Below are 56,612 nucleotides of genomic sequence, written 5' to 3'. Positions count from 1 at the left end.
CGATCTCGACGCGCTGTCGAAGGCCGACGGCACCACCTGGGTGTGGCACGGCGCCGATTGCGAGCCGGTGGCCGAGCGGCGCTGTTTGGTCGCGCTGTCGGCCGGCGGCGAGGACGCGACCACGGTGCGCGAATTCGATCTCGCGACCGGCCAGTTCGTCGCGGGCGGCTTCACCTTGCCGACCTCCAAGCAGGAAACGGCGTGGGAGACGCCCGACAGCCTGCTCGTGCAGCGCGACTGGGGGCCGGGCACCACCACCGCCTCGGGCTACGGCTTCGTGGTCAAAAGGGTGAAGCGCGGCCAGCCGCTCGACCAGGCCGAGGAGGTGTTTCGCGGGGCGCCGACCGACCAGCTCGGCACCTATCCGATGACCTTGGTCGACGGGCAGGGGCGGCACGCAACGATCATCTGGCGGCCGCTGACCTTCTTCGAGAGCGAGACCTATCTCGTCACCTCGACGGGCGTGAAGAAGCTGCCGCTGCCGGCCAAGATATCGCCGTCGGGCCTCGTCGATGGGCGGCTGGTGTTCGAGTGCAACCAGGATTGGAGCTTCGGCGGCGTCGCCGTGCCCTCGGGAGCGATCGTGGCCATGCCGCTCGACGCGCTCGCTGCGGGCACCGGCACGCCCGAAATCCTGTTCGCGCCGAATGCGCGCCAGTCGGTCGGCTCGGTCGGCGCGACCAAGGACCGCGTGGTCGCAGTCGTCTACGACAATGTGCGCGGCCAGGGCTGGAGCTATGCGCATGACGGCAGCGGCTGGCACGGCACGCGCTTCGCCTTACCCGACAATGCCGCCGTGTCGCTGGTGACGGCCGAGCGGACCAGCGACACCGCCTTCCTGAGCGTGCAGAGCATCACCAGCCCGCCTGCGCTGTACGAGGCGGATGCGCGCGCCGGCACCGCGACGCAGGTGAAGTCCACCCCACCGCGCTTCGACGCGTCGCAGCTTGTCACCGAGCAATATGAGGCGATCTCGAGCGACGGCACCAAGATTCCCTATTTCGTCGTGCATCGCCGCGACATCAAACTGGATGGCAGCACGCCGACCCTGATGACCGCTTATGGCGGCTTCCAGATTCCGATGACGCCGGCCTATCAGGCGATCCGCGGCAAGCTCTGGCTTGAGCGCGGGGGCGCCTATGTTCTCGCCAACATTCGCGGCGGCGGCGAGTTCGGGCCGAAATGGCACGAGGCGGGCCTCAAGACCAAGCGCCAGATCATCTACGACGATTTCGCCGCGGTCGGCGCCGATCTGATCCGGCGCAGGATCACGAGCCCGCGCCGGCTGGGAATCTATGGCGGCTCGAACGGCGGGCTGCTGATGGGGGTCGAGATGACGCAGCGGCCCGATCTGTGGCACGCGGTCGCGATCCAGATTCCTTTGCTCGACATGCTGCGCTTTGAGCATCTCTCCGCCGGCGCCTCGTGGGTCGGCGAATATGGCAGCATGAGCGTGCCGGCCGAGCGCGCTTTCTGGGAGAAGACCTCGCCCTATCAGGCACTGCGGCCCGATCGCGATTATCCCGAGCCGTTCATCTGGACGACCACCAAGGACGATCGCGTCGGCCCGGTGCAGGCGCGCAAGTTCGCCGCGCGGATGAAGGAATATCGTCGCCCCTATCTCTATTGGGAAAATACCGAGGGTGGGCATGGCGCGGGCGCCAATCTGCGCCAGTCCGCGCGCGCGCAGGCGCTGGAGATCACTTACTTCATCCGCAAGCTGATGGACCCGCAGGAGCCGCCCTCGGCGCCGATCGAGTGAGGCGGGCAGGGCGGCCTAGGAAATCCGGCCGCCCGCCCAGATCACCCGGCCGATCAGGACGAGGCTGGCGGGATCGACGTCCGACCAGTCCGGGCTGGCGCGCGGATTGTCGCTGGTGATCGCCACCCGGCCGCCGGGCTGGATCGCCAGCCGCTTGACCAGCAACGCCTCGCCGACGCGCAGCACGTAGATGCCGTCGCGCAGTCGCCCGGCGGCATCGTCGCGATCGACCATGATCGCGTCGCCCGGCGCCAGCCGCGGCAGCATCGATTCGCCCTCGACCCGGATCAGCGACAAGGCCGTGGGGCGCCCGGCGCCGAGATCGCGCAGCGCCCCCGGCGCGAAGTGCATGGCCGCCGCCGCGCGCTCGCCAGCGCCGAGCGCGCCCGGCCCGGCCGACGCGCGGACATCCAGCCAGGGGATCGCGACCAGATCGGCGTTACGTGCCGTCGCATCATCGGCAGCCGCGATACGCGGCGCGGTCGAAGGCGGGCCGCCGAACATGCTGGCATCGACCGCGAAATAATCGGCGAGCCTCTGCCGGTCGTTCGTCGACAGGCGGCGCGGGCTGCCGCGCTTCACATGCTGCTGGATGTAGGCGGGGTTGCGACCGAGCAATCGCGACAGGCCGGCATAATCCTCGCGCCGCGTGCGGATCAGCGCGTCGAGCGCGGCGCGGGCGTCCTCATCGGTCACGGTATCGTTTTATGATAGGAAAAAATCCTAGACAAGTAGGATTTGGCGGGAGATCAGATAAGAACAATACGGGAACAGGAGCTATCGAGTCGTGTCCATGCTGTCGATCGTCGAACGCCACCTCGCCCGCACGGGCATCCCCGCGACCCGCTTCGGCCTCGACGCCGCGAACGATCGCTCGCTGGTGCGGACGCTGCGTGGCGGGCGCGAATTGCGGCCGGATCTGGAGCGGCGCGTGCGCGCCTTCATTGCGGCGAGCGATCCGCACCGCGTGGTGCGCGATCCGAACCTCCGCCTCGCTCGTGCGCTGGCCGAGCGGGCGCACGCGCCGATCGCTTTGGTCGATTCGCTTAGTCGCGAATGGCTCTCGCCCACGTTCCTTGGCCATCGCCACCGTATCCGGTTCGAGGCCGGTGCAGCCGCGGCGGCGCGGATGTGTGCGGGATGGGAGGAGCACGCCTTCATGCTGATCGGCCATATCGTCGTCGATCTCGGCATCGCCGGCTGGTCGGACGGCATCGTCACGGTCGAGGCGCTGACCGTGGTGCTGGCGTGAGGCCCGCCCGAACGGAACGAAGCCCGGTCGCATCTCGTTAGCGTGCCATGGCCGTAACGAAGCTCCGCCACGTCGACGACAGCAAACCGGGCATCACCCGGCGCAAGGCCGGTCACGGCTGGGCCTATTCCACCGCCGACGGCACGCGCATCACCGATCGCGACGAGATCGACCGCCTCAACGCGGTCGCTTTGCCGCCGGCTTACTGCGATGCCTGGTATTCCCCTTGGCCGAACGGCCACATCCAGGCGACCGGAATCGATGACAAGGGGCGCAAGCAATATCGCTACCACCCCGATTTCCGCGCCCAGCAGGAGGCCGAGAAATATGAGCGCTGCGCCGAATTCGGCCGCGCTCTGCCCAAGCTGCGTGCGCGGGTGGAGCAGGATCTGGCCGGGCGCATGCTGGCGCGCGACACGGTGATCGCGGCGGTGGTGCGGCTGCTCGACCTCGGCCACATCCGCGTCGGCAACGAGGCCTATGCCAAGGAGAATAAGAGCTTCGGCGCGACCACATTGCGCAACCGCCATGCGCGTGTCGCCGGCGCGCGGCTGAAACTCGAATATGTCGGCAAGTCGGGCAAGACGCAGCGGCTGACGATCGAGGACAAGCGCCTCGCCCGCATCGTCCGGCGCACGCAGGATCTGCCGGGTCAGCGCCTGTTCGAATATCTTGACAGCGACGCGACGCCGCACCCGGTCGATTCGGTCGATGTGAACGACTATATCCGCGACGCGACCGGCGGCGATTTCACCGCCAAGCATTTCCGTACCTGGGGGGCGAGCCTGCTGGCGTTCGAACAGATTCTGGAGGCCGGCCGCGACCGCGGCAAGCTGAGCCTCAAGCCGATGCTGGAGGCGGTGGCGGCGGCGCTGGGCAACACGCCGGCGATCAGCCGCAAATCTTACGTCCATCCCGCGTTGATCGAGCTCTGCCGCACCGGCGATGCGACCGGTATCTGCGCGCTCAGGCTGCCGCGCGCGACCAAGCGGATGACGCCGACCGAGCGCGCTTTGATCGGCTTCCTCGACGAGATCGCGGCGATCGAGGCGCGTCAGGCCGCCTGATGCCCATCATGACGAACCACATGGCGGCGAAGGCGCCGCTCCACGTCTCCCGCACCCAGATGCAGGCGTTGTGGGATCAGAGCGCCGACTGGCTGATCGGCCATTACGTCCAGATCGGGATCGGCATGGGCGTCGGCGCGGTGATCGTGATGGCGATGCTCGGCGCGCGCCATTTCGGGGCCTATCTCTGCCGGCGGCGAACGACGCTCACCCATTGGCCGCAGACGGTCGGTCGCGTGCTGTCGGCGACGCGATCGTGGTTCATCCTGCTGTTCGCGGCGCGGCTGGTGGTGGGCTATGCCGATGCGCCGCCGATGCTCGCGCGGACGGTCAACACCTTCTACACGATCGCCGCCGCGCTGCAGGGCGCCTTGTGGGTGCGCGAGTTCATCCTCGGCATGATCGAGCATCGCGCCGGTGCGGACGAGCATGCCGCGCTCGGCTCGGCGATCGGCATCATCCGGCTGCTGGTGACGAGCGTGCTGTTCGCGGTCGCCGGCGTGCTGATCCTCGACAATCTCGGCGTCAACGTGACCGGGCTGGTGGCCGGCCTCGGCGTCGGCGGCATCGCCATCGGCCTCGCCGCCAAGGGCATCTTCGACGACCTGTTCTCCGCGCTGTCGATCCTGTTCGATCGCCCGTTCCAGCGCGGCGACGCGATCCAATGGGACAAGACCAACGGCACGGTCGAGGCGATCGGGCTGAAGACCACGCGCGTGCGCGCGGTGACCGGCGAGGAGGTGGTGATCTCGAACACCAACCTGCTCAACAAGGAATTGCACAACATGGCGCGGCTCGCGCGGCGCCGCATCGTGCTGTCCATCGGCGTGGCGTATTACACTCCGCCCGAGGTGTGCGCCGAGATTCCGGCCTTGGCCAAGGCGGTGGTCGAGGCGCAGGACAAATGCAGCCTCGTTCGCTGCGGCATGGTCGCGTTCGGCGATTCGAGCCTCGATTTCGAGCTGCAGTTCGACGTGCGCTCGAACATCTATGACGAGGTGTTCGGCGCGCGCCACGCGGTGTGCGTGGCGTTGCTCGGCGCCTTCGCCGAACATGGCATCGACCTGCCCTTCCCGACGCAAACGACGCTCACCGCTGGGCCGGACGGCCGGCCGCTGGGCGCGTCGTTCACCAAGCCCGAGGCGCCGGAAATCGCAGCACCCGAACCGCCGGCCGCGACCAGCCGCGAGATCGCGCCCGAATAGGAACCACGGTGCGACCGGCCGGGTTCTTGCGGGTGAAGGAGAGCCACGATGCCCACTGATACCGAGATCGAAAGCCTGTTCTGGAAAGAGCTGAAGTCCGCCCCGTTCGTGATGCTGGGGCTGGTCGGCGCCCGCGACGGCCACACCCAGCCGATGACCGCGCAGTTCGACGGCGAGAGCGGCCCGCTCTATTTCTTCCTCGCCAAGGACAATTCGCTGATCGCCGGGCTGAACGAATCCGATCGTGCGATCGCGGCTTATGCCTCGAAGGGGCATGACGTGTTCGCGGCGATCCACGGCCGGCTGGCGCAGGAGACCGATCCGGCGGTGATCGACCGGCTGTGGAACCCGCATGTCGAGGCGTGGTTCGAGGGCGGGCGAAACGACCCGAAGCTCGCATTGCTGCGGCTCGACACCGAGCGGGCCGAGCTGTGGAAGGGCGGCTCGTCGTTCGGCGCGGCAATCACGCGGCTGTTCGGGGCCGATCCGAAGGAAAGCTACAAGGACAATGTCGCCGAGGTCGCGCTCTAGGCGACTCAGCTTCTTTCCGTCACCCCGGACTTGATCCGGGGTCCCGCTGCTTCTGTCTCACCACGAAGAAGCGGGATGCCGGATCGAGTCCGGCATGACGGAGGGAATGACCCTCAGGCGACGTTCGCGCTGTCGGCCTGCTCGGGCGGGACGTCGGGCACGGTCTTCGGCGCAGGCTTCGATCGCGCGGGCTTGCGACCATCGGCCTGCGCGATCCATGCCTCGAGGATCGGCGCGGTTTCGGTGCGCCACCGGCGCCCGTTGAAGATGCCGTAATGGCCGACCGACGGCGCCATGTAATATTTCTTCAGTCGGTCGGGCAGGTTGGTCGCGATCGTCAGCGCGGCCTTGGTCTGGCCGAGACCCGAAATGTCGTCGCGCTCGCCCTCGATCGCCAGCAGCGCGACGTCGGTCAACGCCGCCGGATCGACCTTGCGCCCGCGATGCATCATCTCGCCCTTGGGCAGCAGGTGACGCTGGAACACGATGTCGATCGTCTGCAGGTAGAATTCGGCGGTCATGTCGCACACCGAGCGATATTCGTCGTAAAAGGCCTTGGTGCCCTCCGCGCTCTCCTGGTCGCCATCGACGAGGTGGCGGAACATCTGCCAGTGGCTGACGAGGTGATTGCCCCAGTTCATCGCCATGAAGCCGGTGAGCTGGAGGAAGCCCGGATAGACCTTGCGGCCCGCGCCCGGATAGAACCACGGCACGGTCGCGATCACGTTCTGCTCGAACCAAGTGAACGGACGCTGGGTGGCGACGGTGTTGACCGTCGTCGGCGCCTCACGCGTGTCGATCGGGCCGCCCATCATCGTCAGCGAGCGCGGGCGTGCCGGATTGCCGTCCGCCGACATCACGCAGGCGGCGGCATAGGCCGGCACCGCCGGCTGGCACACCGCCAGCACATGCGCGCCCGGTCCGATATGTTCGAGGAAGCCGACCAGATAATCGATATAATCGTCGAGATCGAAGCGTCCGTCCTCAAGCGACACCTGCCGCGCATCGCGCCAGTCGGTGATCCACACGTCATGGCCGGGCAGCATCCGCTCGACCGTGCCGCGCAGCAGGGTGGCGTAATGGCCCGACATCGGCGCGACGATCAGCAGCTTCGGCTGGCCCGCGGGCGCGCCGGGGCGGGTGAAGTGGCGCAGCTGGCCGAACGGCCGGCGCGCCTCGATCACCTCGACCACCGGCACGTCGCGTCCGTCGATCGTGGTGGTGGGCAGGTCGAAGTGCGGCTTGCCGTGCGGCGCCGAGGCGTGGGCGAACACGTCCAGCCCGGACGCCATCATCGTGCCGATCTGGGTATGCGCGAACGGATTGGCCGGATTGTTCATCCACTCGGAGCCGAGCCCCGCCCAGGCGCTGGCGCCCGCAAGCAGCCCGCGCTGCAATTCGTACGCCTCATACAGCACTAGATACGCCTCCGCCTGTCAGCAACATGAGCCTTCCAACGCCGCAATGCAACAAAACGGCCCCTGCCGGGCTGTGCGTCGCCCTCGATTGAGCGGGCCCGAGCCCCCTGCTACAGGGCGGCATGGCCGACCCCTCACCGCCGCCCGTGCGTCGCCGGATCGGCGATCTGCGTCTCATCTGGAGCCTCGCGCTCGCATACCCCGGCCGTATCGCGGCGGCGCTGGCGGCGTTGCTCGTTTCGTCGTCGGCGACACTGGCCATCCCCTACGGCTTCAAGCGCGTGATCGACCGCGGCTTCATCGCCGGCGGTGGTAGCACGGCGAGCGTTGGCAATTCGTTTCGCTACCTGCTGATGATCGTCGCGGTGCTGGCGATCGCGACGGCGTTCCGCTTCTACCTCGTCTCGTGGCTGGGCGAGCGGGTGGTGGCCGACCTCCGCCGTCGGGTGCAGGCGAACCTGCTCAAGCTCGCGCCGCGCTTCTTCGAGGAGAATCGCCCGTCGGAGATCGCCTCGCGCCTGACGTCGGACACCGCGATCATCGAGCAGGTGGTGGGCTCGACCGTGTCGATCGCGCTGCGCAACAGCTTCACCGGCATCGGCGGGGTGGCCTATCTGTTCGTGCTGTCGCCGAAGCTGGCCGGCACGTTGCTGCTCGCCATTCCCTGCATCATGCTGCCGGTGATGCTGCTCGGCCGGCGCATCCGCAATTTCAGCCGCGCGGCGCAGGATCGCATCGCCGATATCGGCGCGACCGTCGCCGAGACGCTCGCCGCGATGAAGATCGTCCAGGCGTTCGGCCAGGAGAAGCGCGAGGAAGCGCGCTTCGCCGCGACGGTGGAGGCCGCCTTCGCCACCGCCAAGCGCCGCATCGTCATCCGCGCGTCGATGACCGCGATCATCATCGGCCTGATCTTCGGCTCGATCACGATGGTGTTGTGGGAGGGCGCCACCGACGTCGCGCAGGGCCGGATGAGCGGCGGCGCGATCGCCGCGTTCGTGCTGACCGGCGGCCTCGTCGCCGGCGCGTTCGGCGCGCTGACCGAGGTCTATGGCGATCTGGTGCGCGGCGCCGGTGCCGCCAGCCGGCTGGGCGAATTGCTCGCCGAACAGCCCGAGATCGCCGCCCCGCCGCGGCCGCAGGCGCTGCCGATGCCGCCGCGTGGGGCGCTTTCGTTCGATCATGTCGACTTCCGCTATCCGACGCGGCCCGAGGTTGCAGCGCTCGACGATTTCAGTTTGACGATCGAGCCAGGCGAGCGCGTCGCGGTGGTCGGCCCGTCGGGCGCGGGCAAGTCGACCCTGTTCCAGCTCGCCCAGCGTTTCTACGATCCGCAGGGCGGCACGGTGCGCATCGACGGCGTGGCGCTCACCCAGTGCGATCCCGGCGAGATCCGCCGTCGCATCGCCGTGGTGCCGCAGGAGACGGTGATCTTCGCCGCGTCCGCCCGCGACAATCTGCGCTATGGCCGCTGGGAGGCGGACGACGCCGCTCTGTGGGCGGCGGCCGAGGCGGCCAATGCGGCCGAGTTCCTCGATTCGCTGCCGCAGAAGCTCGACACCTTCCTCGGCGAGGGCGGCGCGCGCCTGTCGGGCGGGCAACGCCAGCGGCTCGCGATCGCGCGCGCCTTGCTGCGCGATGCGCCGCTGCTGCTGCTCGACGAGGCAACCTCGGCGCTGGACGCGGAGAGCGAGCGGCTGGTGCAGACCGCGCTCGAACGGCTGATGCGCGACCGCACCACGATCGTCATCGCGCATCGCCTCGCGACCGTGCGCGCCTCCGACCGTATCGTCGTGCTGGAGCGCGGCCGGCTGGTCGAGCAGGGACGGCACGAGGTGCTGATGGCGCGTTCGGGCCTCTACGCCCGCCTCGCCCGGCTGCAGTTCGAGACCGAGCCCGCCTGAATCGTTGCCCGCACGCGCCGGCATCGGTAAGGCGCGCACTCCCATGGCCGATCCGATCATCTTCGCCGTCCCCAAGGGGCGCATCCTGGCCGAGGTCATGCCGCTGTTCGAGGCGGCCGGCATCGTGCCCGAGCCGGCGTTCGTCGACGAGGACAGCCGCGCGCTACGCTTCGCCACCAACCGCGCCGATATCGGCCTGATCCGCGTGCGCGCGTTCGACGTCGCGACCTTCGTCGCGCACGGCGCGGCGCAGCTCGGCATCGTCGGCTCGGACGTGCTGATGGAATTCGATTATTCGGAGCTCTACGCCCCGGTCGATCTCGGCATCGGTCATTGCCGCATCTCGGTGGCAGAGCCAGCGGCGCTGGCAGCGTCGGACGATCCGCGCGGCTGGAGCCATGTCCGCGTCGCCACCAAATATCCCAACATCACGCGTGCCCATTTCGAGGCGCGCGGCGTGCAGGCCGAATGCGTCAAGCTCAACGGCGCGATGGAGATCGCCCCGGTGCTCGGCCTGTCGAACCGCATCGTCGATCTCGTCTCCTCCGGCCGCACGCTGAAGGAGAATGGGCTGGTCGAGGTCGAGACGATCGCCGAGGTTTCGGCGCGCCTGATCGTCAACCGCGCCGCATTCAAGACGCGCGCGCGCGAAGTGCTGCCCTTGGTCGAGGCGTTCCGCGCCGCGGCGGGAGGCGCCCGTGCCGCTTAGGCTGGACGCCGGCGCGGCCGGTTTCGCCGACGCCTTCACCGCGCTCGTCAATGCGCGGCGCGAGGCGGATGCGGACGTATCGCGCGACGTCGCCGCGATCGTCGCGCGCGTTCGCGCCGAGGGTGATGCGGCGCTGGTCGATCTTACCCGGCGCTTCGATCGCCACGATCTCGAGGCGAACGGCTGGGAGATTAGCCGTGCCGAGCGGCGTGCAGCGCTCGATGGGCTCGATCCGGACTTGCGCGCGGCGCTCGAACTCGCGGCTGAGCGGATCGCCGTCTATCACGCCGCGCAGAAACCGGTCGATCGCGATGAGATCGACGCCGCCGGGGTACGGATCGGCGCGCGCTGGCGGCCGGTCGATGCGGCCGGGCTCTACGTGCCGGGCGGCCGGGCGGCCTATCCCTCGACGGTGCTGATGAACGCGCTGCCCGCGCGGGTCGCAGGCGTCGGGCGGCTGGCGATGGTGGTGCCGACGCCGAATGGCGAGGCCAACCCGCTGGTGCTGGCGGCGGCCGAGCTGGCCGGGGTGGACGAAGTGTGGCGCGTCGGCGGGGCTCAGGCGATCGCTGCGCTCGCCTACGGCACCGCGCGCATCCGGCCGGTCGACGTCGTCGTCGGGCCAGGCAACGCCTGGGTCGCCGAGGCCAAGCGCCAGCTTTACGGGGTGGTCGGCATCGACATGGTCGCCGGCCCGTCGGAGATCGTGGTCGTGGCCGATGGCGCCAACGATCCTGCATGGATCGCTGCCGATCTGCTGAGCCAGGCCGAGCATGATCCGACCAGCCAGTCGATCCTGTTCACCGACGATGATGCCTTCGCCGATGCCGTCGCCCGGCAGGTGACCGAGCAGCTTGCCACGCTCGCGACCGGCGCGACCGCCGCTACGGCGTGGGACGCCAACGGCGCGATCATCGTCGTTCCGACGCTGGAGGCGGCGCTACCTTTGGTTGATCGTCTCGCGCCCGAGCATCTCGAGCTCGCCGTGGACGATCCCGACGCTTTGTTCGCGCAGGTGCGCCATGCCGGATCGGTCTTCCTCGGCCGCCACACGCCTGAAGCCGTCGGTGATTATGTCGCGGGCCCGAACCATGTGCTGCCCACCGGGCGGCGCGCGCGCTTCGCATCCGGCCTGTCGGTGCTCGATTTCATGAAGCGCACCAGCTTCATCGCCTGCGGCCCCGCCGGGCTGGCCGCCATCGGGCCGGCCGCGGTGGCATTGGCCGATGCCGAGGGGCTGCCCGCGCACGCCCGCTCGGTCGCGATCCGTTTATGAGCAAGCATCCCAACCGTTCGCGGGCGCGCTCCGCCGCGCGCCTCGCCGCCGTCCAGGCACTGTATCAGCGCGAGATGGAAAACACCCCGCTGCCGCGCCTGCTCGACGAATTCCATCGTCACCGGCTCGGCGCCACGATCGAGGATGTCGACTATGCCGACGCCGAGGTCGATTTCTTCGACGATCTGGTGCGCGGGGTCGATGCGCGGCTTGAGGAGATCGACGCGGCGGTGACGGCGCGGCTCGGCAAGGGCTGGACGCTGGCGCGGCTCGATCGCCCGATGCGCGCGATCCTGCGCGCCGGCACCTACGAACTGATCGCCCGGCCGGACGTGCCGACGGCGAGCGTCATCAGCGAATATGTCGATGTCGCCGACGCCTTCTTCGACAAGCGCGAGACGGGCTTCGTCAACGGCCTGCTCGACGCAGTGGCGAAGGACGTGCGCACCGCCTGACGGCGGCGCATGGTCGCGCCGATCGCGCCCAGGCCCACCAGCATCAGTGCCCAGCTTGCCGGTTCGGGCACCGGGGCGGCATCGCTCGTGACGGTCAGGCTGGTGGCCGACAAGCCGGCCGCGGTGAATGCTAGATCGAAGCTGTCGCGGCCGTACGTCTCGTCGAACGTCTGGAAGACGCCGATGCTGCCCGGCGCCAGCGCGAACGTCCCGACTTCGCGGAAATCGGTGGAGGTGAACGCCGCGCTTTTCAGGTCGATCGAGAGATAATCCGCCACGACCTCGCCGCCGGTCTTGATGACCGAATAAAAACCCTCGTCCTTGAGATATTGCGCGGTGAAGGAGAGCGTGCCCGCGCTTTTCTGGACCGATCCGAGATCGCTTTCGGTAATCTCGGTTCCGATCGGATCGCCGAGGCCGCTTGTCGGTGGCGGCGTGTAGGAATCGCCGGTCCTCACGGGATAATCCCCGCTTGTCGTCACCGGCGGCACGGTGCCCGCCTGGTGGATGCCGCCGCCGATCGCGGATGAGCCACCCGCGGCATAGCTATACGCCGCGCCGGCCAGCGAATCGTCGACCGTGAAGGTCAGCGTGAAGGGTGTGCCGGGCGCGACGAAGGTGTCGCTGGTGCCGATATCGTAGATGCCAAGCGGGTCGGTTGTCGGGGCGATCGTCGTCCCGGTGACGACATAGGTATATTTCGTGGCCATGACCGGCCCGGTCGCCGCGAGTGAAGCGAGCAGGCCAAGGATACGACCCGACAATAGGATGCTGCGCATCGGCTATTCCTCCCCCAAAGAAGTACCGGCGGCGACTCTTCATCCGGTCGATTGCCGCTGCACATGGTTAAGGGGCGGACATTCCGCGTCAATGCGGTTTCGTGCCGGCCGGATCGATCCGTCAGGCGGCGAGCAGGGGCGGTTGCGGCTCCATCCGTTCGGCGCTGGCGATCGCGTCGGCGGCGCGCAGGCCGGCGAGGATGCGCATCAGATGCGCCACGTCGTGCACCTCGATCACCACGTGGAAGGTGTGGAAGCTCTGGTCGCGCTGCGACAGCGTCAGGTTGACGATGTTGGCGCCCTGCGCGCCGAGGATCCCCGCCATCACGCCGAGCGAGCCGGGCTCGTTGCGCACGATCACGTTCAGCCGCGCGGTGCCGCCCTCGCTGCCGTCGCCCCAGGCGAGATCGACCCAATCCTCTTCGGGCGCGGCCTGCAGCACCGGGCATTCGATGACGTGGACCTCGACCGGCCGGTCGGTCAGCCGCACGCCGACGATGCGGTCGCCCGGCACCGGCGTGCAGCATTGGGCGAGGGTGAAGGCGACGCCGGGGGTGAGCCCCTTCATCGACACGGCGCGCGCCGCGCGCGGCGCCGCCCCGACCTGCTTGGCCGAGCCCGGCATCAGCGCCTCCATCACCTGCTCGTCGGTGAGGATGCCGCGCGCGATCTGCTCCATCAGCCGGTCCGCGTCGGTGACCTTCAGGCGCCGGATCGCTTCGTCGAGCGCGTTGGGGCCGAGCTGCGCCGGCAGGCGCGCGACGATCGCGTCGTAGAAGCGGCGGCCGAGCGCGACCATCTCGGCCTGCTCCTTCTGGCGGACGAAGCGGCGGATCGAGGCGCGCGCCTTGCCGGTCGCGGCGAAGCTCATCCACGCCGCTTGCGGCTCCTGCGCGGCGGAACGCAGGATTTGCACCTGGTCGCCATTCTTGATCGGCGTGCGCAGCGGCACGACCCGCCCGTTGATTTTCGCGCCGACCGTCTGGTCGCCGAGATCGGTGTGGACCGCATAAGCGAAATCGACCGGGGTCGCGCCCTTCGGCAGCTGGATCAGCTCGCCCTTCGGCGTGAAGGCGAAGATGCGATCCTGATACATCGCCATCCGCGTATGCTCGAGCAGTTCCTCCGCGCTGGATGCATGGTCGAGGATCTCGACGAGGTCGCGGATCCAGCGCGATTTGACGTCGGGCTGGATCGTGCCGCCCTGCTTGTAGGCCCAGTGCGCGGCGACGCCATATTCGGCCTCGGCATGCATCTTGGCGGTGCGGATCTGGATCTCGATCCGCACGCGCTCCGAATGGATCACGGCGGTGTGGAGCGAGCGATAGCCGTTGCGCTTCGGCGTCGAGATGTAATCCTTGAAGCGGCCCGGCACCATCGGCCAGCGCCCGTGGAGCAGGCCGAGCGCGCGATAGCATTGCTCGTCATCCTCCAGCACCACGCGGAACGCCATCACGTCCGAAAGCTGCTCGAAGCTGATGTGGCGCTCGGTCATCTTGCGCCAGATCGAATAAGGATGCTTCTCGCGTCCCTCGACCTCGGCCTTGATGCCTTTCTGGCCCAGCAGCAGGCGGATGCCGGACGATATGCGCGCGACGCGATCGCCGCCGCCTTCCTTCAGCTGGTCGAGCCGGCGAACGATCGAATCATACGCCTCGGGCTCCAGCTCGCGGAAGGCGAGCGTCTGCATCTCGGTCATGAACTCGTACATGCCGATTCGCTCGGCGAGCGGCGCATAGATATCCATCGTCTCGCGCGCGATCCGGCGGCGCTTGGCCTCGGCCGGAATATATTTGAGCGTGCGCATGTTGTGCAGCCGGTCGGCCAGCTTCACCAGCAGCACGCGGATGTCGTCGGACATCGCCAGCAGGAACTTGCGCAGATTCTCCGCGGCGCGCTGGCTTTCCGACTGCGCCTCGATCTTCGACAGCTTGGTGACGCCGTCGACCAGCCGCGCAACCGCCGGGCCGAAGCTCTTCTCGACCTGCTCGGGCGTCGCCAGCGTATCCTCGATCGTGTCGTGGAGGATCGCGGTGGCGATGGTCTCGTCGTCGAGGTTGAGGTCGGTCAGGATACCGGCCACTTCGATCGGATGGCTGAAATAGGGATCGCCATTGGCGCGCTTCTGGCTGCCATGCGCCGCCATCGAGAAAACGTAGGCGCGATTGAGCAGCGCCTCGTCGGCGGTGGGATCGTAGCTAAGCACCCGATCGACCAGCTCATATTGTCGCAGCATCGCCGTCCACGATGGGCGAGCCCTTGCCGCCAACGCAACCCCTTGGACGCCGAACCCGATGCGGTTGACCGCGATTCTCTCGATCAGTGTGTGCGAATGTTTCTCAAAAGCAATTGACGTTGCGAACGACTCTCATTAGCGGCGCCTTTGAACGGACGTGGAACGACCACGCCATCATCAGACGGGGCAGCATCATCGTGTCACTTGAATGGAAGAAGCCGACGTTCCTCGCGCTGTCGTGCGTGGGATTTCTCTCCGCCGCGCAGGCTGCGGATCCTGCTGACGCGCCGGCCGAAGCGGCGCCGGATCAGGAGCATGTCATCACGGTCAACGGCCATCTCGACGACAACCCCAATCCCAAAATGGTCGCGCCGCTGCTCGACACGCCGCGCACCATCACGGTGATTCCCGAAAATCTGATCCGCGAGACCGGCTCGGCCAGCTTGGTCGATGCATTGCGCACGGTGCCGGGCATCACCTTCGGCGCGGCCGAGGGCGGCAATCCGATCGGCGACCGGCCGTTCATCCGCGGCTATGATTCGCAGGGCTCGACCTATCTCGACGGCGTGCGCGACATCGGCGCACAGACCCGCGAGGTGTTCGCGGTCGACCAGATCCAGGTCGTGCAGGGCTCGGACAGCACGCTCGGCGGGCGCGGCTCGGCGGGCGGCACGATCAACATCATCTCGAAGCTGCCGAAGCTCGGCGACTTCGCGACGCTCGACGGCAGTTACGGCAATGCCGATTACAAGCGCGTCGTCGTCGATGTGAACAAGCAGATCAGCCCCACCGCCGCGGTGCGGATCGAGGGGATGTGGCACGATCAGGATGTCGCCGGTCGCGACGCCATTTGGCAGAAGCGCTGGGGCATCGCGCCATCGGTGACGATCGGCCTCGGCACACCGACCCGGCTGACCGCGGCTTATTACCACCTGCACACCAGCGAGCTGCCCGACAGCGGCCTGCCCTACACCTACGTCTGCTCGGCGACGATCTGCAACGCGCCCGCCGGAAACTTCGTGCTGTCGGAGCCGGTGCACAACGTCAGCACGCTCGGTGGCCAGAACGTGACCGTGCCCTATTCGACCTTCTACGGATTGAAGGATCGCGATTTCCGCACATCGAACACCGATCAGGCGACGTTGCGTGCGGAGCATGATTTCGGCAGCAACGTCATGATCCGCAACACGTCGCGCTTCAGCCACACCTATCAGGGCTACATCTACACTCAGCCCGACGATTCGCAGGGCAACGTCGTCGGGACGACCGCCACCAACACCGGCACCAACTTCACCAATGGCGGCTATGTCTGGCGCCGCGCCAACACCCGCACCGGCGTGACGAACAGCCTGATCAACCAGACCGACGTCACCGCCAAGTTCGAGACCGGCATCCTCAAGCACAGCATCGCCGCGGGCATGGAGTTTAGCAGCGAGGATGCGCGCCGCGGCACCTACGTGCTGGCGACCGGCTCGACGATCAGCCCGCGCTGCTCGGTCTCCTCGGTCGCGCGCTCCAATTGCGCGCCGCTGGGCAACCCCAATCCCAATGACCCCTGGGTCAATTACACCAGCGACACCAGCACGACGGCGACGGCGATCACGCGCAGCACGACGTGGAGCGACACAATCAACACCGGCATCACCAAGGCCGGCTACCTGTTCGATTCGATCGGGATCGGCCAATATCTCATCGCCAATCTCGGCGTGCGCTACGACGATTTTACCTCGACGACGCGACTGCCGCTGACCAGCGCGACCGCGGCGCCAGTCTATCTGAAACGGCATGACGGCAACTGGAACTACCAGGCCGGGCTGGTCGGCAAGCCGGCGGGGAACATCAGCGTCTACGGATCGATCGCGACCTCCACCACGCCGCCCAACAGCCTGCTGGGCGAGGGCCTGGAGGGCAATTCACTCGGTACCGCGGTCTCGCCGCTGCTCGATCAGCTCAAGCCCGAGAAGAGCAAGAGCTACGAAGTCGGCGCCAAGGCCGACGTACTGCACGAGAAACTGTCGCTGACGCTCGCGGTGTTCCGCGTCGACACAACCAATGCGCGCGTGACGATCGACGCGAACACCGTCGCCTTCATCGGCAAGAAGCGCGTCGACGGCGCGACTCTCGGCTTCAATGGCCGCATCACCGACGCGTGGACCGTGTTCGGCGGCTATACCTATCTCGACGCCAAGGTGCGCGACGGCGGGCAGAGCGCGCTCACCGCCGCCGCGATCGGCAGCCGCGCTGCGCAGACCGTCTATGTGACGTCGGTCAACACCGGCAAGCAGTTCCCGCAGACTGCCAAGCACAGCTTCAGCGCATGGAGCGACTATACGATCGGCAAGTTCACGCTGGGCGGAGGCGCCTTCTACACCAGCCGGGTCTTTGGCGGCTATTCCGACAACCGCAAGGCGGTGCAGGATAGCGCGGGCAACGTGACGATCATCCCCGCGACCACCGTTCTGGCGCGCTCGATCCCGAGCTATTGGCGGTTCGATGCCCGCGCATCTTACGTCGTGACGCCGCGGATCACGGTCAGCATCAACGCCAACGATCTGACCGACAAGCGCTACTTCAGCCAGGCCTATGCCGCCCATTATGCGACGGTCGCGCCCGGCCGCACCGTGTTCGGAACGGTCAGCCTGAAATATTGATTGGGGGGAGGTGGGGCCGGCCGTCGCTGCGGGGGCGCGCGACGGTCGGTCCGCCGGCTTCCCACGTCTTTCCGGCGCGGCTATTGGCCCTCCCATGGCCACCCTCAAGATCGCGTCGTGGAACATCAACTCGGTGCGCGCGCGGATCGGCATCGTCGAGCGCTTCCTCGCCGAGGAACAGCCCGACATAGTGTGCCTGCAGGAAACCAAGGCCGCCGACGACGTCTTTCCGGCCGACGCATTTCGCGGCTTCGGCTATGTCCATCAGCGGCTGCACGGCCAGCGCATGCATCACGGCGTCGCCATCCTCAGCCGCGTGCCGCTGTCCGACGCCACCGACGACAGCTGGCGGTTCGACTGGCAGGACAATGGCGAGGCGCGCCACGTCGGCGTGCGGCTGGAGGCGGGCTTCCGGCTGGAGAATGTCTACGTGCCGGCGGGCGGCGACATTCCCGATCCCGCGCTCAATCCCAAGTTCAAGCAGAAGCTGGCCTTCGTCGAACGCATGACCGACTGGTCGCGCCATCTGGCGGAGCCGACTTTGCTGGTGGGCGACTTCAACATCGCGCCGCTGCCCGAAGACGTGTGGAGCCACAAGCAACTGCTCGACGTCGTCAGCCACACCCCGGTCGAGGTCGACGCGCTCGGCCGGCTGCAGGCGGCGCACGACTGGGTCGATCTCGGCCGCCATTTCCATCCGGCGCCGGCGCGCCTCCACACGTGGTGGAGCTACCGCTCGCCCGATTTCACGGTGAACGATCGCGGCCGCCGGCTCGATCATATGTGGGCAAGCCCCGCGCTGGCGGCGAAGGCGGTCGCGCACCATGTGTGCGAGCCATGCCGATCGTGGATCAAGCCATCCGATCACGTGCCGCTCGTGACCGAGTTCGCGGTGTGAGCGCACGCGATGCGGCGCGCGCGATCGACGCGATCCGGCGCGGCTGGCCGGTCGCGATCGAGGGTTCGGACGGCTGGTTGCTGCTGCTCGCGGTCGAGACCGCGGATAGCGAGCGGCTGGCGGCGTTCGATCCCGACGGCCACGCCGATCTGCTGCTGTCGGCCGAGCGCGGCGCGGTGCTGAAGCTCGCCAACCAGCGCGACGCCGCCACGCCGGGGCAGGCGGTCGCGGTGGAGCGCGCGCCGTGGCTCGATCTGCCGGCGGCATTGGCGCTGGCGGACCCGGCGGGCGACCTCGCCACGCCGCTCAAGGGCCCCTACCGCACGCGCCCGATCGTCGAGGCGGATGCCGCGGCCGCCGCGCTGACGCTGGCGCGCCTCGCCGGGCTGCTGCCGGCTTTCTTCATCGCGCGCGACGGCGGCGAGCCGGCGGCGCACGTCACCGCGCAGGAGATTGCCGAGCATGATGCCGGCGATCGCCTCGCCATCGTCGCGCGCGCGCGACTGCCGATCGCGCAGGCGGAGCAGGCCGAGATCGTCGCCTTCCGCTCGCCCGAGGATGCGGGCGAGCATGTCGCACTGCTGATCGGCGCGCCCGATGGCCGGCCGCCGCTCGTCCGCCTGCACAGCGAATGCCTCACCGGCGACGTGCTCGGCAGCCTGAAATGCGATTGCGGGCCGCAGTTGCAGGCGGCGCTGGCAGCGATCGCCGCGAGCGGCTGGGGGATATTGCTCTATCTGCGGCAGGAGGGGCGCGGGATCGGCCTCGTCAACAAATTGCGCGCTTATGCGCTGCAGGATCAGGGCTTCGACACGGTCGAGGCCAATCTGCGGCTGGGCTTCGCGATCGACGCGCGCGATTTCGGCGTCGCGGCGGCGATGCTGCGCCGGCTCGGGCAGGATCGGGTGCGGCTGCTCACCAACAACCCCGCCAAGGTCGCGGGGCTCGAGGCGGCGGGGGTCACCGTGGTCGAGCGCGTGCCGCACGCGCTGCCGCCCAATCCGCACAACGCCCATTATCTCGCGGTGAAGCGCGACCGGACCGGCCATCTGTTGTGAGGCTGGCGGTCGATTGCGCCGCGCGAACGCTGCGCGCCGGCGACGCACTCATCCCTTGCGCGATCGGCCGGGGGGAGGCGATCGATGCAGCCGCCAAGCGCGAAGGCGACGGCGCGACGCCTTACGGTCATTGGCCGGTGCGCGGCGTACTGCTTCGGCCGGATCGGTTGACGCTCCCGCCGTCGCTCGCATTGCCGTGGCGCTGGATCCGCCCCGACGACGGCTGGTCGGACGATCCGGCCGACCCCGCTTACAATCGCCCGGTGCGCCACCCATACGCCTGCTCGGCCGAGCGGCTGTGGCGCGACGACGGCCTCTACGACGTGATCGTGATACTCGGCCACAACGACGCGCCGCCCATCCCCGGCGCCGGCAGCGCGATCTTCCTCCACTGCTGGCGCGACGCCGCACCGACCGAAGGCTGTATCGCGGTGGAGAGGGAAGCGCTGCTCACATTGCTGCCGTCGCTTCGGCCCGGCGACGTTCTCGCCATCGGCTGAGCCGGAAATTGCCGATCCGCACGTGCGGATGGTGACCCCTACGGGATTCGAACCCGTATTTCAGCCGTGAAAGGGCCGCGTCCTAACCCTTAGACGAAGGGGCCATGATGGCAGGGGAAGGCGCTTAAGGGCTGGGCGCGCCGAGGTCAATCGCACCATGCGGCGTCGTCGAGGTGAAGTTCCGCCTGACTGCCGCCATTCCACAGGTCGATGCGCGCGCGACCGGCTACCCATAGCCGGCGATGCGGTCCCGCGCCGAGCAGCGCCTGGCCGAGCGCCGTCTCCGCCTGGCGGAAGGCGACGGTCTTGATCGAGCGGCCGTCGTCGCCCGCCACCACTGCACGGACGTGGCCGTTGCCGACGATATCGGCGCGCACCACGCGCACCGGGCCGGCGGCGACGCGCGGGCTCGGCCAGCCGGCGCCATAGGGGCCGCCCGCCTCCAGCGCGTCGACCAATGATGGCGCGATGCCGCCCGCGCTCAGCACCGCATCGAGCAGCAGGGCGCGATCGTCGCGCGCGCGCTCGACATCGGCTGCCAGCCGCGCGTCGAGGAAATCGGCGAAGGCTTCGATCTTGTCGGCGGCGATCGTCAGCCCCGCCGCCATCGCATGCCCGCCACCCGCGACGAGCAGACCCATATCCTTGGCGGCGAGCACCGCCGCGCCGAGATCGACGCCCGAGATCGACCGCCCGGAGCCCTTGCCGACGCCGGCCTCGTCCAATGCGATGACGATCGCCGGGCGGCCGAGTCGCTCTTTCAGCCGGCTGGCGACGATGCCGATCACGCCCGGATGCCAGCCCGCGCCGGTCACCACCGTCACCGCGCGCTCGCGCTGCGCGGCGGCCAGCGCCTCGGCGGCCTGCGTCACCTCGCCTTCGATCGCGCGCCGCTCGCCGTTCAGCCGGTCGAGTTCGGCGGCGATCGCGTCGGCTTCGGCGGGATCACGCGTCGTGAGCAAGCGAACGCCGAGATCGGCCTTGCCCACCCGGCCGCCGGCATTGATGCGCGGGCCCAACGCGAAACCGAGATCGGAACAGCTCGGCGCGGCGGTGAGCCCGGCAGCGCGTGCGAGCGCGGCGAGGCCGAGGTTGCGGCCTTGCGCCATCACCTTCAGCCCCTGCGCGACGAAGGCGCGATTGAGCCCCTTGAGCGCGGCGACATCGGCGACGGTGCCGAGTGCGACCAGATCGAGCAGGTCGATCAGCCGCGGCTCGGCCCGATCGGCGAACCAGCCCGCGGCGCGCAACGTGCGGATCAAGGCGGCGCCCAGCAGGAAGGCGACGCCGACCGCCGCGAGATGGCCGTGCGCCGCGCCTTCGCCTTCGTCGAGCCGGTTGGGGTTCACCAGCGCCAGTGCGCGCGGCAGCGTGGTCGCGCATTTGTGGTGATCGACCACGATCACGTCGAGCCCGGCGGCGGCGGCCTCGTCGAGCGCCTCGAACGCCTGCGCCCCGCAATCCACCGTCACCACCAGCTTGCAGCCGCCCTCGGCGATCCGCACCAGAGCGGCGCCGGAGGGACCATACCCCTCCATCAGCCGGTCGGGAATATAAGCGGCGGGGGCGAGGCCGAGATCGCGCAGCAGGCGGACGAGCAGGGCGGCCGAGGTCGCGCCGTCGACGTCATAGTCGCCGAAGACGGTGACGGCCTCGCCGGTCGTCACCGCCTTGGCCAGTCGCGCGGCGGCGACGTCCATGTCGCGGAAGATCGACGGATCGGGCATGAAGCCGCGAATGGTGGGCGCGCGATGGCTGTCGAGCGCCGCCCGCGACACGCCGCGCGCCAGCAGCAATTGTGTCACCAGATCGTCGGCCTGGCCCGCCTCGTCGCGCCGGTCCGCGCTCGAGCCGCGCCAGCGCCACGGCTGGCCCAGGATCGAGCGGGTCACGGAAAGCGCGGGCATCATCCGCCGATCGATACATCAGGACGGGCGGCAGGAGAATCCCCAGCGATCAGAACAGGCCGGCGAGCGCGTAGACGGCCGCCGCCATAAGCGCCGCCGCCGGCAGCGTGATGCACCACGCCGCGACGATCCCGCCGACGACGCCCCAGCGCACCGCCGACAGTCGCCGCGCCGCGCCGACACCGACGATCGCGCCGGTGATGGTGTGTGTGGTCGATACCGGGATGCCGCTGACAGTCGCGATGGCGAGCGTGATCGCGCCGCCGGTCTCGGCGCAGAAGCCCTGCGCGGGGGTCAGCCGGGTGATGCGCGATCCCACGGTGCGGACGATCCGCCACCCGCCCCCCAGCGTGCCGAGCGCCATCGCCGCCTGGCAGGCCAGCGCGACCCACAAGGGCACGTGGAAGCCGCCTCGCAGCAGCCCCTGCGAATAGAGCAGGACGGTGATGACCCCCATCGTCTTCTGCGCGTCGTTGCCGCCATGGCCCAGCGCGTAGAGCGCCGCCGACACGAGCTGGAGCCGGCGGAACAGCCGGTCAGCGCGGGCGGGCCGAGTCCATGCGAGCAGCCACGGCACCAACAGCATCAGCATGAGCGCGAGCAGCAGGCCCAGCGCGGGCGACAGGACGATGGCCGCCGCCCATTTCGACACGCCGCTCCACACGATCGCATGCAGGCCAGCCCGCGCCGTGCCCGCGCCGATGAGGCCGCCGATCAGCGCGTGGCTGGACGAGGAGGGGACGCCGATCGCCCAGGTGGCGAGGTTCCACACGATCGCGCCCGCCAGCGCGGCAAAGATCACCTGCGGCGTGACGATACCGGCGGCGACGATGCCCTGCCCGACCGTCTCGGCGACATGCACGCCGAACACCAGCACGGCGACGAAGTTGAAGAACGCCGCCCAGATGACCGCCAGCGTCGGCGGCAGGACGCGGGTCGAGACCACCGTTGCGATCGCATTGGCGGCATCGTGCACGCCGTTGAGCAGGTCGAACAGCAAGGCGACGCCGACCAGGCCGATCAGCAGGGGCAGAGCGAGATGCACCGTCGCGTCAGGCGTGATCGAGCACGAGGCCCTGGATCTCGTTCGCGACATCCTCGAACTTGTCCACGACGCGCTCGAGGTGGGTGTAGATCTCGCGACCGACGATGAAGTGCATCGCCCCGCCGCTCTCCGCCTCGCCGAACAGGATCTTCAGGCCCCGATCGTGGATCGTGTCGGCATGCCCTTCCAGCGTGACGAGCCGCTCGGTCAGTTCGAGGATGCGTTCCGAATTGATGCCGATCGCGCGCAGCAGCGGCACCGCCTCCGACGTGACCCGCGCCGCCTCGAGGATGATCGCGGCAATGTCGCGCATCGCGGGCTCGAACTCACTCAATTCGTAGAGCGTGATGGCCTTTGCCGTGTGATTCATCTGGTCGATCGCATCGTCCATCGTCGCGATCAGCCCGGAGATGGTCGAGCGATCGAACGGCGCGACCAAGGTGCGGCGCACGTCCTGCAGCACGGTGCGGGTGATGTCGTCCGCCTCATGCTCGCGGTCGGTGATCTCGCGGATGTAGAGCGGCATGTCGGGGCCGCCCTGAAGCAGCCGCGCCAGCGCGTCGGCGCCCGCGACGAGCGTCGCGGCATGATCCTCGAATAGATCGAAGAAGCGCCCCTGCCGCGGCATCAGTGCTTGGAACCAGCGCAGCATCGGCACCCTCCCGCCCAGCGCGTGCGTCCATGCCAGCAGCCGTTGCCCCGGTCCAGCAACCGGAGCGGGCGCGCGGAAGCGACCGATCAGGCGGCCGAGATCTGCCTCCTGCACAAGGGTCGCAGCCTCGGGCAGGTCGAACCAGCGCGTCTCGCGCTCGTCCTGCTCGGGCCAGTCGGCCTCCTGCTCGGTGACGGCGAGGGGAAACACCGCGACGGTCGCCCGACGCACGCTGCCATCGTTGCGCCGTTTCCAATAATTGTACGATCCCAGCGCCGTCGGGCAGGTGATGCCGCGGACACCCGCCTCCTCATAGGCTTCGTGGGCGGCGGCCTGGTGGCTGGACAGGCCGCGGATCGGATTACCCTTGGGCACGACCCAACGCCGCGTCTCACGGCTGGTGATGAGCAGCACGTTGACCGTGCCGGTATCGTCGATGCGATAGGGTAAAGCGGCGATCTGGCGGATTGTCTGGGAAACCTCCTGCTGCCCTGAAGATAGGGATTACGGTTCGTCGTACAATAACATCAGTTTGCCAGCATCTCCGCCAGCCGCAGCATGAAGCTCGCCCCGCGCGCGATCTGCGTCTTCTCGACATATTCGTCAGGTTGATGTGCCTGCTCGATCGAGCCGGGGCCGCAGATCACGGTCGAGAAGCCGCCCTGCTGGAATTGCCCCGCCTCTGCAGCGTAGGCGACGACGCGCGCCGGACCGTTGTCGCCGGCGAGGCTGCGCGCAATGCGCTCGGCCACGCTGTCGGGATCGGGCGCAAAGGCAGGCGTGGTGGAGCGGCGGACGACCGAGACGCCGGCGGCCGGAAAGCGCGCCTTGATCGTCGCGTCGCACCGCGCCGCCTCGGCCAGGAACGGGGCCAGCACCGCCTCGGGGTCCAGCCCGGGCGGGCAGCGCAGATCGAACAGGAAGGTGCAGCGCCCGGCGAGGATGTTGACCGCGGTGCCGCCGTCGACCTGGCCGATGGTGAGCGTCGCATGCGGCGGCACGAACGGCGACGCCGGATCCGCCTCGCGCTCCAGCCGCTCGGCCAGCGCGGCGAGCTGCCCCATCAGCTGCACCGCCACCATGTTGGCCGACAGGCCGAGATGGGTGAGGCTGGAATGCGCCTCGTGCCCGGTGACGGTGACGAGGTAGGAGGTGATCCCCTTGTGCCCGCGGACGACCTGCATGTTGGTCGGCTCGCCGACGATCACCGCGGCCGGCGGCGGCAGCGTCCGCGCAATCTCCGCGATCATCGCCGGTGCACCGATGCAGCCCACCTCTTCGTCATAGGAAAGGGCGAGGTGAACCGGCCGCGCGAGGCTGCCTTGCGCGAAGGCCGGTGCCGCCGCCAGCGCGAGCGCGAGGAAGCCCTTCATGTCGCAGGTGCCGCGCCCGTAAAGGCGCCCGTCGCGCGCGGCGAGGGTGAACGGATCGCTCGTCCAGCTTTGGCCGTCGACCGGCACCACGTCGGTGTGGCCCGACAGCACGATCCCGCCCGCGACCGCCGGGCCGATCGTCGCGTAGAGATTGGTCTTGCTGCCATCGGCACTCGGCACGCGCGTGGTGGCGATGCCCAGATCGGCGAGCAGGCGCTCGACATGGACGATCAGCGCGAGGTTCGAGTCGCGCGAAGTGGTGTCGAACGCGACCAGCCGCGCCAGTTCGGCGGTGGCGTCGGCGGCGAGGATGTCGGGGGAGGGGAGCATCGCGCCAGCCTAACGGCGCACCACGCGGGCGCAATGGCTCAGGCGGCGCGTGCGGCCGGCTGGTCAAGCCATTCGTAGAGCGCGAATAAATCGGCGAAATGCTCGTCCATCGTGCGGACGCTGCCGGTCGCGCGGACCGGCTGATCGACGAAACGGGTGATGGCGGCGGCAGCGCTGGCGCTCGAACTGGCGCGATAGGTGAGGCCGCCACCCGCGCGCGCCTGATCCGAGGCGCCACCCGCATCGGGAGCGATGAGCGGCAGGCCCGATGCACGCGCCTCGGCAGCGACGATGCAGAAGGTTTCGGCCTCGCAGCCATGGATCAGCGCATCGGCGCTTGCCATCATCGTCGCGAGGCGCAGGCGATCGCGGATCGGCGCGACCAGGCAGACGTGCGGGTTCGCGCCGATCTGGCGGACGATCCGCCCACGATCACGACCATCGCCGACCAGCACCAATCCCACCGGCCGGCGCGCGGCCGCCGTCATGGCGGCGTCGATCACCATCGGCCACCGTTTCTCGGGGGCGTGGCGGCCGACGGCGAGCAGCAAGGTGGCGCTCGACGGCAGCCCGCAGCGATCGAGCAGGCGCGCGCGCAGCTCCTCGTCGCGCAGGTCCGGCGAGAAGATGCCGGGATCGACCCCCATCGGATTGGTGACGACGCGGGCGAGGCCACCCTCGGTCAGGCGCTCCGACAGGCTGGCACTCGCGCTGACCACGGCGTCGTAGCGCGCGTCGAGCCGGCGCAGATGCCGCCAGAACCATGCAAAGCCGCGATCGATCGTCGCGCGATCGGCGACGCCGCCGAACCAGCGATAGGCGTAAGCGGACAGCGGATCGGCGTGCATCACCAGCACGCGTCGCGCCGGCCCCTGCCAGTCGGCGACGATCGAGGCGCTGCGCCACGGCGACGAGACCTCGACCACGTCCGGCCGAAGCCGGTCGAGCGCGGCGTGGAGTTGCCCGGCATCGGCGAAATAGCCGTAGCGCCGATCGAGCGGGAAGCGCGGGCTCGCCAGCCACTCGATCCGCGCATTCGGCCCGCGGTGCTCGATCCTGTCGGTGCGGCCGGGGGCGAGCACGATCAGTTCGTGCCCGGCGGCCGGCACCGCCTTCAGCTTGCGCTCGATATAGGTGCGCACGCCGCCGCCTTCGGGCGCGTAGAACGCACAGACATCGACGATGCGCATGCCGCGCTCAGTCCTCGCCCAGCGCGAATTCGGCCAGCACCAGCCCGGCGCCGACCAGGATGTGGGTGGCCAGGATCAGGCTTGCCATCATCGTCATCAGGCCGCCGATCGCGACGTCGGGGCCCACCAGCACCACGGCGATGCCCGCGAACACAAGATCCTTGTTGGGCAGCAACGGCAGGCGCGACAGCAGCAGGCGCAACGATGCCAGCAGCAGCCACCAGCCCAACGCGACCTGCGGCAGAACGAGGTGCCACAGCAGGGCCGGCAGCAGTGACGTCACGACGACGCGCAGCAGCTGCACGCCGCCGACGAACATCAGATCGGTCGGATCGAGCGTCAGCAGCCGGCCGCGGAAGGCGAGCAGCACCAGCGAGGTGCCGAGCGTCACCGTCACCGCCATCACGATCGTGCCGGGGGCGAGGCCGAGATGCAGCGCGCCGAGGAACGGATAGGCCGCCGCCAGCACCGCCAGCGTGACGAGGTTGCCCGCCGCGGCCGAGAGGATCGCGACGTCCTTCACCGCCGCGAACGGCGCCGCCACCATGCGCAGCCGGTTGCGCGCCCAGCTGTAGAAATGGAGCTCGCCGATATAGCCCATCAGGATTTCGTTGCCGACGAACTTGCGCGTCAGCGCGCCGAAGCCGGCGGCGGGCAGGTTCCACAGGCGGCGGAAGATCAGGAAGTCGGCGGCGGGCGTCACGAGGTAATAGCCGGCGAACACCAGCCAGAAGAGCGGCGATCGCGGCACCATGTCCACGACCTGCGCGATGTGCATAGTGCGCAATTGCCACAGCACCGCGGCAAAGATGCCGAGCGAGATGACCGGACCGAGCCAGCGTGCGGCGAGGCTGCCGCCTTCGGCGAGCAAGGGGGGATCGAATGTCTCTGCGGTCCAGGTCGCTGCAGCAGCACCTGCGTGGTGTTGGGGCGGGGAACTCACTTGGCCTCCTGGGCTACGACGCCGACGGTCTTCACCGGGGATGACGCCGCCGCAACCAAATCCCCATAATGCCCGATGCGGCGGCGCGCAAAAGTTCCCAGCGTCGCGTCGATGCTGGCGAGCAGGCTCGGCACGTGCGCGTCGCCCGGATGCACCGCCACGCGCACAACCGGCAGGGGGTGCAGCGCCGCGCGGGCGAGGCCGGCGAACAGGCGCGAGCTGGCGATCCGCCGCGGGCTGCGGCTGGCCCAGGTGATGACCGGGCCGCGCGCCAGAATCGCGCCATCCGCCGGACGCCACACGCGGAAATGGTCCTCGGCCAGCGCAAATCCTTCGTCCGCCAGCGCGGCGCGCGCGCCATCGCCGTACAGCCATGCCGGCGCGATGAAGCCGGCGACGGGCCGCCCGATCGCATCTTCCATCACCGCGCGTCCTGCGCGCATGCGGCGCACCGCCTCGGTACGATCCAGGCCGAGGAACTCGCCCTCGCCGGCCGTCATATGCTTCGCCTTGAAGCGTGCACCGGCGCCGCCATGCGCGCTGTCGTCGCGATGCGACCAGCCGTGCAGGAACATCTCGACGCCCGCATCGGCCCACGCGCGTAGTCGTTGCTGGAAAGCGGGGGCCTTGGAAAGCGGGGCCTCGCCCCAATGATCGGGAACGACCAGCATGGCGAATCGCGGGCCGCCAAGATGGCGTTCGAGGCGATCGACCAGCGCGGTCACCTCGCGTTCGAAGCGCGGTCCGACATCGTGGATCGACGCGAGCAACATGCCGCGCGCCGCCGCCTGTCCTTCGTGTTCGTCCCGCCCCGCCATAACCGCTGCTCATTGGACGCGCCGCGATGAACGCGGCCTGTCCATTGCCCCCAACGCCTTTATCGCAACTAGGCGGCCCACAACAAATTAGATCAGCGATTGCGACGATATGGGCTCGACGCGCGGCGGAGGCCGCGTACATTGGTCTCAGGCGGACGTCGGCCGCGACTCCCTAGTGTCGGCGTCCGCTCATTCCAATGCCTTCTTACGTCGCCGTTGCACGGACGAGCCGAGCCCCATCGCCTCGCGATATTTTGCGACGGTGCGGCGCGCGATGTCGAAGCCCTTGGCCTTCAGCAGATCGACCAATTTGTCATCGGACAACACGTCCTGGCCTTCGCCGGCGATCATCCGGCCGATGTGGCTCTTCACCGCCTCGGCCGACGCCGCTTCGCCGTCGCCCGACGGCACGCCGCTGGAGAAGAAATATTTGAGCTCGTAGAGGCCGCGGTCGCAGGCGAGATATTTGTTCGACGTAACCCGGCTGACGGTCGATTCGTGCATGCCGATCGCGTCGGCGACGGCGCGCAGCGTCATCGGCTTCAGGTGCGCGACGCCGTTGCGGAAGAAGCCTTCCTGCTGCTTCACCAGCTCGGTCGCGACGCGGACGATGGTGCGCTGGCGCTGGTCGAGCGCCTTGATCAGCCAGTTGGCGCTGGCGAGGCGATCCGCCAGCCACGCCTTGCCGGCCTTGTCGTCGGCGCCGGCCACCAACTCGGCGTGATAGCGTCGGTCGATCAGCAGGCGCGGCAGCGTCGCGTGGTTCAGCTCGATCGCCCAGCCGGCACGCGTGCGCGTGACGAAGAGGTCGGGCACGATCGGCGCGGCGCGCTCGCCGCCATAGCGCAGGCCGGGCTTGGGATCGTAGCCGCGCAGCTCGCGCACCATGTCGGCGAAATCCTCCTCGTCGACGTCGCACATCCGGCGGAGCTGCGCGATCTGGCCGCGCGCGAGCAGGTCGAGATGGTCGATCATGCACGCCATCGCCGGGTCGTAGCGATCCGCCTCGCGCGCCTGCAGCGCGATGCATTCGGCGAGCGAGCGTGCGCCGACGCCGGTGGGGTCAAACCCCTGAATGACGGTCAGCACGCGCTCGATCGCTGCATCCGCGACGTCCAGCCGCGCCGCCAGTTCGTCCAGCCCGACGACGTAGCCGGCATCGTCGATCAGATCGACGATGTGGCGCGCGATCATCAGGTCGCGGCCGTCCAGCATCTCGCCTGCCTGCTGCAACAGATGGTCGGCGAGGTTCGGCGCGTCGGCGGCGATGCTGTCGAAATCGGGCCGCTCGCCCGCGGCCGCGCCGTCCGACAGATCGAGCCCGCTGCCGGCGCGGTCGGCGGCGCTGTCCTGATGGAAGGTTTCGCCGTCATAATCGATGTCGAGCGGTGCGTCGGCGGCGGCATCGCCCGCGCGCACCAGCTCGTCGGCGGTGGCGGTTTCGCCCGTCGGGGCGGCGGGTGCCGCCTCGGCGACGGTGGCGTCCGATGCGGTCGCGCCGGGCTCGTCCGATCCGGTGGCGAGAAGGGGGTTCTGCTCGAGCTCCTCGGCGAGGAACCCTTCGAGCTCGAGGTTGGACAGCGCGAGCAGCTTGATCGCCTGCTGCAGCTGCGGCGTCATCACCAGCGACTGCGCCTGGCGCAGATCGAGGCGCGGCGCGAGGCTCATCGGCGGCGCTACAGCTCGAAGCTTTCGCCCAGATAGAGCCGGCGGACCTCCTCGTTCGCCACCAGATCCTCCGGGCTGCCCTGGAACAGCACGCGTCCGTCGTAGATGATGCAGGCGCGATCGACGATGTCGAGCGTCTCGCGGACATTGTGGTCGGTGATCAGCACGCCGATGTCGCGGCGCTTCAGATCCTTCACAAGATCGCGGATGTCGCTGATCGAGATGGGATCGATGCCGGCGAACGGCTCGTCGAGCAGCATGATCGAGGGATCGGCCGCTAGCGCCCGCGCGATCTCGCACCGGCGCCGCTCGCCGCCCGACAGCGCCATCGCCGCCGAATCGCGCAGCCGCTCGAGGTGGAATTCACCGAGCAGCGCGTCGAGTCGGGCGGCGCGCGCAGTGCGGTCGGGCTCGGACAATTCGAGCACCGCCATGATGTTCTGCGCGACGGTGAGCCCGCGGAAGATCGACGTCTCCTGCGGCAGATAGCCCAGGCCGAGGATCGCGCGGCGATACATTGGCAGGCCGGTCACGTCGTTGCCGTCGAGCAGGATGCGGCCTTCGTCGGGCTTCACCAGCCCCATCACCGAATAGAAGCAGGTCGTCTTGCCGGCGCCGTTGGGGCCGAGCAGGCCGACCACCTCGCCACGCGCGACGTTCAGGCTCACGTCGCGCAGCACCTGGCGCTTGTCGTAGCTCTTGGCGATCGAGACGATCGACAGGCCATCATCGCCGGCCAGACGGGCGGCGACACGGTCGGCGGAGGCAAAGGCGATATCGGTCACGAGCGCGGTTCCTGATCGCGGACGATGGTTACCGCAAGCCGGCATCGCGGCAAGCGGCAAGTTTCTTGCACGGCCTGAAGGCCGACGGCCGCTATTTCGGCGATGCGGCGGGCTTTGGCGCGGCTGGCTGCGCGCCATTGGTGGTGGTCGTCGTGCCGGCGCCGGTGGTGTTGTCGCGCTTCGGCACGGTGAAGTGGCCGGTTACGCGGCCATTGCCGTGCGTGGTCGCACCCGCACCGCCGACGACGTTGCTGTCGACGGTCGAGCGGCCGCTGTTGAGGTCCATCACCATCCGGGCGCCGTTGACCTTGTTGTCGCCGCGGATCAGCACGACGTTACCGATCAGCGTGATCACGCGCTTGTCGAGATCGTAGATGCCGTAGCTGCCGGTGGCGGTCTCGCTGGGATCGACCACCTTGACGCCGCCCGACGCATCGATGCGCTGGATCTCGGGGTCGGAATTCGGGCCGGCCGCGCGGCGATAGGCGACCGTCATCCGCGCCGCATCCATCGTCATGTCGCCCTGGACCACGTGGACGCTGCCGGTGAAGATGGCGCGATTGGCCTTGTCTTGTACCTCGATATGATCGGCGGTGACATCGGCGGGGGCATTGCTGTCATGCCCCTTGATGCTCGACTGCGCGACGGCGGGCGCAGTGCACGCCAGCGCGAGCAGGATAGTGATCGGGCCCCCACGGATCATCGCGCGCCTCTGGACCGCGCCTGAACGATATGCAAGCGGGCTCGCCCGACCAGATCGACCACATGCGTGTCGAGATTGGCGCGCAGCCGATCGGCGGAGAAATTGCCGAGCGGCATCGTGCCGGTCACCGGCCGCTGGCTGGCGAGAACCTTCTGGTCCATGTCGAGCAGCACGTTGGCGGTGGTGATGTGATAGCCGCCATTACCCTGGAAATCGACCGGCCCGTCGAGCGCGACATGCTGCGTGTCCATGTCGTAGCGGCCGCGGCCCGACGTGATCGTGGCAGGCCCGTCGGAAAGGGTGATGCGCGCGATCAGGTCGCTCAGCCGCACCAGCGGCTCGCGCGACGTCGCCTGCACGGCGGACGCGGCAGTGAGCTGGAACGGCTGCTCCTTCGAATCGCGCCCGCGATAGACCGCGCGCGTGACGCGCAGCCGCTCACGCGCCACGTCGACCCGATCCTTGGACAGCACGAAGCTGATGTCACGGCCGACGGTCAGCGGCGCGAGCGCCAGGAACGCCGCCAGCACCCCCACCGCCATCGGCAGGACGATGCGCAACGTCGCGATCAGCCGATCGTGGCTGCTGCCGGCGGCGGCCCATTCGCGCCGGCCTCGTCGTTGGCGTTCGGCAAGCTCCGACATGGTCAGATGTGCGCGAAGATGTCGATCTCGGGCCAGCCGGCCAGATCCAGCTCGGCGCGCGCCGGCAGGAAATCGAAGCAGGCCTGCGCGAGGCCGGTCCGCTGCTCGCGCGCCAGCCGCTCGTCGAGGATGTCACGCATCTGATGCAGATAGCGCACGTCGGACGCGGCATAATCCTTCTGCGCGTCGCTCAGCACCGGGCCGCCCCAGTCGGACGATTGCTGCTGCTTGGAGATATCCTGACCGAGCAGCTCGCGCACCAGCTCCTTGAGGCCATGGCGATCGGTATAGGTGCGCACCAGCCGCGACGCCGTCTTGGTGCAATAGACCGGCGCCGCCACGACGCCGAGATAATGGCGGATCGCCGCCAGATCGAATCGCGCGAAATGATAGAGCTTCAGTCGGGCCGGGTCGGCCAGCACCGCGCGCAGATTGGGCGCGGCATAGTCGCTGCCGGGCGCGAACCGCACGAGATGCTCGTCGCCGCGCCCGTCGGCGATCTGCACCAGGCACAGGCGATCGCGTGGCGTGATGAGCCCCATCGTCTCGGTATCGACCGCGACCGGCCCGGGGCCAAGCGCTTCGGCGGGAAGGTCTTCTTCGTGAAGGTAAACTGTCATCGGCTGCAGATAGGCGGGAGCGGGCTCTTGCTCAATGCCGGGCGATGCGGCGTCGGGGGATTGGCACGGGTGCGAAATCGCTCGCCGTTCGCGCCTTTGTCCTGTAAAGCTTTCGTTTGGCTGCGCATGATTCGCACGGCCGGAAGTTCGCGCGCGACCGCCCGGCGCGCCGGCTTTCACTGACAGGGGCGAAGTCGGGAAGATTTGGAAGGCATGAGTTTCGATCGAGGGCGGCGCGGTCAGCGCGGCGGCAAGGACAAGCGCGACGGCTTTGGCGAAGAAGACTTCGGCGGCGGTAGCAGCTATGGTGGCGGCGGCTTCGGCGGCGGTGATCGCTTCGGCGGTGGCGGCGGCTTCGGCGGCGGTGACCGCTTCGGCGGTGGCGGCGGCGGTTTCCGTAGCGGCGGCGGCGGTGGTTTCGGCGGCGGCGGTGGTGGCGGCGGCTTCCGCGGCGGCGCGGGCGGCGGCGGTGGTTTCGGTGGCGGCGGTAGCCGCATGCCGGCCCAGGTCGTCGGCGAGGCGACCGGCACGGTCAAGTTCTTCAACGGCCAGAAGGGTTTCGGCTTCATCGTTCGCGACGATGGCGGCGAGGACGTGTTCGTCCACATTTCGGCGGTCGAGCAGGCGGGCCTCGCAGGCCTGGCCGAGGGCCAGAAGCTGGGCTTCAGCCTCGTCGATCGTGGCGGCCGCATCTCCGCGACCGATCTCAAGATCGACGGCGAGCCGTTGCCGGTGACCGACGGCCGCAGCGCTGCGGCCCCGGCCGGCGGCGCGGGCGCAGGTGGCCCGCAGCGTCAGCTGACTGGTGAGCGCGCGAGCGGCACGGTGAAGTTCTTCAACGCGATGAAGGGCTTCGGCTTCATTCAGCGCGACGACGGCCAGCCCGATGCTTTCGTCCACATTTCGGCGGTCGAGCGCGCCGGCATGACCACCCTCAACGAGGGCGATCGGCTGGAATTCGAGCTCGAGGTCGATCGTCGCGGCAAATATGCCGCGGTGAATCTCTCGCCCGGTTCCTGATCCCCGATTTCTGAACCAAGAAGGTCCGGCCGCAGCGATGCGGCCGGGCTTTTTCGTGTGTCCGTCAGGTCACCATCCGCCGTAACGTCGCGATCAGGTCGGCCTCGCCCGCGGGCTTGTCGCGACGGATGCGGGCGATGCGCGGAAAGCGCATCCCAAGGCCCGATTTGTGTCGCTTCGATTCGTGGATCGAATCGAACGCGACCTCCAGCACGAGGCTCTTCTCGACCTCGCGCACCGGGCCGAATCGCTGCGTCGTGCGCGTGCGGACGAAATGGTCGAGCCATTTCAATTCATCGTCGGTGAAGCCCGAATAGGCCTTGCCGACCGGCAACAGCTCGCCGCCTTGGTCCGGCGGCGCGGTCCAGCAGCCGAACGTGTAATCCGAATAATAGCTCGATCGTTTGCCGTGTCCGCGCTGGGCATACATCATCACGCAATCGGCGGTCAGCGGATCGCGCTTCCATTTATACCACAGGCCGACACGGCGTCCGCCGACATAGGGCGAATCGCGTCGCTTGAGCATCACGCCCTCGATCGCGGCATCGCGCGCGCCGGCGCGAATTGTCTCCAGCGTGTCGAAGTCGGGCGCCTCGATCAGCGCCGACAGGTCGAACCGGTCGGGCGGCAGCGTCGGCACGAACCCCTCCAGCCGCGCGCGCCGAGTGCTCCAGCCGAGCGGACGCAGATCCTCCGCGCCGTCGAACAGGATATCGTAGAGGCGCACGAAGGCGGGAAAGTCGTTCTGCATCCGGGCCGAGACATTCTTGCGCCCGAGCCGCTGCTGGAGCGCGTTGAAGCTCGCCGCACCCTCATGCTCGATGCCGCCGCCCTGCGCCTCGCCGCGCACCAGCAGCTCGCCGTCGAGCACGCCCTCGCGCTCGAACGCCGCAGCCACTTCGGGGAAGCTCGCGGTGATATCGTCGCCGCCGCGGCTGTAGAGGCGGGTGTGGCCGCCGGCGCGGACAAGCTGGACGCGGATCCCGTCCCACTTCCACTCGGCGGCATAATCGGCGAGATCGACGCGTGCATCTTCCAGCGGGTGCGCCAGCATGAACGGCCGGAACACCGGCACGTCGGCGGCGGTCGGCCGCGCGCCCGCGCCGGTCGCCCATGCGAATAGCGGCAGATAGGGCGGCGAAAGGCCGTGCCACACCTCCTCCACCTGATCGACGTCGAGCGTGAATGCCTGCGCCAGCGCCGTCTTGGCGAGCCGCGCCGAGACGCCGACGCGCAGCTCGCCGGTCGCGAGCTTGAGCAGGGCGTAGCGCCCCGCCGCATCGAGCTGGTCGAGCATCCCCGCCAATGCGCGCGGCGCTTCGGCACGGCCCAGCGTCAGCAGCCGTTCGATCGCACCCGACAGGGTGATCGCGCCGCTGTCGAGCTCGGGCGGGAGGCCCGGCGGCTTCGGCCACAGCAAGGCCGCGGTCTCGGCGAGGTCGCCGACGAATTCGCGGCTCATCGCGAACAGCACCGGGTCGACGCGTTCGTCCACCAATGCCTTGATCGCCGATGCCTTGACCCCCGGCAGGTCGACTGCGCCCGTCAGCGCCGCCATCGCCCAGCCGCGATCGGGATCGGCGGTCGCCCGCAGATAATCGGCGATCAGCTTCAATTTGGCGTTACGCGACCGGGTGTAGACCAGCCCGTCGAGCAATTGGGAAAAGTCGCGCATGGCGCCCCAACGACAAAGGGCGGCACATCGTGCCGCCCCGCCACACTCTTATGCTGTCGGGTCGGTCAGGTGACCGCGCGCCCGGCGACCAGCGCCAGCACGAGGAACACCACGAACAGCAGGATCGCGATGAAGAACAGGATCTTGGCGATGCCGACGAACGCGCCGCCGATCCCGCCGAACCCCAGCGCGCCGAGCACCAGCCCGACCACCAGGAAGATGAGCGCCAGTTTGAGCATGAAAAACTCCTTCCGGCAGCTCAACGAGTTCGGCGGTGACCCGTTCCGCGTCAGGCCTTGCGGCTCGCCTCGAACAGGAACCAGGCGCGCTCTTCGGCCTGGTCGGTCCATTCGTCGACGATGCCCGACGTCGCATTGTCCTTCGCCTCGTCGGCGAGCTCCTTCACCGTGCGGAAACCCTCGACGAGCTTGAGATTGTCGTCGCGCAGCTCGGCCAGCATCGCCGCGGCATCGACAAACGCAGCGTCGTTGTCGGCGATGGTTTGATGGCGCGCGATGTCGCCGATCGAGCGCAACGTGACGTTGCCGGTCTTGCGCACGCGCTCGGCGATCGCGTCGGTCACGCCCAGGATCTGTGCCGACTGATCATCGAGCATCAGATGATAGTCGCGGAAGTGCGGGCCCGACACGTGCCAGTGGAAGTTCTTGGTCTTGAAATACAGCGCGAAGCAATCGGCCAGCGACGTATTGAGCGCGTCCGCGACGCTCGATACCGCGTTGGACGGCAGGTCGGTGGGGGTGGCAAGCTTGGGCGCGGGGGTATCCGCCATGGTGGGTCTCCCAGGGTTGAACGTTACGCAGGCGAAAATGACCGATGCCGCATTTGGTGCCGCGCGTCAGCCGGATATTGTCGATCACACCGATCGAGTGCCGCGAGGCGTACGCGCCTTGACTTTTCCCGGCTCAACGATCATGAGCGCGGGGTTCGAGCGGCGGCGACGCCGCTTTATTTTTTGGTGCCCCCGCGTGGGCCCGATTCGATAGCAGTAAGGGATTTGGGGTCATGGCCAAGCCGACCACCGTCAAGATCAAGCTCGTCAGCTCGGCCGATACCGGCTTCTTCTACGTGACGAAGAAGAATCCGCGCAACCAGACCGAGAAGCTGTCCTTCCGGAAGTATGATCCGGTCGTGCGCAAGCATGTCGACTTCAAGGAAGCCAAGATCAAGTGATGGCATGAGGCGCTCCGGCGCCTCGTGACGTCTGCCCGGCCCTGGCCGGGATCGAGAACACAGGCGGTGCGGGATGTCCTGCACCGCCTTTTTGTATTCACAGCAGTCGGTCGTCATCCCAGCGAATGCTGGGATCTCCCGAGGGAGCGCGCTTCGCGCTTCACGAGATGCCGGCCTGCGCTGGCGTGACGACGTTTTCGATTACGCCGCCGCCAGCAATCGCTGCGCCTGCGCACGCGCCTCGTCGGTGACCTCGGCGCCCGACAGCATCCGCGCGATTTCCTCGCGCCGTTCGCCCGAATCGAGCACGTGGACCCCGGTGCGCGCGACCAGCCCGTCCGAGCGCTTGGCGATCAGCCAGTGGCGGTCGGCGCGCGCCGCCACCTGTGGGCTGTGGGTGACGACCAGCAGCTGCCCGCCCGCCGCCAGCCGCGACAGCCGCTCGCCGATCGCCGCCGCCACCGCGCCGCCGACGCCGCGGTCGATCTCGTCGAAGATCATCGTCGCGCTGCCGGTTTCCTCGGCCAGCGCAACTTTCAGCGCCAGGATGAAGCGCGACAATTCGCCGCCGCTCGCAATCTTGGCGAGCGGTGCGAACGGCGCGCCGGGATTGGTGGCGATCTCGAACTCGACCCGATCGCGCCCGGCCGGGCTCCATTGTGTCTCGGCCAGCGGCGCGATGGCTGTGCGGAAGCGCGCACTGTCGAGCTTGAGCGGCGCCAACTCGCCCGCCACCGCCCGATCGAGCCGTGCCGCTGCCGCCGCGCGCGCCTCCGACAGGATGGCGGCTGCATCGAGATAGGCGGCGCGCGCGATGCTTGCCGCCTTCTCCAGCGCCGCAATCCCCTCATGCCCCGAATCAAGCCGGCCGAGACGCTCGGTCAGTTCCGCGGTCAGCGCGGCGAGCGCGTCGGGGTCGACGCGATGCTTGCGGGCCAGCGCGCGCAGATCGAACAATCGCGTCTCGATCGCCTCCAGCCGCGCCGGATCATAGGCGAAGGCGGCGCGTGCCTCGGCCAGCCGGTCTTCGGCCTCGCTCGCCTCGATCACCGCGCGGTCGACCGCTGCCAGTGCCGCCGCGAGCGTCTCGTCCTCGGGCGCAAGCCGGTCGAGCCGGCGCGCGGCCTGACGGAGCAGCGCCAGCGCGCCCTCCGATCCTTCGATCAGTTCGGCCGCGGTCGTCAGCTCGTCGGCCAGTCGCGCGCCCTTTTGCATCGAGGCGCGCTCGTCGGCCAGCGCCGCCTCCTCGCCCGGCTCGGCGGCGAAGCGGGTGAGTTCCTCCACCGCATGCGCCAGCCAGTCGCGGTCGCGCGCTGCCGCCTCCAGCTCGGTCGCGGCCTGGTCGAGCATCGCCTCGGCGGCGCGCCAGCGTTCGTGGGTTTGCGCAGCGGGGCGGGCATCGATCCGGCCGAACGTGTCGAGCAAGGCGCGATGGCCGCGCGGATTGAGCAGCCCGCGATCGTCATGCTGGCCGTGCACCTCGACCAGGCCGCTGCCCAGCGTGCGGAGAAGCCCGGCCGACGCCGCCTGATCGTTGACATAGGCGCGACTGCCGCCATCGGCGCGGACGACGCGGCGGATGACCAGCGGCTCGCCCGGATCTGCATCGATACCGCCCTCCGCCAGCGCGGCGAAGGCGGGATGGCCCGACGGCAGGTCGAAGCTGGCAGAGACGCTCGCCTGTGCGGCGCCTTGTCGCACCAGCCCGGCATCGGCGCGCACACCGAGCGCGAGGCCCAGCGAATCCAGCAGGATCGACTTGCCGGCACCCGTCTCGCCGGTCAGCGCCGCCAGACCGTGGCCGAACTCCAGGTCCAGCGCCTCGATCAGGACGACATCGCGAATGGCGAGCGCGGTGAGCATCGCCGTCTGTCTAGGCGATCATCCGCCGGAGCGGAAGCGGATGTTCAGGCCTTGTTCGCGCGCTTCTGAATCAGCTCGTAGGCGCGCTTGTAATAATCGCTGCCCGGATAGTTGGCGCCGAGCACGGCTGCGGTGCGGCGCGCCTCGTCCAGCACGCCCAGCTCCAGATAGCTCTCGACCAGCCGCTCCAGCGCCTCGGGGGTATGGCTGGTGGTCTGGTAATTGTCGGCCACGCGGCGGAAGCGGATCACCGAGGCGAGCCAATCGTGACGGCGCTGGTAGAAGCGCCCGATCGTCATCTCCTTGCCGGCGAGGTGATCGTTGATGAGATCGACCTTCAGCCGCGCATCGGCGGCATATTTGCTGTCGGGATAGCGGCGGGTCAGGTCGCCCATCGCGTCCAGCGCCTGCTGGCTGATCTTCTGGTCGCGATCGACGTCGCCGATCTGCTCGTAATAATCGACCGCGATCAGATACATCGCATAAGGCGCATCGCGATTGCCGGGGTGGATCGACAGGAAGCGCTGCGATGCCTGGATCGATTCGGGGTAGCTGTGCGCCAGATAGTAAGAGAAGGCGCTCATCAGCTCGGCGCGGCGCGCCCAGATCGAATAAGGATGCTGGCGCTCGACCTCGTCGAAGATCGCGCCGGCCGCCTTGTAGTTTCGCTTGTCGAGCTGGTCCTTGGCGGCGTTGTACAGCGTGTCGACGTCGCGCGCGACGTAGCGATTGCTGTCGCCGCCTTTCTTCTTGTTGCCCGTGGTCGAACACCCCGCCAGCGGCAGGGCGAAGGCAAGGGTGAGGAGAAGGGCGGAACGGACCGGGGAAACACGCATGGGTGACACCCCTTAGCGAAGCACGAGAAGAGCGGGAAGAGGCATGCGGCGGAGCGAGCCTCAGGCGAACGGCAGCAGGGCGGCGGCGATGTGCCGCCCTTCGCCGCGAAGCAGGCCCCAGGCGCGGGCGGCGGCGCGGCTGTCCATCACCTCGACGCCGACGCCCTTGGCCTCCAGCGCCGTCGCGAGGCTCGGCGACGGCCGGGCGAGCGTCGGTCCCGACCCGAGCAGCACGAATTCGGGCTTCGGGTCGAGCGCGAGCAAGGCGTCGAAGTCGCTCTCGGTCAGCGCGGCCAGCGACGGCGCGTCCCAGTCGATCGCGGCGTCGGGCGTCAGCATCAGCCCGCGCGGGAACAGGGTCGCCCCCACGCGGAAGCCACCCGCCGAAAGGCCGGTGACGAGCGGACCGCCCTGCGGCGCCGGGGCCTGGTCGAGCGTCGGCAGCGGATCAGCGCCCGATGCGCTCGGCGCCGGCCGCCGGGCCGGTCGCCTTCTTGGGCGTGATCGACGGCGTCAGCCCCAGCGTGATGAGCAGCGAGGAAGACACGTAGATCGAGCTGTAGGTGCCGACGACAACGCCCAGCATCATCGCGGCGGTGAAGCCGCGCAGCACCGGGCCGCCGAAGATCAAAAGTGCGGCGAGCGCCAGCAGCACGGTGAGCGAGGTCATCACGGTGCGCGGCAGCGTCTCGTTGACCGACAGATCGATCAGCGCGCGCATGTCCATGCTGCGATATTTGCGCATATTCTCGCGGATGCGGTCGTCGATCACGATCTTGTCGTTGATCGAATAGCCGATGATCGTCAGCACCGCGGCGACGATGTTCAGGTCGAACTCCAGCCGCGTCAGCGCGAAGAAGCCGAGCGCCATCAGCACGTCGTGCGCGATCGCGACGAAGGTCGAGACGCCGAACTGCCATTCGTAGCGGACCCACGAGAAGATCGCGATGCCGAGCACGGCGAGGAACACCGCCAGCAGCCCGTTGCGCACCAGTTCGCCCGACACCTTGCCCGAGACGGTCTCGGCGCGGTTGAAGGCGACGCCGGGATATTTGGCGGCAACCGCGCTCTCGACATTCTTGACGAGGCGGTTGGTCGCGCCTTCGTCGTTCGTCTGGGGCAAAGGCAGGCGGATCGAGACGACGTTGGGCGCGCCGAACGTCTGCAACTGCGCCTCGCCGACGCCGAGCCGGTCGACGTCGCCGCGTACCGCGTCGAGGCTCGGAGCCTGCTGGAAGCGCGCCTCGATCAGCACGCCGCCGACAAAGTCGACGCCGAGGTTGAGCCCGCGCAGGCCCACGATCGCGAGCGCCGCGACCGTCAGCAAGGCGGTGATGCCGAACGCCCAGTAACGCAGCCGGACGAAGCCGATATTGGTGTTGTCGGGGACGAGCTTGAGCAGGCGCATGATGACTAACTCGTCACCCCAGCGAACGCCGGGGTCTCGTGAGGGAGGGCGCGACGCATGTCGCGGGAGATGCCGACCTTCGCCGGGATGACGGTGATGGCGGAGCGGTTGGTCGTCATATCACCAGCACCGTCGGCCGGCGGCGGCGAAGCCACTGCGCGGCGAGCATGCGGGTGAAGAAGACCGCGGTGAAATAGGAGATGGCGATGCCGATCAGCAGCACCACCGCGAACCCCTTGACCGGACCCGAGCCGAGCACGAGCATGATGAGGCCGGAGATTGCGTGCACCGTGTTCGCCTCGAAGATCGTGCGGCTGGCTTCCTTATAGCCCAGCTCGATCGACTGGACGATGCCGCGCCCACGCCGACGCTCCTCGCGGATGCGCTCGTTGATCAGCACGTTGGCGTCGACCGCGGTGCCGATCGTCAGCACGAAGCCGGCGATGCCGGGCAAGGTCAGCGTGGCGTTGAGCAGGGCCATCACCGCGAGGATGACGAAGATGTTCAGCACCACCGCCAGGTTCGCATAGACGCCGAAGCGGCCGTAGGTGACGAGCATGAACACGATCACCGCGACCGAGGCGATCACCGACGCGATCACGCCGGCATGGATCGAATCGGCGCCGAGCTGCGGGCCGACGGTGCGCTCCTCGATCACCTTCAGCGCCACGGGCAGCTTGCCCGAACGCAGCGCGATCGCGAGCTGGTTCGCGCTGTCGGTGGTGAAGCTGCCCTGGATGATGGCATTACCGCCGAGGATCGGCTCGTTGATGTTCGGCGCCGAGATCACCTGATTGTCGAGGATCATCGCGAACGGCTTGCCGGTATTCTCCTGCGTCACCTGCGCGAAGCGGCGGCCGCCGGCGCCGTTGAACTTGATCGAGACCGCCGGCTGGCCGTTCTGATCCTTGTCGACGGTGGCGTTGATGAGATCGTCGCCCGAGATGATCGTGCGCCGCTGCACGGCGATCGACGGAATGCCGCCGGGATTGCCGGGATAGGGCACCAGCACCGAGCCGGGCGGGGCATGGCCCTGCGCGATGTCGGCTGGGTTGGCGGTCAGGTCGACCAGCTTGAACTCCAGCCGCGCGGTCTTGCCGAGCAACGCCTTCAGGCCCGCCGGATCCTGCAGGCCGGGCACCTGGACGAGGATGCGCGTCGCACCTTCGCGCACGATCGTCGGCTCGCGCGTGCCGAGCTCGTCGATGCGCTTGCGCACGACCTCGGTCGCGGTCTGCATCGCGCGATCGGCGCTGTCGCTTAGGCCGGCCTGCGTGGGCGTCATCACGATGCGGGTCGAATCGACCACCGCCACGTTCCAGTCGCGCTGGCCGGTGACGCCGACCGCCTGGGTCTGCGACCGCGCGCGCTCCACCGCCGCATCGAGCTGGGCCACGTCGCGCACGAAGAAGGACAGCTGGCCGTTGGCGGTCGAGATGTCGCCGATGTCGACCTTGGGCGAGCCGCGCCGCATCTCGGTGCGGATCGTCTCTTCCATCTTGGCCAGGTTCTGCTTGGCCAGATCGGCGGTATCCGCCTCCAGCAGCAGATGGCTGCCGCCCGACAGATCGAGGCCGAGATTGATGCGCGGAAAGTGGCCGAGGCCGAGCTTGCCGGCGGTGCTTTCGGGCATCAGGCTGGGGATTGCGAGCAGCACGCCGATCAGCAGCACCGCCCAGATCGTCACCACCTTCCAGCGGGGAAAGTCCAGCATCAGTCGTTGGCCGGCTTGCCGCCAGGCAGGCGCACGTCGGTCAGCGTGCTCTTGACCGCGCGGACGCGGACGTTGGGGCCCAGCTCCAGCTCGACCTCATCCTCGTCGACGCGCACGACCTTGCCGATCAGGCCGCCGCCGGTGACGACGGTGTCGCCCTTCTTGGCGGCTTGGATGCGCGCGCGATGGTCGCGCTGCGCCTTCTGCTGCGGGCGCCACAGCAGCAGGTAGAAGATGCCGAGGATGAGGACCCAGGGAACGATCAGGGTGACGATCGACCCCGCGCCGGAAGCGGCCCCGGTGGGCTGGCCAAAAAGGGAGGCGAACATCCTGGGTCTACATATCCTGAAAGAGGGCGCACGGCCGCGACCCGCGATGCGGGCGCTGGAAGGCCGGGCGCCTATCACGCAGCGTAAGGCGGAGCAATGGCTGCGCTTGCCAAGCGGGCCGGCCGCCTATAGGGGGCTCGGCCTTGGTCGGGGCGTAGCGCAGCCTGGTAGCGCATCAGACTGGGGGTCTGGGGGTCGCAGGTTCGAATCCTGTCGCCCCGACCAGTTCCAACACAGACCCCGGTGCGGTTGACACGGCCGCGATGCCCCCGGACAAGGCGGCATGGATCTCGAGCCGCCCCCCGAAGCCCGCGTGATCGTGAACGGCGAGCCGGTCGAGGGCGTCGATCCGCTGTTCGTCGGCACGTTCGAGGAAGCACGCGAGTTCATGCTGTCGCTGCCGCCCGAACAGCAGTCCGAGGTTTCGCTGTTCACGCCCGATCGGATCTACGCCGCGGCCGACCTCTGATCGTCGCGCGAAACATCCCCAAACGAAGACGCTGATCCTGTCACATGCGGGCGCTTGTGGCGCGACCGGCGCTCCCATATGCCGGCGGCCATGAGCTTCACCGATGCTCCTCCCTTCGATCCGGCGCGCCTGCTGGCGGGCCCGCGCGGCGGCCACGTCGTCGCGCTGGGAATCGGCTATCGCAGCCACGGCCCGGACTGGTGCGAGCTGGAACTCGGCTACGACCGCCGGCTGGTGTCCGATGCGACCAGCGGCATCCTCGCGTCCGGCCCGATCGTCTCGCTGATGGACATGGCGACGGGCATGGCGGTGTGGGCGCGGCGCGGGCGGTTCCTGCCGCACGTGACGCTCGACCTCCGGCTCGATTATCTGCGGCCGGCGCGCAGCGGCATGGCGGTGATCGGGCGCGGCGAATGTTATCGCCTGACGCGCCGGATCGCCTTCGTGCGCGGCATCGCCCACGACGGCGATCCGGAGGATCCGGTCGCGCACGCCGCCGGCACCTACATGCTGCTGGACGCGCCGCAGTGACGGCGGTCGGCCTGCTGCCGTATGCCGATTTCCTCGGCATCAGCCTTGAGGGCGAGCGCGACGGCGCGCCGCTGCTCGTCATGCCGTTTTCCGAAGGGCTGATCGGTGCGCCCGGCCGGCTGCACGGCGGCGCCATTGCCGGCCTGTTGGAGATCGCCGCGATCGCCGCGATCGATGCGACGCTGGAGGATGGCGAGCCCGCGCGATCGATCTTCAAGCCGATCACGGTGACGGTGGATTTCATGCGGCCCGGCCTGCTGGTCGCGACCTATGCCTGCGGCGAGGTGGTGCGCGTCGGCGGCCGCATCGCCAATGTCGGCGTGTCCGCATGGCAGGAGGATCCGGCGCGCCCGATTGCCGCCGCGCGCATGAATCTGGCGATCGCGCAGCCGCGCGCCGACTGAGGAGCGACATGCACTACTGGATCCTGCGTTCCGAGCCCGATGCCTATAGCTGGGACGATCTGATGCGCGACGGCGGCACCGAGTGGAACGGCGTGCGGAACTACACCGCGCGCAATTTCCTGAAGGAGATGGTGCCCGGCGACCAGGCGCTATTCTATCACAGCAATACCGAGAAGGCGGCGGTCGGCATCGTGGAGATCACGCGCGCGTGGCAGCCCGACGGCGACGACGGCAAATGGGCGAGCGTCGCCGTCCGCCCGTTGCGGCCGCTGGCCAAGCCGGTCACGCTCGCCACGATCAAGGCCGAGCCATCGCTCGCCCGGCTGGAGATGCTGCGCCAGTCGCGCCTGTCGGTCACGCCGGTGGGTGACGCGGAGTGGGCGGAGCTGCTGGCGCTCGGCTCCTGAGCGCGCCTTTGTGATTCTCACGACAAGCTTCTAGGCTGGGTGGCTATATCCCGGGAAGCCGAGCATAATGCCTGACGCGACGATCATCTCCACGGGCAATGCGGGCCTCGATACCGTGCTCAAGGGTGGGCTGCCCGCCAATCGACTATACCTGCTCGAAGGCTCGCCCGGCTCGGGCAAGACCACGCTCGCGCTGCAATTCCTGCTGGAGGGCGTGCGGCGGGGCGAACGCGTGCTCTACATCACGCTTTCGGAGACGCGCGAGGAGCTGGCGGTGGTCGCCGCCTCGCACGGCTGGACCCTCGACGGCTTCGATATTTTCGAGCTCGGATCGGCTGAGGAGGTGTTCGGCAGTGGACGCGAGCAATCGATCATCCACCCCTCCGAGCTCGAGCTGGGCGAAACCATCCGCCTCATCCAGGACGAGGTCGAGCGGGTGCACCCCACGCGCGTCGTGTTCGACAGCCTTTCCGAAATGCGGCTGCTGGCGCAGGATGCGTTGCGCTATCGCCGCCAGGTGCTCGGGCTGAAGCAGTTCTTCGTGGGCCGGCACAGCACCGTCCTGCTCGTGGACGATCGGACCGGCACGAACGGCGCACCCGATTCGCATCTGCACAGCCTGTGCCACGGCGTCGTCACGCTGGAACGGCTCACGCTCGATTTCGGAGCGGCGCGGCGACGGCTGCAGGTTCAGAAGCTGCGTGGGGTCGATTTCACTGCCGGATACCACGATCTCGTAATCCGCGCCGGCGGGCTCGACATCTTCCCGCGCCTGATCGCGGCCAGCCATTATCGCGATCATGCCAGCGAAGCGGTGAGCAGCGGCGTGGGCGAACTCGACGATCTGCTCGGTGGTGGCCCGTTGCGGGGAACCAGCACGTTGCTCACGGGGCCGGCGGGCGCCGGCAAGACGACCATCGCGCTGCAATATGTCGACGCGGCCTGCCGGCGCGGCGAGCATTGCACGATCTTCGAGTTCGACGAGCGCGTCGACACGCTGATGGCGCGGGCGAAGGCCTTCGGGCTTGCGCTGGCGAGCCACATCGAAGCGGGCCTGCTCGTGATCGAGCAGAACGATCCGGCCGAAATCTCGCCGGGCGAGTTCGCCGCGCGGGTCCGCCGCGAGGTGCAGGATCGCGGCACGCGGCTGATCGTGATCGACAGCCTTAATGGCTATCTGGCGGCGATGCCGCAGGAACAGCAACTGATCCTGCAGATGCACGAATTGCTTTCGTTCCTCAGCCAGCAGGGCGTGGCGACCTTCCTTGTCAACGCGCAGAGCGGGCTGGTCGGCACGATGACGAGCCATCTGAACATCTCGTATATCGCCGACATGGTCGTGCTGCTGCGCTTCTTCGAGGCGGAGGGCCGCATCCGCAAAGCGATCTCCGTCCTGAAGAACCGCGCTGGCCCGCACGAAGATGCGATCCGCGAGTTTCGGGTCGATGCGCAGGGTGTGCGCGTCGGCGCGCCGCTCACCAGCTTTCGCGGCGTGCTGACCGGGACGCCCGAATATGTCGGCGCGGAGATGCCGCTGATGGAAGATCGGGGGGTGCGTGCATAGGACCGCGCCCGAGGGCCGCCGCGTCCTCATCTGCGCGCCTTATGGCCGCGACGCGGAAAGCGTTGCCGAAATTCTGGCGCGCGATCGTTACGAAGCACGCGTCTGCCCCGATCTGGCAGCGGTCGCCCGCGCGATCGACGCGGACGTCGGCGCGATCATGCTGACCGAGGAAGCGCTGGACGACGACATCGCGCCGCTGCGCGCGGCGCTGGCGCAGCAGCCGCCGTGGTCCGACGTGCCGTTCGTCCTGCTGGCGACGCCGCGCGCGGCGGTGCAGCGCACGGCCGGTACGGCGTATCAGCGGCTGCTCGATCTGGTGACCAACGCGGTGGTGCTGGAACGGCCGCTCGGCATCGCCTCGCTGGTTAGCGCGATCGCTTCGGCGATGCGCTCGCGCCAACGACAATTCGAGATGCGCGACCGCATGGACGCGCTCGCCGCATCGGAGGCGGCGCTCCGCGAGGAAAGCCGCGCGCTGGACACGCTCAACCGCACCGGCGAGCGGGTGGCGGGCGAACTCGATCTCGACAAGCTGGTGCAGGCGGTGGTCGATGCCGGCGTCGAGCTGACGGGCGCGGCGTTTGGCGCGTTCTTCTACAATCAGGTCGACGACAGCGGCGACCATTACATGCTTTATTCGCTGTCGGGCGCGCCGCGCGAGCTGTTCGCGCATTTCCCGATGCCGCGCATCACCCCGGTGTTCGCACCCACCTTCACCGGCGCGAGCCCGGTGCGATCCGACGATATCACGCAGGATCCGCGCTATGGCGGCAGCAACAGCTTCGGCGGGATGCCGGCCGGCCATCTCGAGGTGAAGAGCTATCTCGCGACGCCGGTCGTGTCGCGTTCGGGCGACGTGATCGGTGCCTTGCTGTTCGGCCACCCCGCGCCGGCGATGTTCGACGAACGCGCCGAACGGCTGGCGCTCGGCCTTTCCGCGCAGGCGGCGATCGCGATCGACAATGCGCGGCTGATCCAGGCGGCGCAGCGGCTCAACCAGACATTGGAGGAGATGGTCGCCGCGCGCACCGAGGCGCTGGAGGCCGAGATGGCCAGTCGCGCTGCTGCCGAGGCGGCCTTGCGCCAGAGCCAGAAGATGGAGGCGGTCGGCCAGCTCACCGGCGGGATCGCGCACGATTTCAACAATATGCTGACGGGCGTGATCGGCAGCCTCGACATCATGAAGCGCCGCATCGCCGCCGGCCGCACCGACGCGCTCGATCGCTTCATGGACGCGGCGACCGTCTCGGCGCAGCGCGCGGCGGCATTGACCCAGCGCCTGCTCGCTTTCTCGCGCCGCCAGTCGCTCGATCCGCGCCCGCTCGACGTCAACGCGCTCGCCGCCTCGCTGCAGGATCTGCTGTGCCGCACGATCGGCGAGAATGTCGCGCTGCAGATCGTGCCGGGCGACCGGCTGCCGCCAGCGGTCGCCGACGCCAACCAGCTCGAAAACGCGATCCTCAACCTCGTGATCAACGCCCGTGACGCGATGCCGCAAGGCGGCCGGCTGACGATCGAGACCCATGCGGTCGATCTGGACGACGTCTATGCCGCCGCACGGCCCGGGATCGAGCCCGGTCGCTATGTCGTGGTGGCGGTGTCGGACACCGGCGTCGGCATGTCGCCCGCGGTGCTGGAACAGGTGTTCGAGCCGTTCTTCACCACTAAGCCGATCGGTCAGGGCACCGGGCTCGGCCTGTCGATGGTCTATGGCTTCGCGCGCCAGTCGGGCGGCCAGGTGCGCATTCACAGCAAGGTGGGCGAGGGCACGTCGGTCAAGCTTTACCTGCCTGCGGGCGAGGTGGCGGACGAGGCGCCGGCACCCGCGCGCACGCAGGTGCGCGAAGGCCAGGGCCAGACGGTGCTGGTGGTCGAGGACGATGAATCGGTGCGCATGCTGGTGCGCGAGGTGCTGGAAGAGCTTGGCTACCAGCCGATCGAGGCGGGCGACGCGAATGCGGCGATCCCAATCCTCGCCGAGGCGCGACCGATCCACCTGATGGTCTCGGACGTGGGCCTGCCGGGCATGACCGGCCGCGAGCTGGCCGACATCGCGCGCGAGCATCGGCCCGATCTGCCGATCCTGTTCGTAACCGGCTATGCCGAGAATGCCGCGATCCGCGCGGGCTTCCTCGGCGCGAACATGGACATGATCACCAAGCCGTTCGCGCTGCATGCGCTCGCCGCCAAGATCGACGCGATGATCGACTGAGGCGGCGCGACGGAGCCTCCCCGGCTCGCGTGGGTTGTACCGCGTACGAAACGGAGAACCGACATGCCGACCTTCAACAAGGACATGCACAAGCTCGCGACGGCCAACAGCTTCTTCCAGAAGGAGGTCTATCGCGACGGCAACATCCAGATCGTGCTGATGAGCCTGCTGCCCGGCGAGGATATCGGCGAGGAAACCCACCGCGCCGACCAGACGACCTATTTCGTCGAGGGCAACGGCAAGGCGGTGCTCGACGGACGCGGCACCAAGGTGACCGCGAACCACGTCGTCGTGATCCCGCAGGGGACCAAGCACAATATCGTCAACACCGGCACCGCGCCGCTCAAATTGTTCTCGGTCTACGCCCCGCCAGCCGAGGAGCCGGGCGTCAAGAACCGCACCAAGGCCGATGCGGAGGCCGCCGAGAAAGGCGTCATCGCGGGCGCGCTGGAGACGGTGACCGAGGTCGCCAAGGCGCTCGGCGAGAAGGTGAAGAAAGCGGGCAAGAAGAAGCGCAAGAAGGAGAAGTGAGTGCGGCGCGCCGCGCCGCCCCGCTAGCCCCCCTCGTCATGCCAGCGAACGCTGGCATCTCCCGCGGCATGCGCCGGCGCGTCAGCCGCGCGAGACCCCAGCGTGCGCTGGGGTAACAAATGAGGTGCCCTGCCTTCAGCCCTTGCCCAGCTTCGACGCGGCCAGCGCGCGCTGGTAGATGGCGTCGGGGTCGGGCGTGCCGCCCGGCACCAGCCAGCTGCCGCCGACGCATGCCACCGCCGGAAGCGCCAGCCAGTCGGGCGCGGTCGCCTCGGTGATGCCGCCGGTCGGGCAGAAGGTGCACTGGAAGAACGGGGCCGCCAGCGCCTTCAGCGCCTTGATCCCGCCCGCGGCCTCGGCCGGGAAGAATTTGAAGCGGTCGAGACCCAGATCGAGCCCGCGCATGATGTCGGCGGCGGTCGCGGTGCCGGGCAGGATCGCGACCTCCTCCTTGTGCGCCGCCTCGACCACCGTCGCGGTGAGGCCGGGCGAGACGATGAAGCGGGCGCCTGCGCCCACCGCGCGGGCGAGCTGGTCGGCATTCACCACCGTGCCGGCGCCGACCACCGCACCCTCGACCTTCGCCATCTCGGCGATCACCTGCAACGCCGCGGGCGTGCGCAGCGTCACCTCCAGCGCGCGCAGGCCGCCTGCCACCAGCGCCTCGGCGATCGGGCGCGCATGGGCGACGTCCTCGATCACCAGCACCGGCACCACCGGCGCGAGCGCCATCACTTCGTCGATTCTCATGCGTCGATGTTCCTGTCTTCCCAGTTGGAAACCACGGGTTCGTCTTCCTCGGTCGGGCCGCCGAGCGTCGCCTCCATCGCCGCCAGCATCGCCGATGCGCCCTCCTCGGCGCCCGATGCGCCGAAGCGCATGAAGGCGAACAGCTCGCGGCCGGTGCCGGCATGCGGCGGCGGGGTGGGGGCGCAATCGCGCGCCGCCCACTCGGCCGGATCGATCAATGCGTCGAGCGTGCCCGCCTCGGCCGAGAGGCGCACGATATCGCCGTCGCGCAGCCGGCCGACCGGGCCGCCGGCGATCGCCTCGGGCGAAAGGTGGATGGCGGCGGGCACCTTGCCGCTCGCGCCCGACATGCGCCCGTCGGTGACGAGCGCGACCTTGAAGCCCTTGTCCTGCAGCGAGCCGAGCGCGGGCGTGAGCTTGTGCAGCTCGGGCATGCCGTTGGCGCGCGGACCCTGGAAGCGCACCACCACGATCACGTCGCGGTGCAGCTCGCCCGCTTTGTAGGCCTTCAGCACGTCGTCCTGATCGGTGAAGACGCGCGCCGGCGCCTCGACCGTCCAGCGGACCGGATCGACCGCGCTGGTCTTGAAGGTCGCACGGCCGAGATTGCCCTGCACCAGCCGCATGCCGCCATCGGGCTGGAACGGGCTCGCGGCCGGGCGCAGCATCGTATCGTCGCGGCTCTCCGCCACCGGCGTCCAGGCGATGCCCTCGCCCACCATAGCCGGCTCCTGCCCGTAGGCGCGCATGCCGCCGCCCCACACCGTCATGATGTCGTCGTGGAGCAGGCCCGCATCCAGCAGTGTCGAGACGACGAAGGCGATGCCGCCCGCCGCGTGGAAATTGTTCACGTCGCCCGATCCGTTGGGATAGACGCGCGCCACCAGCGGCACGGCGGCCGACAGCGCGTCGAGATCCTCCCAGTCGAACACGATCCCCGCCGCGCGCGCGATGGCGGGCAGATGGATGGCGTGGTTGGTCGAGCCGCCCGTGGCGAGCAGTCCGACGGCGGCATTGACGATCGCCTTCTCGTCGACGCAGCGGCCCAGCGGGCGATAATCGTCGCCGGCCCAGCCGATCGCGGCGAGGCGGTGGACGGCGGCGCGCGTCAGTTCCTGGCGCAGCTTCGTGCCCGGATTGACGAAGGCCGATCCGGGGACGTGAAGGCCCATCACCTCCATCATCATCTGGTTGGAATTGGCGGTGCCGTAGAAGGTGCAGGTGCCGGCGGTGTGGTAGCTCGCGCTCTCCGATTCCAGCAGTTCGGCGTCGCCCACCTTGCCCTCGGCATAAAGCTGGCGGACGCGCACCTTCTCCTTGTTGGGCAGGCCCGACGGCATCGGGCCACCGGGGACGAGGATCGTCGGCAGGTGGCCGAAGCGGAGCGCGCCCATCAGCAGCCCCGGCACGATCTTGTCGCAGATGCCGAGCAACGCCGCGCCCTCGAACATGCCGTGGCTCAGCGCCACCGCGGTCGACAGCGCGATCGTGTCGCGGCTGAACAGCGACAGCTCCATGCCCGGCTGGCCCTGCGTCACGCCGTCGCACATGGCCGGCACGCCGCCGGCGACCTGCGCCGTGGCGCCGATCTCGCGCGCGAACACCTTCATCTGCTCGGGGTAGCGGCCATAAGGCTGATGCGCCGACAGCATGTCGTTATACGACGTAACGATGCCGATGTTCATCGCATGGCCGGCGATGATCGCCTTCTTGTCCTCGAACGCGGCGGCGAAACCGTGGGCGAGATTGCCGCACGACAGGCGCGGGCGATCGACGCCGTGCAGGCGCTCGCGATCGATGAGGTCGAGATAGGCGCCGCGCGTGCGGCGCGAACGCTGGATCACCCGATCGGTGACGGCGGCGATGCGGCGGTCGAGGGTCATGACAGGCTCCATATAAGCGGTCGCCCGCGCGGAACAGCCTGCATGTGGCTTGATCGAACCGCCCTGCCCGGTCAAGTCGGCCGCGACAGGGATCGTTCAGGCGGCCGGCGCTTTACAAGGTCGACCACCGCTTGCGGAGATGAGCATGACCGACCAGACCCCACCCCCCGGCCCGATCCCGCCGGCCGCGCAATCGCCATTCCCGCCGCATCCCGCGCCCAAGGCGCATGGCGAGGCACCGCTCCCGGAAAAGCCCGCGCCCGCGCCGACATTGGTACCCGGCATCGGCACGTTCGGCTTCACTTTGCTCGGCGGCGCGCTGGCGGCGGCGATCGGCGTGATCGTGGTGCGCCCGCTGCTCAAGCGCCGCGCCAAGCCCGCGGCGAAGCGCAAGGCGCCGCGGCGGAAGCCTGCGGCGAAGTAACGCAGGGTCATTCCGGCGAGGGGGCATCGCGCCCCCTCCGGCAACCACCCGGTGCTCCTGCGAAGGCAGGAGCCCAGAGCTTTAGGCGCGACATGCTTCCCCTGGGTTCCTGCGTTCGCAGGAACACTCAGTAGGGTCGCCCCTGTGCGCGCCAGCGGCGGATGATCTGGTCGAGGCGGTGGCGTTCGTCGCCGCGCTCGGTCCACGCCGCGCTGAACACCGGATCGCGCGAAGCGGGCAGCCGCTCCGGCTCCAGCGTGTCGAACGCGACGCGGATCGGCAGAGCCACGCCTTCGCCGACCACCACCGCCTCGCGGTTGCGCAGCGCTGGGATCGTCTCGATCAGCCCGCGCGCGCCCTCGGGCACGGCGGCGCGGACGAAGGCCTGGTCGCGCTCGTTGTTGAGCCGCATCGCGACGATCGTGCCGCATTGCGACAGTACGCCCTCGGCAAGGTCCGACGGCCGCTGGGTGACGAGCCCCAGCGCCACGCCATATTTACGGCCTTCCTTGGCGATCCGCTCGAGCACTGCGCGCGCCGGCGTGCGGCCCTCGGCGGGAATGTAGCGGTGCGCCTCCTCGCAGACGAGCAGCACCGGCCGTTGCACCAGCTCGCGCGACCACAAGGCATGATCGAAGATCAACCGCGCGATCAGCGACACGACCACCGCGGTGATCTCCGACGGGACAGCGGACAGATCGACGATCGAGATCGGCTTGCCTTCGCCCGGCAGGCGCAGCAGCCGCTGCAGCAGATCGGCCATGCTGTCCGCCACCAGCATGCCGGAGAACATGAAGGCGTAGCGCGGATCGGCCTTCACCTCCTCGATCCGCGCCTTCAGCCGCGAATAAGAGGCCAAGGCGCCCGCAGCCTTGTCGAGCTTGCCCATCTCGGCGTTGATGACCGCGCCCAGATCCGACAGCAGATAGGGGATCGGCGCGTCGACCGTCAGCCGCGTCATGCCCTCGGCCAGCCGGTTCTTCGCGCGCGCCGCCAGCAGGCATTTGGCGAGTATGTCGCGATCGGCCTGCCGCTCCGGCCCGCGCGCGGTAAGGAACACCTCGGCATGTTCGTCGAGGTTGAGCAGCCAATAGGGGATTGCGAGGTTGCCCGCGTCGAGGATCGCGCCACGATCCTTGAACGACGCGGCATATTCGCCGTGCGGATCGATCATCAGCACATGGCCCTCGGGTGCCACGTCGCAGATGCGGTGCAGGACGAGCGCGGTGGTGCTCGACTTGCCGGTGCCGGTCGAGCCGAGGATCGCGAAATGGCGGCCGAGCAGCGCGTCGATGCCCAGCGTCGCGGGCAGTTGGTGCTGCGGATGGACCGTGCCGATGGCAATGCGCGGGCGATCGTCCGCGGCGAAGATAGCGGCGAGATCGTCGGGCGATGCGGCGGCGAGCGCGCAGCCCGGCATCGGCATGCGGCTGACGCCCCGGCGAAAACGGACGAGCTTGCCGTTCTCCGTCTCGCCCTCGCCGACGAAATCGAGATCGGCGAGGATCGTCTCGTCGTCGGCCAGCCGCAGCGCGCGCACCTGCGCCACCAGCCGGCGCCCGGCGGCGCGCGCGACGACGTAGCTGCCGATCTCGCCGGCCGGCCCGTCGAGCCGCGCGAGCACCGCCGCGTCGAAAATCGCCTGCGCGCCCGCGCCCGACAGGTCGGTCAGCCGACCGATCTGCGTGTCGGCGGCGATGGTGAATCCGGTGAACGCGTTCATGCCGCCGGACTAGCCGACCGAAGTTAAGGAATTTACGGATAACGCCTCAGGCGCTCCGCGTCATTCCGTCGCCCGCATCAGCGGCGCGCGAAGCCGATCGCCGCCGCCCAGCCGAGCAGGAGCGACAGCGCCACTGCCACCAGCCCGTAGGCGAGGGGGTCGCGGTCGGCGCTGGTCGCGACGAACCGCTCGAAGCCCGATTTGTCGATGACGATGTCGCGCGTCGCCGCCGCCACCACCCGGCCGTCGCGGATCAGGAATGTCTCGGCGGTATAGCTGCCGACCGGCACGCGCGCCGGAATCGGCACGGTCGCGCGGTACAGCACGCCCTCGCGGATCGTGACGCTGCCGACATGCTCGGCATAGAGGCCGGCGCGGCGCTTCATCTCGACCAGCCCGGCCTCGAACCGCGCCTGCTCGGCCGCGCCGGCGCCGTTGGCGGGCGAGAGCAGGAGATTGTCGATGCCGAGCTCGTAGATTGCCGCGGTGCGCTGGCTCACCAGCCTGTCCAGCGGGCGCGAGCTGGCGACCGCGTAGAACGACGGCACCGATCGGAAGCGCTCGCTCGCATGGTTGACCCACACGCCCGCGACCTTCGCTTTCTCGCGCACCAGCAGCGGCTCGGACGGGCCCTTCACCACCACCGCGACCTCGGTGCCCGGCGCGGCGGCGCGGCCGCCGGGATAAAGCACCGCGCCGAACAGCAGCAGTTCGGCGCCGGTGAAGCTGTAGGCGATGTCGACCTGCGTCTGCGACACGTCGGGCACCAGCCGCGGCTCGCTCGCCCCCACCAGCAAGGGCGCGAGCAGCGCCAGCGCGGCGGCCCTCACAGCGGCTGCACCGTGTAGATCGCGTCCGGCTGCCACGTCAGCCCGATCGCCATGCGGAAGGCGACGAACAGCACGATCACGGCGAGCGCCATGCGCGCATATTCGGGCTTCACCGTCTGGACGAGCCGCGCGCCGATCTGCGCGCCGGTCACCGATCCCACCAGCAGCAACGCCGCCAGCACGAGATCGACCGCATGCGTCGTCAGCGCGTGGACCAGCGTGGTCGCGGCGGTGACGAACAGGCCCTGGAACAGCGATGTGCCGACCACGACGCGCGTCGACACGCCGAAGATGTAGATCATCGCCGGCACGAGGATGAAGCCGCCAGAGACGCCCATCAGCACGGTCAGCATGCCCGACACCAGCCCCAGCAGGAACGGTGCGAGTGGCGAGATGTAGAGGCCGGCGCCGTAGAAGCGCCAGCGCATCGGCAGCACCGCGATCAGGCGATGGTGCCGGCGCGTCGTGGTCGACACCGGCTTGCCGGCGCGTATCGCCAGCACCGAACGCACCGATTCGCGCGCCATTGTCAGGCCGATCCAGCCGAGCAGCGCCACATAGAGCAGCCCCACCACCAGATCGATCTGGCCGCCTTTCTGCAGCAGGCGGAAAATGAAGCCGCCGGCGAGGCTGCCGGTCGCCCCGCCCGCCACCAACACCCAGCCCATGCGGAAATCGACCCCCTTGCGCCGGCTGTGCGCCAGCACGCCCGATACGCTCGCCCCGGTGATCTGCGTGGCGGACGAAGCGACCGCCACCGCTGGCGGCACGCCGTAGAAGATCAGGAAGGGCGTGATGAGGAAGCCGCCGCCCACGCCAAACATGCCCGACAGGATGCCGACCATGCCGCCCAGCAATACGATCATGGCCGCGTTGACCGACAGCCCCGCGATCGGCAGGTAAAGGTGCATGGGGGGCGTTAGACGCCACCTGCCGCGGGCTTGCAAGCGCGGGGGCCGCCGCCCCATCTGGCACGACATGACCGATTATCTCGACCGCCCCGGCCTGCCGCGTCTCGCCGTCGATCAGCGCGACGGTGCCGGACCGACGATCGTCTTCCTGCCCGGCTACGGCTCCGACATGACCGGCAGCAAGGCGACGGCGCTGGATGCGTGGGCGGAGGCCGAGGGGCTCGCCATGCTGCGCTTCGATTATCGCGGCTGCGGCGCGAGCGAGGGCGTGTTCGGCGCCGCGACGCTCGACGACTGGCGCGACGACGTGCTCGACGCGATCGACGCGCTGACCACCGGGCCGCTGGTTCTGGTGGGATCGTCGATGGGCGGCTGGCTGATGCTGCTGGTCGCGCTGGAGCGGCGCGAGCGGGTGGCGGGGCTGGTCGGCCTCGCCGCCGCGCCCGATTTCACCGACTGGGGCTATGACGACGACACCCGCGCGGCGCTGGCGGAGGACGGGCTGTTCGCGCGCCACTCGGCTTATTCGGACGCGCCGCAGATCACCACCCAGGCCTTCTGGCAGAGCGGGCAGGCCAATCTGCTGCTGGGCGGGGAGATCGCGATCGATGGCCCGGTGCGGCTGCTGCACGGGCTGGACGATGCCGAGGTACCGCCGTCGATCGCCTTCCGGCTCGGCCGCGCGCTCCGTTCAGCCGATGTGCAGACCATCCTCGTCAAGGGCGGCGACCACCGTCTGTCGCGCCCACAGGATCTCGGCCTGCTGTGCGCGACGGTCCGCGCGCTCGTCGAGGCCCTATGATTTCGCTGTTGCTCACCGCCGCGCTGACGCTTGCCGAAATGCCCGGCGGCGACGAGGCGCGCTTCGCCGCGTGCCGGACGCTCATCAAGTCCAATCCGCAGCGCGCGCTGGACGAGGCCGATGCCTGGGCGAAGAAGACCGCCGACGTGCCTGCCCAGCAATGCCTCGGCCTCGCCTTCGTCGGGCTCGAGCGGTGGGAGCCGGCGGCGCTCACCTTCGCGACCGCGGCGCAGGATGCCGAGATCAAGCGCGACGGCCGCGCGGCCTTGCTGTGGACGCAGGCGGGCAATGCCGCGCTCGGCGGCGACGATCCGGGCAAGGCCCGCCAATATCTCGATCGCGCGGTGGCGCTGCCGACCTTGCCGGCGCAGCTGCGCGGCGAGGCCTATCTCGATCGCGCGCGCGCCGATGTCGCGCTGGGCGACATGGTGCTCGGCCGGATCGATCTCGACAAGGCGCTGGCACTGGTGCCGAAGGATCCGTTCGCGTGGCTGCTGTCCGCCACGCTGGCGCGGCGCGAGAGCGAGTTCGAGCGTGCCGGCAAGGACATCGTCGAGGCGACGCGGCTCGCGCCCGACGATCCCGCGGTCGCGCTGGAGGCGGGCAACATCGCCGCCGCGCGCGGCCAGGCCGATGCCGCGCTCGCCGCGTGGAGCCGCGCCGCACAGCTCGGCCCCAAGGATCCCGCCGGCCTAGCGGCCGCCGCCGCGCTGAAGGCGAACAAGCAGCCCTAAGGACATGCGCCGCCGCTCATTC

53 protein-coding genes, 2 tRNA genes and 1 pseudogene (1 of these 56 cut by a window edge) are annotated in these 56,612 nt (G+C 68.9%); 26 read left to right on the top strand and 30 right to left on the bottom strand.

All coding sequences use genetic code 11. The features are described 5' to 3' along the window. Positions 1–1,762 carry the 3' portion of a prolyl oligopeptidase family serine peptidase gene (locus K8P63_RS20565; RefSeq protein WP_449618972.1) on the top strand. It extends 356 nt beyond the left edge of the window, so 1,762 of the gene's 2,118 nt are visible here — the last part of the coding sequence; its start codon lies off the left edge, out of view; the stop codon is at positions 1,760–1,762. 15 nt (positions 1,763–1,777) lie between these two features. Here K8P63_RS20565 and K8P63_RS20560 read toward each other — a convergent pair whose 3' ends face one another. After that, complete coding sequence (locus K8P63_RS20560; protein ID WP_223797827.1) at positions 1,778–2,458, bottom strand: S24 family peptidase; 681 nt, start codon at positions 2,456–2,458, stop codon at positions 1,778–1,780. A 97-nt stretch (positions 2,459–2,555) separates the two neighbouring features. Between K8P63_RS20560 and K8P63_RS20555 the strand changes: the two genes are divergently transcribed. The 4 genes from K8P63_RS20555 to K8P63_RS20540 are packed head-to-tail and all read left to right on the top strand — an operon-like array spanning position 2,556 to position 5,817. Next, positions 2,556–3,014: a hypothetical protein gene (locus K8P63_RS20555; RefSeq protein WP_223797826.1), complete on the top strand. Its 459-nt coding sequence runs from the start codon at positions 2,556–2,558 to the stop codon at positions 3,012–3,014. 47 nt (positions 3,015–3,061) lie between these two features. Further along, entirely contained in the window at positions 3,062–4,081 is a 1,020-nt protein-coding gene (locus K8P63_RS20550; protein ID WP_223797825.1) for a DNA topoisomerase IB, read from the top strand. After that, positions 4,081–5,286 carry a mechanosensitive ion channel family protein gene (locus K8P63_RS20545; protein WP_223797824.1) on the top strand — a complete coding sequence of 402 codons (1,206 nt, stop codon included), beginning with the start codon at positions 4,081–4,083 and terminating at the stop codon, positions 5,284–5,286. The genes K8P63_RS20550 and K8P63_RS20545 overlap by 1 nt, the downstream gene beginning before the upstream one ends. A gap of 48 nt (positions 5,287–5,334) precedes the next feature. Continuing rightward, positions 5,335–5,817, top strand: coding sequence for a pyridoxamine 5'-phosphate oxidase family protein (locus tag K8P63_RS20540; protein WP_223797823.1), 483 nt, complete (start codon positions 5,335–5,337; stop codon positions 5,815–5,817). A 113-nt stretch (positions 5,818–5,930) separates the two neighbouring features. Here K8P63_RS20540 and K8P63_RS20535 read toward each other — a convergent pair whose 3' ends face one another. Next, on the bottom strand, positions 5,931–7,235 hold the full coding sequence (locus tag K8P63_RS20535; protein WP_223797822.1) for a polyhydroxyalkanoate depolymerase: 1,305 nt from the start codon (positions 7,233–7,235) through the stop codon (positions 5,931–5,933). Positions 7,236–7,357: 122 nt separating this feature from the next. Here K8P63_RS20535 and K8P63_RS20530 point away from each other — a divergent pair, with 122 nt between their 5' ends. The 4 genes from K8P63_RS20530 to nusB are packed head-to-tail and all read left to right on the top strand — an operon-like array spanning position 7,358 to position 11,579. Further along, positions 7,358–9,139, top strand: coding sequence for an ABC transporter transmembrane domain-containing protein (locus K8P63_RS20530; RefSeq protein ID WP_223797821.1), 1,782 nt, complete (start codon positions 7,358–7,360; stop codon positions 9,137–9,139). Positions 9,140–9,182: 43 nt separating this feature from the next. Continuing rightward, the gene (gene hisG / locus K8P63_RS20525) at positions 9,183–9,848 is read left to right on the top strand and encodes an ATP phosphoribosyltransferase (protein ID WP_223797820.1); all 666 of its coding nucleotides are present in this window, start codon (positions 9,183–9,185) and stop codon (positions 9,846–9,848) included. Next, positions 9,838–11,124 carry a histidinol dehydrogenase gene (gene hisD, locus K8P63_RS20520; protein ID WP_223797819.1) on the top strand — a complete coding sequence of 429 codons (1,287 nt, stop codon included), beginning with the start codon at positions 9,838–9,840 and terminating at the stop codon, positions 11,122–11,124. Before hisG ends, hisD begins: the two co-directional genes overlap by 11 nt. Then, complete coding sequence (gene nusB, locus K8P63_RS20515) at positions 11,121–11,579, top strand: transcription antitermination factor NusB (RefSeq protein WP_223797818.1); 459 nt, start codon at positions 11,121–11,123, stop codon at positions 11,577–11,579. Before hisD ends, nusB begins: the two co-directional genes overlap by 4 nt. 900 nt (positions 11,580–12,479) lie before the next feature. Here the strand turns inward: nusB and K8P63_RS20505 are convergent. Next, positions 12,480–14,594 (bottom strand): RelA/SpoT family protein, encoded by a 2,115-nt coding sequence (locus K8P63_RS20505; RefSeq protein WP_223797817.1) that lies wholly within the window; start codon positions 14,592–14,594, stop codon positions 12,480–12,482. Positions 14,595–14,791: 197 nt separating this feature from the next. Between K8P63_RS20505 and K8P63_RS20500 the strand changes: the two genes are divergently transcribed. The 4 genes from K8P63_RS20500 (at position 14,792) to K8P63_RS20485 (ending at position 19,701) form a co-directional block, all read left to right on the top strand. Beyond that, positions 14,792–17,245, top strand: a complete 2,454-nt coding sequence (locus tag K8P63_RS20500) for a TonB-dependent receptor (protein WP_223797816.1) — start codon at positions 14,792–14,794, stop codon at positions 17,243–17,245. Between the two features lie 94 nt (positions 17,246–17,339). Further along, the gene (locus K8P63_RS20495) at positions 17,340–18,143 is read left to right on the top strand and encodes an exodeoxyribonuclease III (RefSeq protein ID WP_223797815.1); all 804 of its coding nucleotides are present in this window, start codon (positions 17,340–17,342) and stop codon (positions 18,141–18,143) included. Then, entirely contained in the window at positions 18,140–19,201 is a 1,062-nt protein-coding gene (gene ribA / locus K8P63_RS20490) for a GTP cyclohydrolase II (protein WP_223797814.1), read from the top strand. The genes K8P63_RS20495 and ribA overlap by 4 nt, the downstream gene beginning before the upstream one ends. Continuing rightward, entirely contained in the window at positions 19,198–19,701 is a 504-nt protein-coding gene (locus tag K8P63_RS20485; protein ID WP_223797813.1) for a L,D-transpeptidase family protein, read from the top strand. Before ribA ends, K8P63_RS20485 begins: the two co-directional genes overlap by 4 nt. A gap of 29 nt (positions 19,702–19,730) precedes the next feature. Here the strand turns inward: K8P63_RS20485 and K8P63_RS20480 are convergent. From K8P63_RS20480 to K8P63_RS20420, 13 genes are all read right to left on the bottom strand, one after another. Further along, positions 19,731–19,805: transfer RNA gene (locus K8P63_RS20480), tRNA-Glu, on the bottom strand. Positions 19,806–19,847: 42 nt separating this feature from the next. Next, on the bottom strand, positions 19,848–21,611 hold the full coding sequence (recJ, locus tag K8P63_RS20475) for a single-stranded-DNA-specific exonuclease RecJ (RefSeq protein ID WP_223797812.1): 1,764 nt from the start codon (positions 21,609–21,611) through the stop codon (positions 19,848–19,850). A 46-nt stretch (positions 21,612–21,657) separates the two neighbouring features. Continuing rightward, positions 21,658–22,704 (bottom strand): inorganic phosphate transporter, encoded by a 1,047-nt coding sequence (locus K8P63_RS20470; protein ID WP_398288090.1) that lies wholly within the window; start codon positions 22,702–22,704, stop codon positions 21,658–21,660. After that, positions 22,661–23,773 (bottom strand): DUF47 family protein, encoded by a 1,113-nt coding sequence (locus tag K8P63_RS20465; protein WP_223799898.1) that lies wholly within the window; start codon positions 23,771–23,773, stop codon positions 22,661–22,663. Before K8P63_RS20465 ends, K8P63_RS20470 begins: the two co-directional genes overlap by 44 nt. Positions 23,774–23,832: 59 nt before the next feature. After that, positions 23,833–25,008: an acetylornithine deacetylase gene (gene argE / locus K8P63_RS20460; protein ID WP_223797810.1), complete on the bottom strand. Its 1,176-nt coding sequence runs from the start codon at positions 25,006–25,008 to the stop codon at positions 23,833–23,835. 38 nt (positions 25,009–25,046) lie between these two features. Beyond that, a complete protein-coding gene (locus tag K8P63_RS20455; RefSeq protein WP_223797809.1) occupies positions 25,047–26,198 on the bottom strand; it encodes a glycosyltransferase in 1,152 nt (383 codons plus the stop codon). Between the two features lie 7 nt (positions 26,199–26,205). Next, entirely contained in the window at positions 26,206–27,141 is a 936-nt protein-coding gene (locus K8P63_RS20450) for a hypothetical protein (RefSeq protein WP_223797808.1), read from the bottom strand. Then, entirely contained in the window at positions 27,138–27,959 is an 822-nt protein-coding gene (locus tag K8P63_RS20445; RefSeq protein WP_223797807.1) for a DUF2334 domain-containing protein, read from the bottom strand. The genes K8P63_RS20450 and K8P63_RS20445 overlap by 4 nt, the downstream gene beginning before the upstream one ends. Before the next feature lie 189 nt (positions 27,960–28,148). Then, positions 28,149–29,627: an RNA polymerase factor sigma-54 gene (rpoN, locus tag K8P63_RS20440; protein WP_223797806.1), complete on the bottom strand. Its 1,479-nt coding sequence runs from the start codon at positions 29,625–29,627 to the stop codon at positions 28,149–28,151. Between the two features lie 8 nt (positions 29,628–29,635). Then, positions 29,636–30,412 (bottom strand): LPS export ABC transporter ATP-binding protein, encoded by a 777-nt coding sequence (gene lptB / locus K8P63_RS20435; RefSeq protein WP_223797805.1) that lies wholly within the window; start codon positions 30,410–30,412, stop codon positions 29,636–29,638. A gap of 91 nt (positions 30,413–30,503) precedes the next feature. Next, a complete protein-coding gene (locus tag K8P63_RS20430) occupies positions 30,504–31,115 on the bottom strand; it encodes an LptA/OstA family protein (RefSeq protein ID WP_223797804.1) in 612 nt (203 codons plus the stop codon). Then, a complete protein-coding gene (lptC, locus tag K8P63_RS20425) occupies positions 31,112–31,759 on the bottom strand; it encodes an LPS export ABC transporter periplasmic protein LptC (RefSeq protein WP_223797803.1) in 648 nt (215 codons plus the stop codon). Before lptC ends, K8P63_RS20430 begins: the two co-directional genes overlap by 4 nt. Positions 31,760–31,761: 2 nt before the next feature. After that, complete coding sequence (locus K8P63_RS20420) at positions 31,762–32,379, bottom strand: ribonuclease D (protein ID WP_223797802.1); 618 nt, start codon at positions 32,377–32,379, stop codon at positions 31,762–31,764. Between the two features lie 213 nt (positions 32,380–32,592). On the opposite strand from K8P63_RS20420, the gene K8P63_RS20905 reads away from it, so the two are divergent. Beyond that, the gene (locus tag K8P63_RS20905; RefSeq protein WP_317629332.1) at positions 32,593–33,399 is read left to right on the top strand and encodes a cold-shock protein; all 807 of its coding nucleotides are present in this window, start codon (positions 32,593–32,595) and stop codon (positions 33,397–33,399) included. 64 nt (positions 33,400–33,463) lie between these two features. On the opposite strand, the gene K8P63_RS20405 is transcribed toward K8P63_RS20905, so the two are convergent. The 3 genes from K8P63_RS20405 to K8P63_RS20395 all read right to left on the bottom strand — a co-directional run bounded on the left by K8P63_RS20405 (position 33,464) and on the right by K8P63_RS20395 (position 35,864). Beyond that, positions 33,464–35,074: a cisplatin damage response ATP-dependent DNA ligase gene (locus tag K8P63_RS20405; protein ID WP_223797801.1), complete on the bottom strand. Its 1,611-nt coding sequence runs from the start codon at positions 35,072–35,074 to the stop codon at positions 33,464–33,466. A gap of 65 nt (positions 35,075–35,139) precedes the next feature. Next, entirely contained in the window at positions 35,140–35,313 is a 174-nt protein-coding gene (locus K8P63_RS20400; protein WP_223797800.1) for a DUF1328 domain-containing protein, read from the bottom strand. 50 nt (positions 35,314–35,363) lie between these two features. Beyond that, entirely contained in the window at positions 35,364–35,864 is a 501-nt protein-coding gene (locus K8P63_RS20395) for a Dps family protein (protein ID WP_223797799.1), read from the bottom strand. A gap of 233 nt (positions 35,865–36,097) precedes the next feature. Between K8P63_RS20395 and rpmG the strand changes: the two genes are divergently transcribed. Continuing rightward, complete coding sequence (gene rpmG, locus K8P63_RS20390) at positions 36,098–36,265, top strand: 50S ribosomal protein L33 (protein ID WP_223797798.1); 168 nt, start codon at positions 36,098–36,100, stop codon at positions 36,263–36,265. 201 nt (positions 36,266–36,466) lie between these two features. Here rpmG and recN read toward each other — a convergent pair whose 3' ends face one another. The 6 genes from recN to yajC form a co-directional block, all read right to left on the bottom strand. Beyond that, positions 36,467–38,128, bottom strand: coding sequence for a DNA repair protein RecN (gene recN, locus K8P63_RS20385; protein ID WP_223797797.1), 1,662 nt, complete (start codon positions 38,126–38,128; stop codon positions 36,467–36,469). Between the two features lie 44 nt (positions 38,129–38,172). Next, positions 38,173–38,964 carry an outer membrane protein assembly factor BamD gene (locus K8P63_RS20380; protein WP_223797796.1) on the bottom strand — a complete coding sequence of 264 codons (792 nt, stop codon included), beginning with the start codon at positions 38,962–38,964 and terminating at the stop codon, positions 38,173–38,175. A 60-nt stretch (positions 38,965–39,024) separates the two neighbouring features. Continuing rightward, positions 39,025–39,333, bottom strand: a complete 309-nt coding sequence (locus K8P63_RS20375; protein WP_317629331.1) for an MTH938/NDUFAF3 family protein — start codon at positions 39,331–39,333, stop codon at positions 39,025–39,027. Positions 39,334–39,412: 79 nt separating this feature from the next. Beyond that, positions 39,413–40,372, bottom strand: coding sequence for a protein translocase subunit SecF (gene secF, locus K8P63_RS20370; protein ID WP_223797795.1), 960 nt, complete (start codon positions 40,370–40,372; stop codon positions 39,413–39,415). Positions 40,373–40,487: 115 nt separating this feature from the next. Further along, a complete protein-coding gene (secD, locus tag K8P63_RS20365) occupies positions 40,488–42,086 on the bottom strand; it encodes a protein translocase subunit SecD (protein ID WP_223797794.1) in 1,599 nt (532 codons plus the stop codon). After that, entirely contained in the window at positions 42,086–42,415 is a 330-nt protein-coding gene (yajC, locus tag K8P63_RS20360; RefSeq protein ID WP_223797793.1) for a preprotein translocase subunit YajC, read from the bottom strand. Before yajC ends, secD begins: the two co-directional genes overlap by 1 nt. A 148-nt stretch (positions 42,416–42,563) precedes the next feature. Between yajC and K8P63_RS20355 the strand changes: the two genes are divergently transcribed. The 8 genes from K8P63_RS20355 to K8P63_RS20320 all read left to right on the top strand — a co-directional run bounded on the left by K8P63_RS20355 (position 42,564) and on the right by K8P63_RS20320 (position 48,533). Continuing rightward, positions 42,564–42,640, top strand: a tRNA-Pro gene (locus K8P63_RS20355). 58 nt (positions 42,641–42,698) lie between these two features. Beyond that, a complete protein-coding gene (locus tag K8P63_RS20350; protein WP_223797792.1) occupies positions 42,699–42,884 on the top strand; it encodes a hypothetical protein in 186 nt (61 codons plus the stop codon). A 90-nt stretch (positions 42,885–42,974) separates the two neighbouring features. Then, positions 42,975–43,415 carry a PaaI family thioesterase gene (locus K8P63_RS20345; protein ID WP_223797791.1) on the top strand — a complete coding sequence of 147 codons (441 nt, stop codon included), beginning with the start codon at positions 42,975–42,977 and terminating at the stop codon, positions 43,413–43,415. Next, the gene (locus K8P63_RS20340; RefSeq protein WP_223797790.1) at positions 43,412–43,819 is read left to right on the top strand and encodes a PaaI family thioesterase; all 408 of its coding nucleotides are present in this window, start codon (positions 43,412–43,414) and stop codon (positions 43,817–43,819) included. The genes K8P63_RS20345 and K8P63_RS20340 overlap by 4 nt, the downstream gene beginning before the upstream one ends. An 8-nt stretch (positions 43,820–43,827) precedes the next feature. Then, positions 43,828–44,226 (top strand): EVE domain-containing protein, encoded by a 399-nt coding sequence (locus K8P63_RS20335; protein WP_223797789.1) that lies wholly within the window; start codon positions 43,828–43,830, stop codon positions 44,224–44,226. 67 nt (positions 44,227–44,293) lie between these two features. Next, positions 44,294–45,790, top strand: a complete 1,497-nt coding sequence (locus K8P63_RS20330) for an ATPase domain-containing protein (protein WP_223797788.1) — start codon at positions 44,294–44,296, stop codon at positions 45,788–45,790. Then, a complete protein-coding gene (locus K8P63_RS20325; protein ID WP_223797787.1) occupies positions 45,783–48,002 on the top strand; it encodes an ATP-binding protein in 2,220 nt (739 codons plus the stop codon). Before K8P63_RS20330 ends, K8P63_RS20325 begins: the two co-directional genes overlap by 8 nt. 63 nt (positions 48,003–48,065) lie before the next feature. Then, positions 48,066–48,533: a cupin domain-containing protein gene (locus K8P63_RS20320; protein ID WP_223797786.1), complete on the top strand. Its 468-nt coding sequence runs from the start codon at positions 48,066–48,068 to the stop codon at positions 48,531–48,533. Between the two features lie 135 nt (positions 48,534–48,668). On the opposite strand, the gene eda is transcribed toward K8P63_RS20320, so the two are convergent. Together eda and edd are read right to left on the bottom strand one after the other, a co-directional pair. Further along, positions 48,669–49,283: a bifunctional 4-hydroxy-2-oxoglutarate aldolase/2-dehydro-3-deoxy-phosphogluconate aldolase gene (gene eda / locus K8P63_RS20315; RefSeq protein ID WP_223797785.1), complete on the bottom strand. Its 615-nt coding sequence runs from the start codon at positions 49,281–49,283 to the stop codon at positions 48,669–48,671. Positions 49,284–49,345: 62 nt separating this feature from the next. Next, a pseudogene (edd, locus tag K8P63_RS20310) lies at positions 49,346–51,166 on the bottom strand (phosphogluconate dehydratase); the annotation flags it as partial. 145 nt (positions 51,167–51,311) lie between these two features. Here edd and K8P63_RS20305 point away from each other — a divergent pair. Further along, on the top strand, positions 51,312–51,590 hold the full coding sequence (locus K8P63_RS20305; RefSeq protein WP_223797783.1) for a hypothetical protein: 279 nt from the start codon (positions 51,312–51,314) through the stop codon (positions 51,588–51,590). A gap of 127 nt (positions 51,591–51,717) precedes the next feature. On the opposite strand, the gene K8P63_RS20300 is transcribed toward K8P63_RS20305, so the two are convergent. The 3 genes from K8P63_RS20300 to K8P63_RS20290 form a co-directional block, all read right to left on the bottom strand. Further along, positions 51,718–53,313: an ATP-binding protein gene (locus K8P63_RS20300; RefSeq protein ID WP_223797782.1), complete on the bottom strand. Its 1,596-nt coding sequence runs from the start codon at positions 53,311–53,313 to the stop codon at positions 51,718–51,720. 77 nt (positions 53,314–53,390) lie between these two features. Beyond that, entirely contained in the window at positions 53,391–54,143 is a 753-nt protein-coding gene (locus tag K8P63_RS20295; RefSeq protein WP_223797781.1) for a TIGR02186 family protein, read from the bottom strand. After that, complete coding sequence (locus K8P63_RS20290; protein ID WP_223797780.1) at positions 54,140–55,054, bottom strand: sulfite exporter TauE/SafE family protein; 915 nt, start codon at positions 55,052–55,054, stop codon at positions 54,140–54,142. Before K8P63_RS20290 ends, K8P63_RS20295 begins: the two co-directional genes overlap by 4 nt. A 67-nt stretch (positions 55,055–55,121) precedes the next feature. Here K8P63_RS20290 and K8P63_RS20285 point away from each other — a divergent pair, with 67 nt between their 5' ends. Together K8P63_RS20285 and K8P63_RS20280 are read left to right on the top strand one after the other, a co-directional pair. Beyond that, positions 55,122–55,856 (top strand): alpha/beta fold hydrolase, encoded by a 735-nt coding sequence (locus K8P63_RS20285; RefSeq protein WP_223797779.1) that lies wholly within the window; start codon positions 55,122–55,124, stop codon positions 55,854–55,856. After that, positions 55,853–56,590 (top strand): hypothetical protein, encoded by a 738-nt coding sequence (locus tag K8P63_RS20280; RefSeq protein ID WP_223797778.1) that lies wholly within the window; start codon positions 55,853–55,855, stop codon positions 56,588–56,590. The genes K8P63_RS20285 and K8P63_RS20280 overlap by 4 nt, the downstream gene beginning before the upstream one ends. The last annotated feature ends 22 nt before the right edge of the window (positions 56,591–56,612 follow it).

Source organism: Sphingomonas nostoxanthinifaciens, from assembly GCF_019930585.1.
Classification (GTDB): Bacteria; Pseudomonadota; Alphaproteobacteria; order Sphingomonadales; family Sphingomonadaceae; genus Sphingomonas_I; species Sphingomonas_I nostoxanthinifaciens.
Note: the sequence above shows the minus strand (reverse complement) of the source record. Positions and strands in the feature narration are given on the sequence as shown.

Excerpts from the sequence above, each read along its gene's own strand:
- K8P63_RS20555 (WP_223797826.1), top strand. The coding sequence starts at position 2,556 with ATGCTGTCGATCGTCGAACGCCACCTCGCCCGCACGGGCATCCCCGCG.
- K8P63_RS20550 (WP_223797825.1), top strand. The coding sequence starts at position 3,062 with ATGGCCGTAACGAAGCTCCGCCACGTCGACGACAGCAAACCGGGCATC.
- K8P63_RS20545 (WP_223797824.1), top strand. The coding sequence starts at position 4,081 with ATGCCCATCATGACGAACCACATGGCGGCGAAGGCGCCGCTCCACGTC.
- K8P63_RS20540 (WP_223797823.1), top strand. The coding sequence starts at position 5,335 with ATGCCCACTGATACCGAGATCGAAAGCCTGTTCTGGAAAGAGCTGAAG.
- K8P63_RS20530 (WP_223797821.1), top strand. The coding sequence starts at position 7,358 with ATGGCCGACCCCTCACCGCCGCCCGTGCGTCGCCGGATCGGCGATCTG.
- hisG (WP_223797820.1), top strand. The coding sequence starts at position 9,183 with ATGGCCGATCCGATCATCTTCGCCGTCCCCAAGGGGCGCATCCTGGCC.
- nusB (WP_223797818.1), top strand. The coding sequence starts at position 11,121 with ATGAGCAAGCATCCCAACCGTTCGCGGGCGCGCTCCGCCGCGCGCCTC.
- K8P63_RS20505 (WP_223797817.1), bottom strand. The coding sequence starts at position 14,594 with ATGCTGCGACAATATGAGCTGGTCGATCGGGTGCTTAGCTACGATCCC.
- K8P63_RS20495 (WP_223797815.1), top strand. The coding sequence starts at position 17,340 with ATGGCCACCCTCAAGATCGCGTCGTGGAACATCAACTCGGTGCGCGCG.
- recJ (WP_223797812.1), bottom strand. The coding sequence starts at position 21,611 with ATGATGCCCGCGCTTTCCGTGACCCGCTCGATCCTGGGCCAGCCGTGG.
- K8P63_RS20470 (WP_398288090.1), bottom strand. The coding sequence starts at position 22,704 with ATGTCGCGAACGAGATCCAGGGCCTCGTGCTCGATCACGCCTGACGCG.
- argE (WP_223797810.1), bottom strand. The coding sequence starts at position 25,008 with ATGCTCCCCTCCCCCGACATCCTCGCCGCCGACGCCACCGCCGAACTG.
- K8P63_RS20455 (WP_223797809.1), bottom strand. The coding sequence starts at position 26,198 with ATGCGCATCGTCGATGTCTGTGCGTTCTACGCGCCCGAAGGCGGCGGC.
- K8P63_RS20445 (WP_223797807.1), bottom strand. The coding sequence starts at position 27,959 with ATGGCGGGGCGGGACGAACACGAAGGACAGGCGGCGGCGCGCGGCATG.
- rpoN (WP_223797806.1), bottom strand. The coding sequence starts at position 29,627 with ATGAGCCTCGCGCCGCGCCTCGATCTGCGCCAGGCGCAGTCGCTGGTG.
- K8P63_RS20430 (WP_223797804.1), bottom strand. The coding sequence starts at position 31,115 with ATGATCCGTGGGGGCCCGATCACTATCCTGCTCGCGCTGGCGTGCACT.
- lptC (WP_223797803.1), bottom strand. The coding sequence starts at position 31,759 with ATGTCGGAGCTTGCCGAACGCCAACGACGAGGCCGGCGCGAATGGGCC.
- K8P63_RS20420 (WP_223797802.1), bottom strand. The coding sequence starts at position 32,379 with ATGACAGTTTACCTTCACGAAGAAGACCTTCCCGCCGAAGCGCTTGGC.
- K8P63_RS20905 (WP_317629332.1), top strand. The coding sequence starts at position 32,593 with ATGAGTTTCGATCGAGGGCGGCGCGGTCAGCGCGGCGGCAAGGACAAG.
- K8P63_RS20405 (WP_223797801.1), bottom strand. The coding sequence starts at position 35,074 with ATGCGCGACTTTTCCCAATTGCTCGACGGGCTGGTCTACACCCGGTCG.
- K8P63_RS20400 (WP_223797800.1), bottom strand. The coding sequence starts at position 35,313 with ATGCTCAAACTGGCGCTCATCTTCCTGGTGGTCGGGCTGGTGCTCGGC.
- K8P63_RS20395 (WP_223797799.1), bottom strand. The coding sequence starts at position 35,864 with ATGGCGGATACCCCCGCGCCCAAGCTTGCCACCCCCACCGACCTGCCG.
- rpmG (WP_223797798.1), top strand. The coding sequence starts at position 36,098 with ATGGCCAAGCCGACCACCGTCAAGATCAAGCTCGTCAGCTCGGCCGAT.
- recN (WP_223797797.1), bottom strand. The coding sequence starts at position 38,128 with ATGCTCACCGCGCTCGCCATTCGCGATGTCGTCCTGATCGAGGCGCTG.
- K8P63_RS20380 (WP_223797796.1), bottom strand. The coding sequence starts at position 38,964 with ATGCGTGTTTCCCCGGTCCGTTCCGCCCTTCTCCTCACCCTTGCCTTC.
- secF (WP_223797795.1), bottom strand. The coding sequence starts at position 40,372 with ATGCGCCTGCTCAAGCTCGTCCCCGACAACACCAATATCGGCTTCGTC.
- secD (WP_223797794.1), bottom strand. The coding sequence starts at position 42,086 with ATGCTGGACTTTCCCCGCTGGAAGGTGGTGACGATCTGGGCGGTGCTG.
- yajC (WP_223797793.1), bottom strand. The coding sequence starts at position 42,415 with ATGTTCGCCTCCCTTTTTGGCCAGCCCACCGGGGCCGCTTCCGGCGCG.
- K8P63_RS20350 (WP_223797792.1), top strand. The coding sequence starts at position 42,699 with ATGGATCTCGAGCCGCCCCCCGAAGCCCGCGTGATCGTGAACGGCGAG.
- K8P63_RS20345 (WP_223797791.1), top strand. The coding sequence starts at position 42,975 with ATGAGCTTCACCGATGCTCCTCCCTTCGATCCGGCGCGCCTGCTGGCG.
- K8P63_RS20335 (WP_223797789.1), top strand. The coding sequence starts at position 43,828 with ATGCACTACTGGATCCTGCGTTCCGAGCCCGATGCCTATAGCTGGGAC.
- K8P63_RS20330 (WP_223797788.1), top strand. The coding sequence starts at position 44,294 with ATGCCTGACGCGACGATCATCTCCACGGGCAATGCGGGCCTCGATACC.
- K8P63_RS20320 (WP_223797786.1), top strand. The coding sequence starts at position 48,066 with ATGCCGACCTTCAACAAGGACATGCACAAGCTCGCGACGGCCAACAGC.
- eda (WP_223797785.1), bottom strand. The coding sequence starts at position 49,283 with ATGAGAATCGACGAAGTGATGGCGCTCGCGCCGGTGGTGCCGGTGCTG.
- K8P63_RS20305 (WP_223797783.1), top strand. The coding sequence starts at position 51,312 with ATGACCGACCAGACCCCACCCCCCGGCCCGATCCCGCCGGCCGCGCAA.
- K8P63_RS20300 (WP_223797782.1), bottom strand. The coding sequence starts at position 53,313 with ATGAACGCGTTCACCGGATTCACCATCGCCGCCGACACGCAGATCGGT.
- K8P63_RS20290 (WP_223797780.1), bottom strand. The coding sequence starts at position 55,054 with ATGCACCTTTACCTGCCGATCGCGGGGCTGTCGGTCAACGCGGCCATG.
- K8P63_RS20285 (WP_223797779.1), top strand. The coding sequence starts at position 55,122 with ATGACCGATTATCTCGACCGCCCCGGCCTGCCGCGTCTCGCCGTCGAT.
- K8P63_RS20280 (WP_223797778.1), top strand. The coding sequence starts at position 55,853 with ATGATTTCGCTGTTGCTCACCGCCGCGCTGACGCTTGCCGAAATGCCC.